At 44.8% G+C, this 53,490-nt stretch carries 67 protein-coding genes and 4 pseudogenes (1 of these 71 only partly in view); 40 read left to right on the forward strand and 31 right to left on the reverse strand.

Annotated elements, in window-relative coordinates; genetic code table 11:
* The first annotated feature begins 216 nt into the window (after positions 1–216).
* The 7 genes and pseudogenes from MiSe_RS05920 to MiSe_RS05960 all read left to right on the forward strand — a co-directional run bounded on the left by MiSe_RS05920 (position 217) and on the right by MiSe_RS05960 (position 5,145).
* Complete coding sequence (locus MiSe_RS05920; RefSeq protein ID WP_226575965.1) at positions 217–441, forward strand: RNA-dependent RNA polymerase family protein; 225 nt, start codon at positions 217–219, stop codon at positions 439–441.
* Positions 442–604: 163 nt separating this feature from the next.
* Positions 605–835 (forward strand): group II intron maturase-specific domain-containing protein, encoded by a 231-nt coding sequence (locus tag MiSe_RS52570; protein ID WP_226576204.1) that lies wholly within the window; start codon positions 605–607, stop codon positions 833–835.
* Between the two features lie 135 nt (positions 836–970).
* Positions 971–1,186: an HNH endonuclease gene (locus MiSe_RS52575; RefSeq protein ID WP_226575967.1), complete on the forward strand. Its 216-nt coding sequence runs from the start codon at positions 971–973 to the stop codon at positions 1,184–1,186.
* Between the two features lie 569 nt (positions 1,187–1,755).
* On the forward strand, positions 1,756–1,956 hold the full coding sequence (locus MiSe_RS05935) for a hypothetical protein (protein WP_226575969.1): 201 nt from the start codon (positions 1,756–1,758) through the stop codon (positions 1,954–1,956).
* Positions 1,957–2,174: 218 nt separating this feature from the next.
* Positions 2,175–4,055 (forward strand): annotated as a pseudogene (locus MiSe_RS53670) (group II intron reverse transcriptase/maturase).
* Between the two features lie 596 nt (positions 4,056–4,651).
* A complete protein-coding gene (locus tag MiSe_RS05955) occupies positions 4,652–4,921 on the forward strand; it encodes a hypothetical protein (RefSeq protein ID WP_226575974.1) in 270 nt (89 codons plus the stop codon).
* Positions 4,922–4,950: 29 nt separating this feature from the next.
* Positions 4,951–5,145 (forward strand): hypothetical protein, encoded by a 195-nt coding sequence (locus MiSe_RS05960; protein ID WP_226575980.1) that lies wholly within the window; start codon positions 4,951–4,953, stop codon positions 5,143–5,145.
* On the opposite strand, the gene MiSe_RS05965 is transcribed toward MiSe_RS05960, so the two are convergent.
* Positions 5,142–5,495: a hypothetical protein gene (locus MiSe_RS05965; protein WP_226575982.1), complete on the reverse strand. Its 354-nt coding sequence runs from the start codon at positions 5,493–5,495 to the stop codon at positions 5,142–5,144. The two genes, MiSe_RS05960 and MiSe_RS05965, sit on opposite strands and share 4 nt — an antisense overlap.
* Here MiSe_RS05965 and MiSe_RS05970 point away from each other — a divergent pair.
* On the forward strand, positions 5,494–5,640 hold the full coding sequence (locus tag MiSe_RS05970) for a hypothetical protein (protein WP_226575984.1): 147 nt from the start codon (positions 5,494–5,496) through the stop codon (positions 5,638–5,640). The two genes, MiSe_RS05965 and MiSe_RS05970, sit on opposite strands and share 2 nt — an antisense overlap.
* Before the next feature lie 81 nt (positions 5,641–5,721).
* Here the strand turns inward: MiSe_RS05970 and MiSe_RS05975 are convergent, their stop codons facing one another.
* Positions 5,722–5,991: a hypothetical protein gene (locus MiSe_RS05975; RefSeq protein WP_226575986.1), complete on the reverse strand. Its 270-nt coding sequence runs from the start codon at positions 5,989–5,991 to the stop codon at positions 5,722–5,724.
* Positions 5,992–6,152: 161 nt separating this feature from the next.
* On the opposite strand from MiSe_RS05975, the gene MiSe_RS05980 reads away from it, so the two are divergent.
* Entirely contained in the window at positions 6,153–7,067 is a 915-nt protein-coding gene (locus tag MiSe_RS05980; RefSeq protein ID WP_226575988.1) for a LysR family transcriptional regulator, read from the forward strand.
* A gap of 121 nt (positions 7,068–7,188) precedes the next feature.
* Here the strand turns inward: MiSe_RS05980 and MiSe_RS05985 are convergent, their stop codons facing one another.
* The 9 genes and pseudogenes from MiSe_RS05985 to MiSe_RS06025 all read right to left on the reverse strand — a co-directional run bounded on the left by MiSe_RS05985 (position 7,189) and on the right by MiSe_RS06025 (position 14,420).
* Entirely contained in the window at positions 7,189–7,497 is a 309-nt protein-coding gene (locus MiSe_RS05985) for a (2Fe-2S) ferredoxin domain-containing protein (RefSeq protein WP_226575990.1), read from the reverse strand.
* Positions 7,498–7,636: 139 nt separating this feature from the next.
* Positions 7,637–9,013 (reverse strand): nitrogenase molybdenum-iron protein subunit beta, encoded by a 1,377-nt coding sequence (nifK, locus tag MiSe_RS05990; RefSeq protein ID WP_226575998.1) that lies wholly within the window; start codon positions 9,011–9,013, stop codon positions 7,637–7,639.
* A 132-nt stretch (positions 9,014–9,145) separates the two neighbouring features.
* Entirely contained in the window at positions 9,146–10,546 is a 1,401-nt protein-coding gene (locus MiSe_RS05995) for a nitrogenase component I subunit alpha (RefSeq protein ID WP_226576000.1), read from the reverse strand.
* Positions 10,512–11,642: an RNA-guided endonuclease InsQ/TnpB family protein gene (locus tag MiSe_RS06000; protein ID WP_226576009.1), complete on the reverse strand. Its 1,131-nt coding sequence runs from the start codon at positions 11,640–11,642 to the stop codon at positions 10,512–10,514. The genes MiSe_RS05995 and MiSe_RS06000 overlap by 35 nt, the downstream gene beginning before the upstream one ends.
* Positions 11,643–11,765: 123 nt before the next feature.
* Positions 11,766–12,040, reverse strand: a pseudogene (locus MiSe_RS53675) (transposase); the annotation flags it as partial.
* Positions 12,041–12,317: 277 nt separating this feature from the next.
* Entirely contained in the window at positions 12,318–13,157 is an 840-nt protein-coding gene (locus tag MiSe_RS06010) for a class I SAM-dependent methyltransferase (RefSeq protein WP_226576010.1), read from the reverse strand.
* 4 nt (positions 13,158–13,161) lie between these two features.
* Entirely contained in the window at positions 13,162–13,698 is a 537-nt protein-coding gene (locus MiSe_RS06015) for a GNAT family N-acetyltransferase (protein ID WP_226576012.1), read from the reverse strand.
* Positions 13,699–13,780: 82 nt separating this feature from the next.
* Positions 13,781–14,053, reverse strand: coding sequence for a hypothetical protein (locus MiSe_RS06020; RefSeq protein ID WP_226576014.1), 273 nt, complete (start codon positions 14,051–14,053; stop codon positions 13,781–13,783).
* A 94-nt stretch (positions 14,054–14,147) separates the two neighbouring features.
* Positions 14,148–14,420, reverse strand: coding sequence for a hypothetical protein (locus tag MiSe_RS06025; protein WP_226576016.1), 273 nt, complete (start codon positions 14,418–14,420; stop codon positions 14,148–14,150).
* A gap of 7 nt (positions 14,421–14,427) precedes the next feature.
* On the opposite strand from MiSe_RS06025, the gene MiSe_RS06030 reads away from it, so the two are divergent.
* Positions 14,428–14,640 carry a helix-turn-helix domain-containing protein gene (locus MiSe_RS06030; RefSeq protein WP_226576017.1) on the forward strand — a complete coding sequence of 71 codons (213 nt, stop codon included), beginning with the start codon at positions 14,428–14,430 and terminating at the stop codon, positions 14,638–14,640.
* A gap of 197 nt (positions 14,641–14,837) precedes the next feature.
* On the opposite strand, the gene MiSe_RS06035 is transcribed toward MiSe_RS06030, so the two are convergent.
* Entirely contained in the window at positions 14,838–15,764 is a 927-nt protein-coding gene (locus MiSe_RS06035; RefSeq protein ID WP_226576018.1) for a DMT family transporter, read from the reverse strand.
* Between the two features lie 421 nt (positions 15,765–16,185).
* Between MiSe_RS06035 and MiSe_RS06040 the strand changes: the two genes are divergently transcribed.
* Complete coding sequence (locus MiSe_RS06040) at positions 16,186–16,527, forward strand: hypothetical protein (RefSeq protein WP_226576019.1); 342 nt, start codon at positions 16,186–16,188, stop codon at positions 16,525–16,527.
* An 87-nt stretch (positions 16,528–16,614) separates the two neighbouring features.
* On the opposite strand, the gene MiSe_RS06045 is transcribed toward MiSe_RS06040, so the two are convergent.
* The 4 genes from MiSe_RS06045 to MiSe_RS06060 all read right to left on the reverse strand — a co-directional run bounded on the left by MiSe_RS06045 (position 16,615) and on the right by MiSe_RS06060 (position 18,204).
* Positions 16,615–17,112: a gluconokinase gene (locus MiSe_RS06045; RefSeq protein ID WP_226576020.1), complete on the reverse strand. Its 498-nt coding sequence runs from the start codon at positions 17,110–17,112 to the stop codon at positions 16,615–16,617.
* 194 nt (positions 17,113–17,306) lie between these two features.
* Positions 17,307–17,708: a phosphomannose isomerase type II C-terminal cupin domain gene (locus MiSe_RS06050; RefSeq protein ID WP_226576021.1), complete on the reverse strand. Its 402-nt coding sequence runs from the start codon at positions 17,706–17,708 to the stop codon at positions 17,307–17,309.
* Positions 17,709–17,725: 17 nt separating this feature from the next.
* Positions 17,726–17,980, reverse strand: coding sequence for a SemiSWEET family sugar transporter (locus MiSe_RS06055; RefSeq protein ID WP_226576022.1), 255 nt, complete (start codon positions 17,978–17,980; stop codon positions 17,726–17,728).
* A 14-nt stretch (positions 17,981–17,994) separates the two neighbouring features.
* Entirely contained in the window at positions 17,995–18,204 is a 210-nt protein-coding gene (locus MiSe_RS06060) for a VOC family protein (protein ID WP_226576023.1), read from the reverse strand.
* Between the two features lie 163 nt (positions 18,205–18,367).
* Between MiSe_RS06060 and MiSe_RS06065 the strand changes: the two genes are divergently transcribed.
* From MiSe_RS06065 to MiSe_RS06085, 5 genes are all read left to right on the forward strand, one after another.
* A complete protein-coding gene (locus tag MiSe_RS06065) occupies positions 18,368–18,694 on the forward strand; it encodes a hypothetical protein (RefSeq protein WP_226576024.1) in 327 nt (108 codons plus the stop codon).
* Between the two features lie 16 nt (positions 18,695–18,710).
* Positions 18,711–20,783 (forward strand): dynamin family protein, encoded by a 2,073-nt coding sequence (locus MiSe_RS06070; protein WP_226576025.1) that lies wholly within the window; start codon positions 18,711–18,713, stop codon positions 20,781–20,783.
* A gap of 47 nt (positions 20,784–20,830) precedes the next feature.
* Positions 20,831–21,235 (forward strand): DUF3011 domain-containing protein, encoded by a 405-nt coding sequence (locus MiSe_RS06075; protein ID WP_226576026.1) that lies wholly within the window; start codon positions 20,831–20,833, stop codon positions 21,233–21,235.
* Positions 21,236–21,525: 290 nt separating this feature from the next.
* On the forward strand, positions 21,526–23,604 hold the full coding sequence (locus tag MiSe_RS06080; protein ID WP_226576027.1) for a dynamin family protein: 2,079 nt from the start codon (positions 21,526–21,528) through the stop codon (positions 23,602–23,604).
* A gap of 227 nt (positions 23,605–23,831) precedes the next feature.
* The gene (locus tag MiSe_RS06085; RefSeq protein WP_226576029.1) at positions 23,832–24,371 is read left to right on the forward strand and encodes a hypothetical protein; all 540 of its coding nucleotides are present in this window, start codon (positions 23,832–23,834) and stop codon (positions 24,369–24,371) included.
* On the opposite strand, the gene MiSe_RS50790 is transcribed toward MiSe_RS06085, so the two are convergent.
* Positions 24,357–24,491: a hypothetical protein gene (locus MiSe_RS50790; protein WP_264196369.1), complete on the reverse strand. Its 135-nt coding sequence runs from the start codon at positions 24,489–24,491 to the stop codon at positions 24,357–24,359. The genes MiSe_RS06085 and MiSe_RS50790 overlap by 15 nt on opposite strands.
* A 170-nt stretch (positions 24,492–24,661) precedes the next feature.
* On the opposite strand from MiSe_RS50790, the gene MiSe_RS51925 reads away from it, so the two are divergent.
* Genes MiSe_RS51925 through MiSe_RS51935 form a run of 3 tightly spaced genes read left to right on the forward strand, consistent with a single transcriptional unit; the run spans position 24,662 to position 25,262 of the window.
* The gene (locus tag MiSe_RS51925; RefSeq protein ID WP_307731190.1) at positions 24,662–24,802 is read left to right on the forward strand and encodes a hypothetical protein; all 141 of its coding nucleotides are present in this window, start codon (positions 24,662–24,664) and stop codon (positions 24,800–24,802) included.
* Between the two features lie 60 nt (positions 24,803–24,862).
* Positions 24,863–25,039, forward strand: a complete 177-nt coding sequence (locus MiSe_RS51930; RefSeq protein ID WP_307731191.1) for a hypothetical protein — start codon at positions 24,863–24,865, stop codon at positions 25,037–25,039.
* A complete protein-coding gene (locus MiSe_RS51935; protein WP_307731192.1) occupies positions 25,017–25,262 on the forward strand; it encodes a hypothetical protein in 246 nt (81 codons plus the stop codon). The genes MiSe_RS51930 and MiSe_RS51935 overlap by 23 nt, the downstream gene beginning before the upstream one ends.
* Before the next feature lie 28 nt (positions 25,263–25,290).
* Here the strand turns inward: MiSe_RS51935 and MiSe_RS51940 are convergent, their stop codons facing one another.
* A complete protein-coding gene (locus tag MiSe_RS51940) occupies positions 25,291–25,494 on the reverse strand; it encodes a hypothetical protein (RefSeq protein WP_307731193.1) in 204 nt (67 codons plus the stop codon).
* Here MiSe_RS51940 and MiSe_RS06095 point away from each other — a divergent pair, their 5' ends adjacent.
* The 4 genes from MiSe_RS06095 to MiSe_RS06110 all read left to right on the forward strand — a co-directional run bounded on the left by MiSe_RS06095 (position 25,495) and on the right by MiSe_RS06110 (position 29,397).
* Positions 25,495–27,174: a dynamin family protein gene (locus MiSe_RS06095; RefSeq protein ID WP_226576208.1), complete on the forward strand. Its 1,680-nt coding sequence runs from the start codon at positions 25,495–25,497 to the stop codon at positions 27,172–27,174. It abuts the gene before it with no gap.
* Positions 27,175–27,756: 582 nt separating this feature from the next.
* On the forward strand, positions 27,757–28,542 hold the full coding sequence (locus tag MiSe_RS06100) for an SIMPL domain-containing protein (protein ID WP_226576048.1): 786 nt from the start codon (positions 27,757–27,759) through the stop codon (positions 28,540–28,542).
* A 215-nt stretch (positions 28,543–28,757) separates the two neighbouring features.
* Positions 28,758–28,976 carry a hypothetical protein gene (locus MiSe_RS06105; RefSeq protein ID WP_226576050.1) on the forward strand — a complete coding sequence of 73 codons (219 nt, stop codon included), beginning with the start codon at positions 28,758–28,760 and terminating at the stop codon, positions 28,974–28,976.
* A 184-nt stretch (positions 28,977–29,160) separates the two neighbouring features.
* A complete protein-coding gene (locus tag MiSe_RS06110) occupies positions 29,161–29,397 on the forward strand; it encodes a hypothetical protein (protein WP_226576052.1) in 237 nt (78 codons plus the stop codon).
* A gap of 356 nt (positions 29,398–29,753) precedes the next feature.
* Here the strand turns inward: MiSe_RS06110 and MiSe_RS06115 are convergent, their stop codons facing one another.
* Both MiSe_RS06115 and MiSe_RS06120 read right to left on the reverse strand, forming a co-directional pair.
* Positions 29,754–29,984, reverse strand: coding sequence for a DUF2281 domain-containing protein (locus MiSe_RS06115; protein WP_444980467.1), 231 nt, complete (start codon positions 29,982–29,984; stop codon positions 29,754–29,756).
* 23 nt (positions 29,985–30,007) lie between these two features.
* Entirely contained in the window at positions 30,008–30,196 is a 189-nt protein-coding gene (locus MiSe_RS06120; protein ID WP_226576056.1) for a hypothetical protein, read from the reverse strand.
* Positions 30,197–30,298: 102 nt separating this feature from the next.
* On the opposite strand from MiSe_RS06120, the gene MiSe_RS06125 reads away from it, so the two are divergent.
* Genes MiSe_RS06125 through MiSe_RS06135 form a run of 3 tightly spaced genes read left to right on the forward strand, consistent with a single transcriptional unit; the run spans position 30,299 to position 31,582 of the window.
* Complete coding sequence (locus tag MiSe_RS06125; protein ID WP_226576058.1) at positions 30,299–30,547, forward strand: type II toxin-antitoxin system RelN family antitoxin; 249 nt, start codon at positions 30,299–30,301, stop codon at positions 30,545–30,547.
* A 55-nt stretch (positions 30,548–30,602) separates the two neighbouring features.
* Positions 30,603–31,031, forward strand: a complete 429-nt coding sequence (locus MiSe_RS06130; protein ID WP_226576060.1) for a hypothetical protein — start codon at positions 30,603–30,605, stop codon at positions 31,029–31,031.
* A gap of 26 nt (positions 31,032–31,057) precedes the next feature.
* Positions 31,058–31,582, forward strand: a complete 525-nt coding sequence (locus MiSe_RS06135; RefSeq protein ID WP_226576062.1) for a hypothetical protein — start codon at positions 31,058–31,060, stop codon at positions 31,580–31,582.
* A 48-nt stretch (positions 31,583–31,630) separates the two neighbouring features.
* Here the strand turns inward: MiSe_RS06135 and MiSe_RS06140 are convergent, their stop codons facing one another.
* Both MiSe_RS06140 and MiSe_RS06145 read right to left on the reverse strand, forming a co-directional pair.
* Positions 31,631–31,900: a type II toxin-antitoxin system RelE family toxin gene (locus MiSe_RS06140; RefSeq protein WP_226576064.1), complete on the reverse strand. Its 270-nt coding sequence runs from the start codon at positions 31,898–31,900 to the stop codon at positions 31,631–31,633.
* Positions 31,897–32,100 (reverse strand): RelB antitoxin-like protein, encoded by a 204-nt coding sequence (locus MiSe_RS06145; protein WP_226576066.1) that lies wholly within the window; start codon positions 32,098–32,100, stop codon positions 31,897–31,899. The genes MiSe_RS06140 and MiSe_RS06145 overlap by 4 nt, the downstream gene beginning before the upstream one ends.
* A 233-nt stretch (positions 32,101–32,333) precedes the next feature.
* Here MiSe_RS06145 and MiSe_RS06150 point away from each other — a divergent pair, with 233 nt between their 5' ends.
* Together MiSe_RS06150 and MiSe_RS06155 are read left to right on the forward strand one after the other, a co-directional pair.
* Positions 32,334–32,564, forward strand: a complete 231-nt coding sequence (locus MiSe_RS06150) for a hypothetical protein (protein WP_226576068.1) — start codon at positions 32,334–32,336, stop codon at positions 32,562–32,564.
* Positions 32,557–32,853: a type II toxin-antitoxin system RelE family toxin gene (locus tag MiSe_RS06155; RefSeq protein ID WP_226576069.1), complete on the forward strand. Its 297-nt coding sequence runs from the start codon at positions 32,557–32,559 to the stop codon at positions 32,851–32,853. Before MiSe_RS06150 ends, MiSe_RS06155 begins: the two co-directional genes overlap by 8 nt.
* A gap of 208 nt (positions 32,854–33,061) precedes the next feature.
* On the opposite strand, the gene MiSe_RS06160 is transcribed toward MiSe_RS06155, so the two are convergent.
* The 4 genes from MiSe_RS06160 to MiSe_RS06175 form a co-directional block, all read right to left on the reverse strand.
* Entirely contained in the window at positions 33,062–33,640 is a 579-nt protein-coding gene (locus MiSe_RS06160) for a hypothetical protein (RefSeq protein ID WP_226576071.1), read from the reverse strand.
* A 43-nt stretch (positions 33,641–33,683) separates the two neighbouring features.
* Complete coding sequence (locus MiSe_RS06165) at positions 33,684–33,950, reverse strand: hypothetical protein (RefSeq protein ID WP_226576073.1); 267 nt, start codon at positions 33,948–33,950, stop codon at positions 33,684–33,686.
* Positions 33,951–34,139: 189 nt separating this feature from the next.
* Positions 34,140–34,727, reverse strand: coding sequence for a hypothetical protein (locus tag MiSe_RS06170; protein ID WP_226576074.1), 588 nt, complete (start codon positions 34,725–34,727; stop codon positions 34,140–34,142).
* A gap of 4 nt (positions 34,728–34,731) precedes the next feature.
* Entirely contained in the window at positions 34,732–35,379 is a 648-nt protein-coding gene (locus MiSe_RS06175) for a hypothetical protein (protein ID WP_226576076.1), read from the reverse strand.
* Positions 35,380–35,596: 217 nt separating this feature from the next.
* On the opposite strand from MiSe_RS06175, the gene MiSe_RS06180 reads away from it, so the two are divergent.
* Positions 35,597–36,961, forward strand: a complete 1,365-nt coding sequence (locus tag MiSe_RS06180) for a helix-turn-helix domain-containing protein (RefSeq protein WP_226576078.1) — start codon at positions 35,597–35,599, stop codon at positions 36,959–36,961.
* 158 nt (positions 36,962–37,119) lie between these two features.
* Here the strand turns inward: MiSe_RS06180 and MiSe_RS06185 are convergent.
* The 4 genes and pseudogenes from MiSe_RS06185 to acnB form a co-directional block, all read right to left on the reverse strand.
* Positions 37,120–37,308 (reverse strand): annotated as a pseudogene (locus MiSe_RS06185) (type II toxin-antitoxin system HicB family antitoxin); the annotation flags it as partial.
* Between the two features lie 161 nt (positions 37,309–37,469).
* Positions 37,470–37,673 carry a DUF433 domain-containing protein gene (locus tag MiSe_RS06190; protein ID WP_226576082.1) on the reverse strand — a complete coding sequence of 68 codons (204 nt, stop codon included), beginning with the start codon at positions 37,671–37,673 and terminating at the stop codon, positions 37,470–37,472.
* Between the two features lie 77 nt (positions 37,674–37,750).
* Positions 37,751–38,206, reverse strand: coding sequence for a DUF29 domain-containing protein (locus MiSe_RS06195; RefSeq protein WP_226576083.1), 456 nt, complete (start codon positions 38,204–38,206; stop codon positions 37,751–37,753).
* A 355-nt stretch (positions 38,207–38,561) separates the two neighbouring features.
* Positions 38,562–41,168, reverse strand: coding sequence for a bifunctional aconitate hydratase 2/2-methylisocitrate dehydratase (acnB, locus tag MiSe_RS06200; protein ID WP_226576085.1), 2,607 nt, complete (start codon positions 41,166–41,168; stop codon positions 38,562–38,564).
* Positions 41,169–41,392: 224 nt separating this feature from the next.
* Between acnB and MiSe_RS50795 the strand changes: the two genes are divergently transcribed.
* Positions 41,393–41,518: a hypothetical protein gene (locus MiSe_RS50795; RefSeq protein WP_264196371.1), complete on the forward strand. Its 126-nt coding sequence runs from the start codon at positions 41,393–41,395 to the stop codon at positions 41,516–41,518.
* Here the strand turns inward: MiSe_RS50795 and MiSe_RS06205 are convergent.
* Positions 41,515–41,700, reverse strand: coding sequence for a hypothetical protein (locus tag MiSe_RS06205; RefSeq protein ID WP_226576086.1), 186 nt, complete (start codon positions 41,698–41,700; stop codon positions 41,515–41,517). The two genes, MiSe_RS50795 and MiSe_RS06205, sit on opposite strands and share 4 nt — an antisense overlap.
* On the opposite strand from MiSe_RS06205, the gene MiSe_RS06210 reads away from it, so the two are divergent.
* The 10 genes and pseudogenes from MiSe_RS06210 to MiSe_RS06255 form a co-directional block, all read left to right on the forward strand.
* Entirely contained in the window at positions 41,699–42,952 is a 1,254-nt protein-coding gene (locus MiSe_RS06210; RefSeq protein ID WP_226576088.1) for a GNAT family N-acetyltransferase, read from the forward strand. The two genes, MiSe_RS06205 and MiSe_RS06210, sit on opposite strands and share 2 nt — an antisense overlap.
* Before the next feature lie 174 nt (positions 42,953–43,126).
* Positions 43,127–43,618, forward strand: a complete 492-nt coding sequence (ruvX, locus tag MiSe_RS06215; RefSeq protein ID WP_226576108.1) for a Holliday junction resolvase RuvX — start codon at positions 43,127–43,129, stop codon at positions 43,616–43,618.
* A gap of 9 nt (positions 43,619–43,627) precedes the next feature.
* Positions 43,628–44,215, forward strand: coding sequence for a DUF3727 domain-containing protein (locus MiSe_RS06220; RefSeq protein ID WP_226576110.1), 588 nt, complete (start codon positions 43,628–43,630; stop codon positions 44,213–44,215).
* 508 nt (positions 44,216–44,723) lie between these two features.
* Positions 44,724–44,966, forward strand: a complete 243-nt coding sequence (locus MiSe_RS06225; RefSeq protein WP_226576112.1) for an RRXRR domain-containing protein — start codon at positions 44,724–44,726, stop codon at positions 44,964–44,966.
* 633 nt (positions 44,967–45,599) lie between these two features.
* The gene (gene ltrA, locus MiSe_RS06230) at positions 45,600–47,342 is read left to right on the forward strand and encodes a group II intron reverse transcriptase/maturase (RefSeq protein ID WP_226576114.1); all 1,743 of its coding nucleotides are present in this window, start codon (positions 45,600–45,602) and stop codon (positions 47,340–47,342) included.
* A 64-nt stretch (positions 47,343–47,406) separates the two neighbouring features.
* Positions 47,407–48,343 (forward strand): annotated as a pseudogene (locus MiSe_RS06235) (RRXRR domain-containing protein); the annotation flags it as partial.
* Positions 48,344–48,427: 84 nt separating this feature from the next.
* Positions 48,428–49,522 (forward strand): endolytic transglycosylase MltG, encoded by a 1,095-nt coding sequence (mltG, locus tag MiSe_RS06240; RefSeq protein WP_226576117.1) that lies wholly within the window; start codon positions 48,428–48,430, stop codon positions 49,520–49,522.
* 134 nt (positions 49,523–49,656) lie between these two features.
* Positions 49,657–50,205, forward strand: a complete 549-nt coding sequence (locus MiSe_RS06245) for a YqeG family HAD IIIA-type phosphatase (RefSeq protein WP_226576119.1) — start codon at positions 49,657–49,659, stop codon at positions 50,203–50,205.
* Positions 50,206–50,595: 390 nt separating this feature from the next.
* Complete coding sequence (gene proB / locus MiSe_RS06250; RefSeq protein ID WP_226576133.1) at positions 50,596–51,711, forward strand: glutamate 5-kinase; 1,116 nt, start codon at positions 50,596–50,598, stop codon at positions 51,709–51,711.
* An 859-nt stretch (positions 51,712–52,570) separates the two neighbouring features.
* A protein-coding gene (locus MiSe_RS06255; RefSeq protein ID WP_226576135.1) for a glycosyltransferase family 2 protein crosses the window boundary here: on the forward strand, positions 52,571–53,490 show its 5' portion. Its footprint extends 97 nt past the window's final position; 920 of the gene's 1,017 nt are visible here — the first part of the coding sequence; its start codon is at positions 52,571–52,573; its stop codon lies beyond the right edge, outside the window.

The raw sequence follows: 53,490 nt of genomic DNA on the forward strand, positions 1-53,490 counted from the left end.
TCTGTGCTACTGCCAGTTGTTTTTCTTTGTGTAATCTTTCGGCTTGACCTATTAACTCGATCCGGCTCGTAATTTAGTCCCACTAACCGTTGGGTTTCTGATGGTTGCTTTTCTATGTATTCTCTCATTTGACTCATTTTTGGCAAGGTAAAACTCTATTTTACCCCACGCGATCCCTGGATAGTTTGTTTGTTGGAGAAGTCTGATCTACATGGAATGCAAGAACTAATCAAAGGTTTATCTGAAACATTCGCTCTGACTCGTTCTTGTGGAAGGTATCAACTGCCCAAACGAGATAAAAGAGATGCAATATCAGTAATCAGCTCGGCCGATGATTTCGTAATTCTCCACGAAAGCCTAGAAGCAATTCAAAGATGTCAGTCAAGAATTTCAGAATGGTTAATTGGCATAAGTTTAGAGTTAAAGCTCTGTCTAACTTGAATTTCGCCGACTTTTGAAAAGTCTGAAGGAAAAATTGGGTTGGAATTTTTAGGATTCCACATGCGGCAGTATAAAACAGGTTTATACCGTGCCAGGAATTCTCAGAAAGAACCACTAGGTTTTTGCCCCCTCATTATGCCCAGCCAGGAAAAACGCCAAATACATCAAAAGCCGCCTTATAGACAACCATAAACATTCCCAATCCGAATTGATTCTTGAACTGAATCCAATTCTCAAAGGATGCGCCAACTATTACTCAACAGTAACTTGTGTAAAAGTCTTTGGAAAAATGGCATCCCTAGTTGAGCAAAAAATCAGCTCCTGGGCAGAGCAAGGCTGTCATAAAACTAGCAAAGAAAGCTCTAATAAATCCAGGCAATTTGTCGGTGTATAAAAATGGAGAGGCCCAAAAAACGGGGTGCAACTTACAAAGCATAAAGAATATGTCAAAGTGCAAGGCAGTAGAAGCCCATATGACGGGGATTGGGTCTAGGGTAGAATGGGAAATCACCCAGAAGTTTCAAAGAAAATGACAACATTACTAAAGAGACAGAAGGGAAGATGTAACCATTGTGGGCGGCTTTTTAGATATGAAGAATTGATGGAAATAGACCAGAGCAATCCCAAATCAAAAGGAGGAAAAAACAACTATGGTAATCTTCAAGCGCTTCATAGACACTGCCACGAGCAAAAAACTGCCACTGACGGCAGTAACGGTACTCATGACATAGAGCCAAGTCATTGAGGAACCGGATGAGGTGAAAATCTGAGGTTTGGTTCTGAATGGTCGGGTAGGGGTGATTCCCTCCGATATGGCAAGCTAAAAATATCCGAGATAGAGCATGGGAAATGGTACGTGCGGACTGGGCGAAACCTGTGGATAAAACCACTAAACGCCCGAAAAACCATCAGGAGAAATCACCACGCCTTTGTGGCAAGAGTGGTGATCCTGGGAACCCTAGCAATAGGGAGTGGGATTCGTTTATTCGACACCTTCACAGGGGGATGACTAGCTTTTGTTGGGTAACCCACTCCGGGTTGAGTTCGCACTTTAATCCCCAACAAATGACAACTTACTATCGATGTAGGTGCGAAAATCTAGCCTCGCCACAAGCCAAGACAGCTAGAGGGACAACGGGAAAGATTGAGGCTGACACCGAGATGATAACCTATGGCACAATACACCAAGCCCTACTGCCAAGATGCATGGTTAAAAGCACACAGCTTACCAATAGTAAAACTTTGGTAACCCTGACGCCAAGACTGATGATCAAAGCGTGTAAGCAAGGGGTGAATGGTAATTGCTGAAAGCGTATGCTGCTAGCAGGAATCTCATGGGTAGAACCAGCAAAGTGTCGTCTGAACCATCGTCACGCCAGACTTGGGGCAATCAGCAAAGCGGGAGTAATCCCATACCCCCAAGGTGGGAAATATCCGACAGAGGTAGAGTCGATCGGGTTTTCCTTACCAGGATGGTGCATTACTGGCGAACCTCGGTGGAAAGGCACACCCTAAAAGATGCAATTATGGATAGTAGGAACGAAACAACCCCTGATGTTCTCCTGAAGTTAACAGGTAGGTAATCAAGCCATAAGTCATGAGGGAGAAGGATGGTGCAAAAAGCTTTCGCCCAAGCGCAAATCAACAGCTAATGCCTGAAAAGCGATGGTGTAACTATCGGGATCAGCTGACTTGTGCCCCAGTGTGGGAAATAGCTAAAGGTAACAGTAGCAATGCAAAAGCCTAATTTGGATTCAGAACAACTCAATACCGAGGGATGGAAGAGTATCAATTGGCGCCTAGCTGAAAGATATGTATTCAAGTTGCAAAAACGCATTTATGCTGCTTCCCGCCGTGGTGATGTCAAGCGATGCCGCCAGCTCCAGAAGACCTGGATGAGGTCTTGGTATAACAGATAACTATCTGTCAGAAGGGTAACACAAGAAAACCAGGGTAAAAAGACGGCAGGAGTGGATGGCAAAAAAGCGCTATCCTCAGAAGCACGTATGAAACTGGTAAGGGAACTAAGACTCACTGGTAAATCCAAACCCACCCTACGGGTATGGATACCAAAGCCAGGTAGGGACGAGAAACGCCCATGAGGAATACCCACCATACAGGAGCGGGCATGACAAGCGTTAGTAAAATCTGCCCTAGAACCAGAATGGGAGGCAATCAAAGCGCCCAGCAGTTATGGTTTTAGACCAGGAAGGTGATGCCACGATGCCATGAAACAGATGAAAAATGCCATACAGAGCAAGGCAAAATTCTTGCTAGATGCCGATATAGCCAAGTGTTTTGATTGTATAGACCACTTCGCCCTACTCGAGAAACTCAACATGAGAGGAAAAGTCCGGCAACAAATAAAAGCTTGGCTAAAATCTGGGGTCATAGACCACGGGGCATTCACTGCTACATTCGAGGGTAAGCCGCAAGCTGGGGTGATTTCCCCACTACTAGCGAACATAGCCCTCCACGGTTGGGAGAACACACTAAAACAGTATGCCTCAACACTCAAACTTCGCCATCCTGATCGAGGAGTAATGAGTACAAGGGATAAAAAATACTCGCTTACATTTATCAGGTATGCTGATGACTTTGTAGTACTCGATGAAGATAAAGCCGTTGTCCAAGGATGCCGGGAAATTATCTCGGAGTGGTTGAAAGGCATTGGTTTGCAGTTGAAACCGGAGAAAACCAGGCTAACTCATAGGTTCAGGAATGAATTAAGTGAGGATGGTTTTGCCGGATTTGACTTTCTAGGTCATCATATCCAGCAATACCCAGCAGGGAAGTACCGAAGTAGTAAAAGCACTACACAGGAAATAATAGGATTCAACACACTCATCACCCCTAGCAAGAAGGCGAGTAAGGTGCATCAAGAGGAGGTCGGAAGAATCATCAGAAAACACAGGTCTTCGCCTCAATCGGCACTCATAAGAGACCTTAACCCTGTGATAAGGGGATGGACTTCTTACTATTCAAACTCCGATATTAAAACCGTCCCAGAGACATCAAGACAAGACCAACTCACATAGCTGAAACTTCGGAGATGGGCATTCCGTCGCTGTGGAAGTTCAAAGTATAGCCATGAAAAATATTGGACTTGCGTGGGTAATGATAACTGGGTATTTGCAACCAGGGAGGGAAAGGCGAACCCCCTGAGGTTACTAAAACATAGTGACTTCACTTGCAGTAGTAAAGACTATGTGAAAGTCGAAGGCGATAAAAGCCCATAGGATGGCAACCTAGTTTACTCGTGTGTAAGACTCCGAAGACACCCCCAAATGCCTAATCGTAAGGCATCTCTTTTACAGAAGCAGAAGGGGAAATGTCCCTGGTGCGGTCAAAACTTTTGCGATTGGGATGTGATCGAGGAAGACCATATCACCCCTCTAGCCCTTGGCGGTAGGGATGAATACAAAAACCTTCAACTGTTACATCGACGCCATGAGGAAAAGACCTACTTAGACCTAATAGCAATTAGTCAGAAAAACCATTCCAAATCCTTTGAGAGGTTATCTCAATTCTGGGACAAATACGAATGGGAATGGGTTGATGATATTGCTAGTTTTATAAGTCTAAAAGTCTGGAAGTCTGAAAGTGACAAATAGATACCACATTGAGTAGCCTTGTGCGGTGAAAGTCGCTGGCACGGTGAAAGATGGGAGGGGTGGAGCAGTAATGCTCCCAAAGACCCTAACTATTAGGATCTTCAGATCTTAAGAATCCCCGCAGCTTCAGGCGCGGGGAGTGTCAAATCTCAGCACGCCGCTTGACGGCGGCGCCCAAGCGCCTACTACTAACGGCTTGACGGCGGCGCTCAAGCGCCTACTACTAACGGCTTGACGGCGGCGCTCAAGCGCCTACTACTAACGATGGCGGGATCGCCCTCAAATTGTTAATTTTTGTAAAAATAGCCGAATTTGCTGGCAAACTGTCAATTAGAATACAGAATGCCAAGTGAATCTTTAGATAAGTCCCGGCGGAATCGGCATTTCTACTTAAATTAGTTCTGCCTTCCACGGGTAGCAGGCCACGGAATTGCAAGCAATTAAGTAGCGCTCAAAGGCGTTATCACCTTCCGCTTTGTTGCGAAAGGCGAGGTTTTTGTTGGGAGTAGGTTGCAACCTGCCTCCAGCTAGCGTCGCGCATGACCAAAAACTCACAAATTTACCAGACCAATCGACTACCTGATGAGGAGATAAAAATGTCAAAGATTGTGAATAAATTACTGCATCAAGTTACCCAGGCTCGCAAGCTGGGACAGCAGATTCTAGAAATCAGCGGTTTTAACTCTGAAGGAATCATTTATACCTTTGCAACTGCTGACGTTTTAGTCATCAATTGTAAGGATTATGAAACGCTTTGGAGCTTTGAGGAAGGACAGGTTAAATTGCAGCAAACCATTACACTGTTAAAATCTTCTATCCATACTATCTTGATTGAAAAATCTGGAAATCCCCTTTATTCTTGGTAAGAATTCTGCCTTACTTTAAAATAGGGACTTTGCGAAAAAATGAGATAGTTCAAGGACGCGGGGACGCGGAGATGGGGGGACGCGGAGATGGGGGGACGCGGGGACGCGGGGACAAGGAGAAGGGTTGCGTGCGCTCTGCATCTCCCATTCTTTCGTTCTCCCCGTCTCCCCTTCTCCGCGTCTCCCCGTCTCCCCGTCTCCACGTTTCCTTGGTCAGTTTTTAGTGAGTGTCAAAGAATATCAGTTGCATTTCAACCGCATTCAGGTAATCTTCATCTTGTAAAGCGCTGGCTGGAAGTCGGTTATCTTTGATGGCGCTTTGAACGAGATCGCGAGCGTTAATTCTCCCTGTATGGTAAGCAGCAAGGAAAGCACCGTAACTGGGAATTCCCTGTTCGCGGAAGTAGCCTTGATAAGCGAGTCCGACGAGATAAAAAGGCTCTAGTAATCTGATAGAAGCAGAGGTTCTGCCCATCATATTAGAGTTGACAGCCATTGGCTCAGCTTTGACGGTAGGTGCAGTAGCAGCAGAGAGTAGCAGAACGGATAAGCTAGCAAGAATAAGACGTTTCATGATGCAATCTCCTGGATGGGAAAAAGTTAGACTATTGCTTTGGCTAATTACTAGCATGGTTGACCATGATGAATTGGTGCTGATTGGTAGCTTAAATTTAGCTGAGAAGTTGATTAAAAGACTGAGTTTACCCTTGGGGTGGTAATTGCTAATTGCTAATTGCTAATTGCTGATGGGAATATTTTCCAGAGCCATTAACCATTAGCCATTAGCCATTAGCTATTTATTAGTGGTAGTAACTCTCTTCAATCCAGTGGCGCATCTCTGTTTCCGAAGCGACACAAATAGAGCGACCTGTCTCCGGATCGTAGGCGTGCCACTCTGTGTTACCACTGCGATTGCTTTCTGACCAAACTTGCAGTTCGCTCTTACTAACGATCGCTGTCAAAAATTTTTGCCATATTGTTGAAAACATTTTTGAGTCTTGGTGTTGTGTATCTTGAGTAATTGTCGAGTCTGCTTTGTCTTTGATTGATAAATTGGCAACCGATCTCATAAATATCCCCGCTCTTGCTTTTCTCTGAAATTTAATGTAACTTCAACTTAAACGAACAACCATACACAACTTGCATAGGTTATATGAATAAAATTGATAGATAGGCAGTAAAATCATTGGACTGCTTGAAGCATAATTTGTACACTGCTGGCATCCCCCAAATGAATGATATTAATAAAAGCAGAATCAAGCTTTCTCAAATTCGTGCTTTAGTTGCGATCGCAGACTGGGGTAACTTTAGCGAAGCTGGGTCGCAGTTGGAGATATCCCAGTCGGCGGTGAGTCACGCGATCGCAACTCTAGAAGCAGAATTAGGCGTAGTCTTACTGTCTCGCGGACGCCACGGCGCACATCTAACCCCCGTTGGGGAACGCATCGCCGCACATGCTCGCCAAGTGCTACAGCTTTTAGACGCAATGCACAAAGAAGCCAACTTAGCAAAAGGTTTGCAAGGCGGACAGGTGCGAATTGCCTGTTTTCGCAGCGTGGCGACTCATATTTTGCCTACCGTCATAGCCCGATTTCGCCAAAATTACCCCAACATTACAATCAATATTAGCGAAGATGAGACTATTTCCAGTATTGAACAGTGTTTGCGCGAAGGGTATGCCGATATTGGCTTTACCTATTTACCCACCAGCGATGAATTTGAAGCTTGGGAAATTCTGCGGGATGATTACATTCTTTTGCTACCACCCACGACTCAGTTACAAACTCCCCAAATTAGTTGGAAAGATCTATCAAACTATCCCTTAATTATAAGTTCCTTAAATCCTTGCAATACCTGGGCTAGAAAATGTTTACCGCTGTCAGAATATCCCCTCAATATTGCTTATGAAATTAAAGAAGATTCAACGATTGTTAGTATGGTGCAACAAGGTTTAGGGGCGGGTATTCTTCCTCGCCTCGCCGCCGAACCGATTCCGCCTGGGGTGAAATTGTGCAATTTGCCAGTTCCTCTTACAAGGGTGATTGGAGTTGCGATTTTAGCCGATGCGCTTCATCCTCCGGCGGTTTATGCGTTTCTAGATGCGGTGAGAAATACGGGTCGATTTGCGGTGAAAGCGGCAGTTTGAGCGAAAAAATGCGATCGCCTGGTTAATTTCGGGCGATCGCTTTCCCAATTATCTCAGTAGGGGCACGGCCTGATCAACGTTCTGGTCTGCTACCAAGATACCTTTATCGCCGTGCCCCTACTCAATTAACAAACAGGTAATCAAGAGCGGGTTTACCTTCTTCTAACGCATCAAGTATGGTATCAATTGCATCTTCATCTACTTCGCCGTACCAGTAATTATCCGGATATACCATCATCACTGGGCCTTTTTCGCAAAGTTTCAAACAACCAGTTGGAGAAACGAGAACATCATCTAAACCGCGATCGCTTAATTCAGTTTCGAGATATTGAATCAATGAGGTAGAATTTTTGCGGCGGCACGCACCCTTTGCTTCACCCGTGAATCTAAAGCTAGAACAGACAAAAATGTGGTGTTTCGGTTTCTTCATAACTTCCTCCTTTTGCTAATTGCTAATTGCTAATTGCTAATTGGTCATTGGTCGTTTATTTCTGGGATACATTACCAATCCAACATCCACGCATCGAAAATAACCCATTAGCCATTAGCCATTAGCCATTAGCCATTACCTATCTGACCAATTCAAACGTTTCCTCAGAAGCATCGCGGTCTAACCGTTCGAGAATGGTGTTCAAAATGTTACACAACAAGTAGATACCGCCTTGATAGCCAACTGTTGGGAAATAGCTGTGACCGATGCGATCTAGAATCGGGAAACCAAAGCGAACAATTGGAATATCTTCAGCGCGAGCAATATACTTGCCATATTCGTTCCCAATCAGCAGGTCTACTGGTTCGTTCTTAATCAATTGATGCAGGTAGAACAGGTCAGTATCAGCTTTTACAACTGCATTCGGTACGGTATCTTTGAGGATTTCTTTGACTCGTTCCTCGAAGCGTTTGCCAGCGGGGCTACCTGTGATGACGTACACTGGATGCATTCCGCAACTGACGAGAAATTCTGTTAACGCAACCACTTGATCCGGATCGCCGTACACTGCTACGCGCTTGCGATAGGTGTATTGCAACATATCGGTCATAATGTCTACCAGGCGTCCTCGTTCGTCTTCGAGTTCTTCTTTTGGAGTTGCACCCGTGAGTTCGATGATATTTTGCACAAAGCGATCGGTTGCTGCTAAACCGATGGGGAGTTCGAGTAAGCGATAGGGAACTCCGCATTTCTCTTGGAGAGCGATCGCAGCTTGTTCGCTAGCAAACGTGCCTAATGCGATCGTTGCTTGACTATCTCCAGTACTGCGTAATTGCTCGATGGTAGTTCCACCTTTGGGATACATCTGATACCTACCAGTTTGCGGCGTATCTACCACATCAGAAGTATCCGGGAACACCACAAAATTCACGCCCATTTGTTTCAGCAATTGTTTCACTTGTCGCGTATCCGACGGTTCTACATAACCGGGAATCACGTTAATTTGCTGAAGCGAATTCTCTGTCTTAGTCGAGAGATATTTCACCATCCCAGTAGTCATGTTAGACCATCCCGTAATGTGGGAACCGACGTAACTGGGAGTATTGCAGTGAATCACTAATTTGCCTTCCGGCACGACTCCTTCTTCATACGCTTGGGAGATGTAAGTAGGAATATCATCCCCAATTGTTTCTGACAAACAAGTCGTACTAATTGCCACAATATCCGGGTCGTAAGTAGTAAAAATTGTTTGCAAAGATTGCACAATATTTGTACCACCTCCGAATACCGCCGCGCCTTCAGTAAAAGAACTGGTAGAGGCAATGATTGGTTCGCGATAATGGCGAGTTAAGTGGGAACGGTGGAAAGAACAGCAACCTTGAGAACCGTGGGAGTGAGGCAAACAATTGTGAATCCCTAAAGCTGCGTACATTGCGCCAATTGGCTGACAAGTTTTAGCAGGGTTAATCCGGAGAGCTTCGCGTTCAAAGATTTCTTTAGGTGTGGCGTCTAACATGATCTTGATTCCTCATTTTTCTTAAGACTGTAGCGAATGGGAACTAGGCATGGGGCATGGGGCATAGGGCATGGAGCATTGTTTAATTCTTCTTTCTCCCCTGCTCCTCTGCTCCCCTGCTCCTCTGCTGTTTTATTTCTTCCAAGGAGGCGCAATCTGCTTCCAAGCTGGGGTGTTGATCCGCATATCGATATCTTTGGCAAAGTTGACTGCACCTCGGTAACCAGCAAATGGCCCGCCGTAGTCGTAATTGTGCAGTTGTTTGCAAGGAACGCCCCATTTTTCGACAATGTATTTGTCCTTGATTCCAGAACCGATGATGTCTGGTTTGAAGCGATCGATCAAAACTTCCAGTTCGTGGTGCGACACATCATCAATTACCAAAGTTCCTTCGCCCATTTCTGGAATCATGCCGTCATATTTGCCGATTAACCCTTGTTCCCGCATCCATTCCAGGACTTCTTGGGGTTTGGGAGGATTGTATTTTTCTTCGTCGCGTTCGACGTGCAATTCTTCAATGTTGCGCGAGTCCGCATCTATCTTCAAAGTGGGGAGAACTTGCCGACCTTCGTAATCATCCCGGTGGGCAAACTCATAGCCAGCGGCGATAGTTTTAATGCCCAAATCGGCGAACACATCTTGATAGTGGTGATCGCGAGAACCACCCACGAATAGAATTGCAGTTTTTCCGGTTAAACGCTCTCGAATCGGCGCAATTTGTGCCTCCGCCTCTGCCACTTCTTCTTCGATAACCGCTTCGATTCTAGCTGTCAATTCTGGGTCATCAAAGTATTGGGCAATTTTGCGTAAGGACTTAGTAAATGCTTGTACCCCAATAAAGTTAACCTTCATCCAAGGTACGCCAAACTTCGTTTCCATCATTTGTGCCATGTAATTGATGGAACGGTGGCACATTACTAAGTTTAATTTCGCTTCGTGGGCTTTGGTAGCTGCATCGTAAGTGCCGTCGCCGCTGAATGACGCCAGAACTTTAATGCCGCACTTATTCAAAACCCGTTCAATTTCCCAAGCATCGCCGCCGATGTTGTATTCGCCCATCATGTTGACGGTGAAGCCTGCTTTTTCTTCTTCTTTCGCTTCGCCTTCGCCAACCCAATGTTTGAAGAATCCGTTATTAGCAATGTGGTGTCCGGCAGATTGGGAAACGCCTTTATAACCTTCGCAGTTAAATGCAACTACTGAGATTCCCAATTCTTCCGTCATTTCTTTGGCAACGGCTTGGATATCATCCCCAATTAATCCCACCGGACAAGTTGCACAGATGGTAATCGCATTAGGTTTGAAAATTTGATAGCCTTCTAACACTGCTTGACGCAATTTCTTCACGCCACCAAACACGATGTCCGAGTCTTGCATGTCGGTGGTGACGCAATAACTCAAAAAATTCTTGCCATCTTCGCGAGTTTTATATTGATTGCGCCGCGTCATCCAAGTGTATTGACATACTCCCCGTCCTGAAGGAGCGGGGATTCTAAGCTCAAACGGCAATTGCAAGCACAGCTTGTCTAACATCGCCTAACTTAACGGTTGATGCCCCAACCGCACAAATATTCTTAGCTGCATTTTCATCGCGTCCATTGATGGACTGGCACGATGGACACCGCCACTCTCTTACCGACAAATCTAGCGTTTCTAAGACGTGCCCACAGTGCGAACAAGTCTTGCTAGAGGGATACCACCGAGCGATGAAGACAACCTGCTTGCCCTTCTTCTTGGCAACCCATTGGAGGATTTGCAGAAACTCTCCAAACGCCAAATCAGAAATTTTACGACCCCATAAACGCTGCATTCCTTTGAGATTCAATGTCTCAAAACACAGTACGTCAAATCTATCTGTCAGATCGTGAGCCAACTTCCAGAACCAATCAGATCGACGGCTTGAAACATCTTCATACTTACGGACAAGGTTCAACCTAGCGCGTTCACGATTAGCCGAACCTTTCACCTTTTTAGAGTGCTGCTGACTGGCTTTACGGATGGCGTTGAGCGATTGCTTCAAGAATTGGGGAGACTCAATCAGTGAACCATCGGAGCAAGTGAGGAATGTTTTCAAACCAAAATCAAATCCCGCGATTCTACCCGTCGTGAATTGGATTTCTGGCTCCAAAACGCTGTCTACGACCACAACCATGAACAATTCACCCAATGGGGTGCGTTTAATCGTCAAAGTCTTGACCGTCCCCTCAATCTCTCTAGAGTTCCAATATTGATAGACTCGACTCCCAATCTTAATCCGGTTGCCACCTAAAAACTTGTAGCCCGCTTGCTTCAGAGTGAAGGATTTGTACTTGCGAACTTTCTTAAAGTTTGGTGGTCTAACTCCTTTTTTGTGATGCTTTAAGAAGAAAAACAACTGGTAAGATTTTTCAATGCGTTGACAGATATCCTGTACAGCCTGAGAACCAACCTGCTGCCAAAACGGGTTACGCTTCCGCAACTTGGCAAGATGAGCCTGAAGTTTGGCACAGTTCAAGTGCTTGCCCCACATCCGGTAGTACCGTTTGTGAAGTGCAATGCAGTGGTTATAGATAACTCCAGCAGCATTGATTGACCGCTTGAGATATCTATTCCGCTTGTGTTGATAGAGCTTAAACTTCAGTGTTTTCATGTTATTATGATAGCATATTGACAGCATTTAGGAAATCATGAAAACAATAAGCTTGCGATGTTCAGATGAAGAATATGCACTACTCTCCAAGTATTGCGCCAAAAAAAAACGGGTCTCCCGTACTTATTGTGCTAAATTGTGAGTAAAATGCCATAAAAGTAAAGCCCGGATATCAAAATTATGAAAATTCTTCCAAAGCCACAAGGTTTTAACAATTTTAATTTGTTATTAATGCCTTCCACTATCCCATTGGTTATTTTCCTTTCAAAGTAACCTACTACCTCCGGGAACCAACGCTTAATCGTTGAGACACTATTTCGGTAATATGGTTCAGCTTTTTTTTACCAATCAATTAATTTTAATGTTCCTTCTCCCAAACTTTTACTTTCCTCAAACAAGAGACGCTATTGCCAGGTTGCGATAATGTTGCGCTTGTTCGCTATCTTTGAATTAGTCAAGTGCTTGAGTTTACTAAATCAGAGGTTAATCATAATTTGAATGCTCTTAAACTATTTTGAAGTTTTTGAGCTTTGTAACAATTGTACATAGGGGCAATATATCTGTAGAGTGATGGTGTATGCGATCGCGCAATTCCTCTCTCCCTTCCAAACCCTAATTAAACGAACCGCAAAAGACGCAGAGGACGCAGAGAGAAAAAGAAGAAGAGAGAGGTTGTTAAGAGGGGTTTTTGCGACCGAGGGTAAAATAGATGGTGATATCGTTCCAAATGCCTTGTTCGGTTACTAATGTTTCTAGTTCGGCATCAAATTCTGCTTTTGCTTGTTCTAGTTGCGCGGGTGAGAGTTGGGACAGGGGATTGGTTAATAGTCCAGGTGTGGGGCTATTGGGGTTTGCTATCCACATCTGTTTTGCTTGTTCTAGACTGATATAGTTGCCATATTGTTCGGTTTTGACTTCAATCTGTTCGTAGCCTGCTTGTTGCAGTAAGTTATGGCATTTTTCTGCTGTGCCTGTGATGTCGTTATATATCAATGAAACACCATATTTTTTGAGAACCTGTTTCTGGATAACGCCGCCAATAAACGCGGTGTCTGCAAATCCATGAAAGCCAATTATTCCGCCTGGTTTGAGAAATTGATGCCAAATTCGTAATGTGGCGGGAATGTCCATTAGCCATATTAGTGCAGAGGAACATAATATGCGATCGCAACTATTTTCTGGCAGTTCCAAGGCTTCGGCATCGGCTAGCATTATCTCAATATTGTTCAATTTTAATGCTTCTATTTTGCGCTGTAGTTGTTCTAGCATTCCCTTCGAAATATCTACAGCGATGACTCGTCCTTCATCACCTACTATTTGGGCGGCTTCTATTGCAACCATTCCCGTGCCGGTGGCAATGTCTAGCACTTGATGTCCGCGACCAATCTGTGCGTATTCAACGAGTCGATGGGCTATTTGCTGATGCCACTCGCTTTGATCGTAGGTGTCGCTTCTGCGGCTGTATAAATCGGCTATTTGTTTTTTATATTCTTCTAGTTTAAGTTGATTACTCATGATTTTAAACCTCATTAAAATACTCAGGATATCTCACGATTCCACTGATACCTGTTAATGCATCTGGTTTTAGTTCTAATACCATAAATGCTGAGTCGGGGACTGTAAATGGTGCTTGGATGCCGAATTGACTTGCTTTTTGAAATCCGAAGCGTGGATAGTAGTGGGGATGACCAACAAGGATGATAATGTTATGGTCTAATTCGCGGCACTTTGTTATACCTGCTTGTACGAGTTGCGCGCCGATGCTTTGACGCTGATGGGTGGGTGTGACGCAAAGGGGGGCGAGTGCGATCGCTTCCACATTCCCCTTTTGTGTTTCAATTGCAACAAGGCTGAATAAAATATGACCCAGCACCTTCCCATCTTCTTTCGCAACTAAGGAAAGTTCGGGGATAAAATTAGGCGAATTGCGGATAATTTCTACTAATGCAGCTTCGTTTGGGCGACCAAATGCTGCGGTAACTACCTCGCGAATGGCTGCAATATCTTCGGCGGTTTCACTGAGGATTGATATCATACTCGCTCCCGATTGTGGCATTTTGCGATCGCTTTCTGCGAAGCTGTAGGGGCACGGCAGAATGAAATAGTCTGCACAAGTCGTGCCCCTACAAATCTAAAAATTAACGTCCCGATTTCCGGAGCGCTAATTTAATCGGTCGTCGTTTGCGGTAACGGGTAAGAATGGTTACCACTTTACCAGGTTTTTTCGTTGGTTGCGGCGGACTCCATTCATCAACTTGGGCAAAATCTTTTGCAAACAAGGTATGAATTGTTTCCTCCACTCCCTCGGGAGAACTGATAATCAATACCTGCACGGTTTCCCGATCGTCTTCTCCTGCGTCAGTATTGGGACGTGCAGATCCAGTCGAGTCTTGCAAAAACTCTTGAGCCATGATATTTTCTCCTGGTTTTTCTGTTTTTTTCGGAAAAACCAAAAATCTAGCCACCCCGCAAGCAGCTCAAAGCAGGGTGGCTAGCGAGAAAATGTTACAATTCTGCATTAGCCTCCCGGACTGGGGAAACAGTTTGGGGGGTCAAGCTATCCATTGCTGCGTCAACAGCTTTGGGTAGCGATACTAGGTTTTTGGGCGAACTAGGTTGCCGTCTGTTTAGGGAAAACAACCTTAAAAAAAGAGCATAGCGCCATTGGTTCCATTCGTCAAGAGGTTCGGTGGAGAGCGATCGCCTATTTTTCTCATCAATAAGGGCGTTACGAACAACACCCGATATGTTATTTTTACGAATACTCGTATGTGTCAAGGTTGAAATGGGACTAATTAGGCTGCGAGTTCGAGAATTTGCTCAAGAAAGGGGTTGGACTCTCAAAGAAGTTTCTAATAAAACAGGTATTCCTTACACAACAATTGCCACTTATGCTAAATCTCAAGGTATGGCAACTGTTGACTACACGGCTATACATAAAATAGCTCTCGCCTTCAATATTTCGATTGAAGATTTAGTTGAAATTGTGGAATATTAAACGGTTGCTTAAACAATACCTTCACCTATTTTATGCAACGCCTACACCCTAAAGGGTGTGGCTATACAAACAAAGCCTGCCAGAGCAGGCTTCAATCTTTGCAGGCTGCGTAGGCAGCCTTTGAATGCAATAGCGATACCCTTTGAGGGTGTCGCATTTTGGCGAAGGTATTATTAAAGCAACCGGGTTTATATCGCTCAAACTTTAAACAATAACCATACCCCAGCCAAAGCGACTAACACTCCCAAAAATGCTCTTAAACTGACTTTTTCGCCCATCCAAATTGCCAAAGGGAGAACAAATAAAGGGCTAGTCGCGCCCAAGGTTTGAGCAATTCCTGCGGCAGTAAATTTGAGTGAAATCTGCTGAAGAAAGATTCCCAAGTACGTACTGAAAAATGAAGTGATGGCGATAATACCTAATAACTTGGGCGATTCCCCCCAGCCTGCCTTGTCAAGGGGGGTGAATGTAGGGGATAAATTATTAGTTTCTCCTCGGCTTTTTACTAATAGCCACAGCAGCAATACCAACACGCCAGCACTCAGCCGCAAAAGCGTACTCCACATGGGGGTAATATTAGATTGAGTCAGAGCAGCGCGAGATAAAATAGCACCTGTTGCATCTGCCAATGTCGCTACAATTGCCCAGCCAATTCCTTGCAGGAAGTGGTTAGTTGTATCTGTTGTAGCCGAAACTCGTTCGCTAATCACCCATGCGATTCCCAGTAGGGTTAATAAAATACCGCACCAGTCTGTTGGCGTTAATGTTTCTTGTAAGAAAATTAGCGCCAGCAATGCTACTAAGGGAGAAGTCAAGGTTTTTAATAATAGCGTCCGTCGCGCTCCTAATAAATTGATGGCCCAAAAAAAAGCCGTGTCGCCGATGCCTATTCCAAATATACCGCTCGTGAGGAGGAAACTAATCGCTACCCAATTTAACTCTGGTAACCACTCACCCTGGATGGCGAGGGTGACGATGAGGAATGCGATCGCTACCACCCCTTTGAGCAAGTTTAACTCCAACGGCGGTATCTTCTGCCCCAGGTGCGAATATACCGTTGAAGCCGCCGCCCATAAAAACGCGGCTAAAAGTGCCGCCAGTTCGCCTTTGTATAGTTCTAACATCTGTCATCAGTAATATTGCCGCGTCAGGATAACTCGCCCTGGGACAGTTATAGCGGATTGCAGCCGTTGATGGTACACCTTCGTTTGTCAAGCGCGCAGCATTAATGCTGCCGCTACACTTGCCTTGCGCCAAAAGGCTTTACCTCACTCGCTTGCAATCCGCTGTAATTTGTAAATTTAGTTACTATACCATCTTCTAGAAGTTAGTATTAATATTAGTAATTATGCAACTAATACAGCCGAACCGGACTATTTGTCCGGAGTTTTACATTGGCACTAAAAGACGGTGAGTGCTAAAACTAACCCGATTTTAATTTAGCACTAAAACCGCCAGAGTGCTAATTTAAAACCCCAATCTAGTTTAGCACTAAAACGCAAAGAGTGCTAAGCCTTGCCAGCAAAATGATTTTAGGAGTTGAGTATGAGCTACACTTTTGATATCTTGGGCGTTTCTCCGATTCTGTACTTTTTTAACCAGCAGCAAGATCGGAAACAAAAACAACCGACGGGGGTCGAATACGTGGCTAGTTATAAATGTAGCCTCGATGCTTTAATTCAATCGGTGGAAAATATTTCGCCTAATCCGAGTTGGGATATAGATAAAGTTGTAGATACCGTGATTAAATTTTGGATGCACAATTCGGAAAGTATTGAATATTGGAAAGCTCGGCTGAAAGATGCCGGACGGGAAAATCTATTAGTTGGGAGAGTGGCTGACGTCAATTCATTACGGACTGAATTGGAATTGCTTTTTGATGGGTAATTGCTAATGGTTAATTGCTAATTGCTAATTGCTAATTGCGGAATTACGCTGGTGAACCAAAAAGTTTGTCCGATTAGCCATTAGCCATTAGCCATTAGCAATTAGCAGCCGATAGATTTGCTGAACGATCGCATCCATCGGTTGGGAAATATCCACACAAATTGCGTCTTCTGGTTCTTCCAGGGTGTCGAATTGGCTTTGCAATAAATTTTGGCTCATATAGTGATTTTGGCGCTGTTTGAGCCGTTGTTGGATGAGTTGGAAACTGCCTTTGAGGTAGACTAGGCGGATGCGGGAGCGATCGCAATTGTGCAACATAATCTCGCGATAGCTTGATTTTAGGGCAGAACAGGCCAGTACTGCATTGCGATCTTGTTGTAATAAGCTGGCGATCGCTTCTTGCAATGTTAATAACCAAGGCATCCGATCCGCATCGGTGAGGGGAATACCTTGGCGCATCTTTTCAATATTAGCTGATGGATGGAACGAGTCCGCATCGTAAAATTCCCAATTTAATTCTGATGCCAGCATCTTGCCAATGGTAGATTTTCCCGACCCAGAAACACCCATAACGATAACAATCATATCGATGCTTAATTAATGCTGACAATCTTTGAATAATAACGTAAGTTGCTAGTTACATTTTTTGGGTTTGCTAATGGCTAATGGCTAATAGCTAATGGTAAATCTGGAAAATATTCCCACGAGCAATTAGCAATTAGCGATTAGCAATTTTCCCAAGGGATTAGCTTATAACTAGCAACTTGGGTTAACTAATTTTAATTTTCCGGAGCTTCACCGAAGCGAATGATATCATCTTCTCCCAGATATTCGCCATTTTGGACTTCAATCATCACGAGGGGAATCACTCCTGGATTTTCCACCCGGTGCGGGGTACACATGGGCACATAGGTGGATTGTTTTTGCATAATGACAGTTTCTTTACCATCGCAAATCACTTTAGCAGTACCGGAAACAACGATCCAGTGTTCGCTGCGGTGATAGTGCATTTGGGTACTCATGTGTTTACCCGGATTAATTTCAATCCGATTAATGCGGTAGCGTTCAGATTCTTCTAAAACTGTAACGGTACCCCAAGGTCGTATCCGCGTCTTTGCAGCTTCCGGAGGTAAGGAAAGGGTAGAAACTTTATCGTTTTCGTTATGTATGTTGTCAGTCATGATTTGTCTCCTCTAATTTATCGATACTTGAATTTGATCAGGATAATCAACGAGTTCAACACCAACGTCACGAAGTTAGGAAGAATAATCGGCAATTCATTTTTACCGATGCCATAAACTAACCACAGAAATATACCCAGACTAAAAGTAATCAGCATTCCAAATGAGAAATCTTTGGCGGATTTAGATTGCCAAGTTTTAATCACCTGGGGCAAAAAAGAGAGAGTCGTTAACGTTCCGGCGATTAATCCCAAAATAGTCAGGAAATCCATGGTTATTTCTATTATTACGGCTGGTGGCAAACTGGTTCAAGGTGATAACCCTCTCGAGCGAGTACTAACGCCGCGCGTTTAGTGTCTAAGTTTACAGCCATACAGCGCATAAAACCCAGTTCGGGCAAGACGCTGTCGTGAAACGCCAGAGTGGGGGCAAAATCGGACAAGCTGATGGAAACATAGTCGAGCATCTCGCTGTAGTGAGTGGGTGTTTTCTTCATTGTTGTATGCATTTGCTGTCGCTGCCAAGTACTGGCGCTACAAAATTTCGCCGTTTAAAAATTTTCCTCTCCCTCTCCCTGACTAAGAACTGTGTTTTGCACTAGCCATTGCCAATGGGCTGAAGTTAAATTAGTAACGCATATGATGACAGGGTAAATCAAGATGAATTCGCCAAATGACAAAGAACGCGAACTGCGGCGACGCCAAAGAGAGCTTGAGGAACGAGAACGGGCAATTCGACTGCGGGAATTAGAGGCCGAAATCAATCAGATCGAGCCACCCGTGTATCAAACTACTCATCATACTCCCCAAAAACCACGTAAATTGACCATGAAAAAACTAGCGAATATCGGCAAATTTTTTGCCTTGGTCGTTGTGACTGTTATCAGCCTCAAAATAGCCTCATGGCTGACGGGAGTCATAATTGTGGCTGGAATTGCTGGCTTGGGTTACGTATTTTTCTTTAAGTCAGAAAACCGCAAATCTTAAATAGGATATAACCGCCATGAGTTCTACATTTACCGCTGGAAGTTTGCTGGGAGACTTGGACAAAGTTGCCAAAGTCCGCCGGGAAATTGTTGGTTATCTTGACCGCATGACAGATACTTTAAAACAAGGGGAATCCGAGGGTAAATTTTCTTCTGGAGGGTTGGGGTTTGAGCGAAATATAGAAGATTTAACCTTAGCCAGTCAAAACTTACGCCAGGGTGTATTTCGCCTGTTAGTTTTGGGAGATATGAAACGGGGCAAAAGTACCTTGCTCAATGCTTTATTAGGCGAGAATTTATTGCCCAGCGACGTGAATCCTTGCACCGCAGTGCTAACGGTTTTACGCTACGGTTCTCAAAAGAAAGTAACCGTTTACTTTAAAGATGGTAAAAGTCCGCACCGGATGGATTTTAAAACCTTCAAGCAGGAATATACCATCGACCCAGAGGAGGCAAAAAGACTAGAAGAACAGAAAAAGATTGCCTTCCCCGATGTTGAGTATGCAGTTGTAGAGTATCCTTTACCGCTGCTGGAAAAGGGAATTGAAATTGTAGACAGTCCGGGACTAAACGATACGGAAGCGCGCAACGAACTTTCGCTGAACTACATCAATAATTGCCATGCAATTTTGTTTGTGTTGAGAGCTGACCAGCCTTGTACGTTAGCCGAACGCCGCTATTTAGAAAATTACATCAAAGGGCGATCGCTAACGGTTTTCTTTTTAATTAATGCTTGGGATGAAGTTCGGAAATCGGTCATAGATCCCGATGATGCAGAAGAATTAGAACAGGCAGAATCCAAACTGCGTCAAGTTTTTGAGAGCAATTTAGCGGAATATTGTCAAGTTGATGGTCACGATATTTACGAGGAACGTGTGTTTGAATTATCCTCGATTAATGCGTTGCGGCGGCGGTTGAAAAATCCAGAGGATACCTTAGAAAAAACGGGTTTTCCAGCGTTTACAGAGGCTCTGAGTACATTTTTAACCCAAGAACGCGCGATCGCAGAACTCAGACAAGCCAGAATCCTCGCCCGTCAAACTTGCGATCGCGTCCGCGAAGCAGTTGACCGACGCATACCATTATTGGAGCAAGATGTCAATGAATTGAAGCGAAGAATTGATTCAGTTGAGCCGGAATTCAATAAACTGACGCAAATTCGCGACCAATTCAAGGCAGAAATTTTTGCCGTGCGGGATAGCAAGGCGCGAGCGATCGCCGACTCTTTCCGCAACTATATTTTAAACTTAGGCAACACCTTTGAAACCGATTTCTTGCGCTATCAACCCGATATCGGATTTCTGGAATTCTTGAGTGCGGGAAGGCGAGAAGAATTCAACGCCGCCTTTGGGCAAGCATTCCAACAGTATCTAAACGATAAGATTTCTGCTTGGGAACTCACCGCCACCGGAGAAATGCGAGAAGCTTTCTCAGAACTTACTAGAAAAGCGGCTAACTTTGGTGCAGCTTACAATCAAGTAGCCGGGGCGATTAATGAAAAGCTAATCGGGCAAAAGATCTACAGCACCAATCTCGAATCTGAAGACAATTCTCCATCTTGGGCAAGTTGGGCAATGGGGTTTATTTCCCTAGCTTCAGCCAACCCGGCAGGTTTATTGCTAGCCAGTGTAGGTTTTGACTGGAAAAATATCCTAGTCAACTGGATTGCCGTGATTGGAATTTGGAGCTTTTTATCAATTTTTTCCGTTTCGTTGATTACAGGGCCATTAGGCTTTGTTCTACTTGGTTTGGGAGTTGGTGCATTGCAAGTGGAGCAAGCCAGAAAAGAAGTAGTTAAAGCCACCAAAAAAGAGTTTGTAAAACACTTGCCTCAATTGGCGCAAGAACAATGGCAACCCATTCATCAAGGAGTTAAAGATTGTTTTGATAGTTACGAACGGGAAGTCAGCAAGCGGATTGATGACGATATTAATTCTCGCAAAGCTGAACTAGATAACCTGCTCAAACAGAAAGAATCTCGCGAAATTAATCGGGAAACTGAAGTCAAGCGGCTGAAGAATTTGGAAGCAGATGTGTCATCTCAATGCCGGAATGTTGAGTCTGTATACGAGCAACTGTTGGCAGTTTGAGCGTGAAATTTGATGTCAAAATCGCCAATAGTAAGGAGTGAAATAGGATGGCGAATTTGTGGCGGAAAATCGCTCTTACTGGAGTGACTGCGACGGTGGCGATCGCATTCAATATTATCGGTGCAAAACCTGCATCAGCCCAAACCTCTGTCAGATGCGAAAGCATTGATTATGAATATAACGAATGCCCCCTCGATACCCGAGGTGGCGTCACCTTGGAAGTAGATGTTCATTCTCGCGAATATTGCAGGTTAAATCGAAACTGGGGTACCGGGCGAGGTTTTGTTTGGGTTGATAACGGTTGTCGTGCCACATTCAGGTCAGTTCGTCGTTGGGAGTATGATAACGACGATGACTACTACCGCGATCGCGATCGGCGAAACTACAGGCGATATCGAAGACATCCCCAACCACGACGTTATCGCCGTCGTTCACCAGTTCGTTGCTACTAGCAATATCTTCCGCCTCGTTTACCCTCCAGAGGCAGAGCCTCTGCTCACTAGCTCCCAGGCTGGAGCCTGGGAGCCAGCATCTAGAGGCTCTGCCTCGTTTACCCTCCAGAGGCAGAGCCTCTGCTCACTAGCTCCCAGGCTGGAGCCTGGGAGCCAGCATCTAGAGGCTCTGCCTCGTTTACCCCCAGAGGCAGAGCCTCTGCTCACTAGCTCCCAGGCTGGAGCCTGGGAGCCAGAATCTAGAGGCTCTGCCTCGTTGATCGCCAAAAATTAACCAAATTCCACCCAACATGACATACAAAGTAGAAACGGAAAACTTCTTCAAGGACTTAGATAAAGTTGCCAAAGCACGCTATCAAGTTGCTGGCAGTTTGGGCAAAATTGCCACCACACTAAAAACCGCAGAATCCGCCGGAGAATCTGCATCTGGTAGCTTGGGTTTAGAAAGAGACATCGAAGACATCAACCTCGCCAGCGATAAATTAGGTAAAGGCGTATTTCGCCTCCTAGTTTTAGGAGATATGAAGCGCGGAAAAAGCACATTCCTCAACGCCTTAATCGGGGAAAATCTATTACCCAGCGATGTCAATCCTTGCACGGCAATTTTAACCGTTTTACGCTACGGAAAAGACAAGAAAGTAACGGTATATTTTACCGACGGCAAACGACCGGAAACAATTGATTTCAAAGACTTTAAGCAACGCTATACCATCGACCCTGGGGAGGCCAAAAGGCTAGAACAAGAGAAGAAACAAGCCTTCCCCGATGTGAGCCACGCCATCGTCGAATATCCATTACCGCTGTTAGAAAAAGGCGTGGAAATTGTTGATAGTCCAGGTTTAAACGATACAGAAGCACGCAACGAACTTTCGTTAGGATATATCAATAATTGTCACGCGATTCTGTTTGTTCTCAGAGCATCTCAACCTTGCACTTTGGGAGAACGTCGCTACCTGGAAAATTACATCAAAGGTCGGGGTTTGAGCGTTTTCTTTTTAATCAATGCTTGGGATCAGGTGAAAGAAGCCTTGATCGATCCGGATGATGAGGAAGAATTGCAAGCAGCAGAAACAAAATTGCGGAAGGTTTTTAAAGCTAACCTAACTGAATATTGCCACGTGGATGGGTACGATATTTACGACGAACGGGTGTTTGAAATTTCTGCGATTAAAGCCTTGCGGAAGCGGATTAAAAACCCGATGGTTTCTTTGGAGGGAACTGGATTTCCGGAGTTTATGGGGGCATTGAATACATTTTTAACCAAAGAACGCGCGATCGCCGAACTCAGACAAGCTAGAACCCTCGCCCGCCAAACCCAAAACCACGTCCGCGAAGCCGTCGAACGACGTATACCATTATTGGATCAAGATGTCAATGGATTGAAGCAAAGAATTAGTTCGGTTGAGCCTGAATTCAACAAACTCACAGACATTCGCAATCAATTCCAGCAAGAAATTAGAAACCTAAACAACAATAAGGCGAAAGCGATCGCCGATTCTTTCCGTTCCTACGTATTAAACTTAGGCAACACCTTTGAAACCGATTTCTTACGCTATCAACCCGAACTGAGATTTTTAGATTTCTTGAGTCAATCCCGCCGCAAAGACTTTGAAGAAGGACTCAAAAAAGCCTTCGAGCAATATATCAGCGATAAACTCGCCGCTTGGAGTTTAACCGCCGAACAAGAAATGAATGCCGCTTTCTCCCAACTCACCAAAAGTGCGGCAAATTATGGCGCTTCCTACACCAAAGTCACCGACATCATCACTGAAAAATTAACCGGAAAAAAAGTACAACCAATCATCGGTACATCTACTGAAGATAACTCGCCAGCTTGGGCAAAATGGGCGATGGGATTGTTTTCTTTAGCACGAGGAAACCTGGCAGGTGTAGCGATGGCGGGAGCGGGTTTCGATTGGAAAAATATCTTGTTGAACTTAATTACAGTATTCAGCATCAGCGCCATTATTGCTTCGTTTACCGGGATTGTTTTAGGCCCCCTTTACCTGGCATTATTAGGAATGGGCGTAGGAGTTTTGCAAGCCGACGGAGCCAGGAAAGAATTAGTCAAAGCCGCGAAAAAAGAGCTAGTGAAATATCTGCCGCAAGTCGCGAACGAACAAGGACAAATGATTCACGACGCCATTAAAGAGTGTTTCGATACTTACGAAAAAGAAGTATCAGAACGCATCGATGATGATATTAAGTCTCGCAAGGCGGAGTTAGATAACTTGCTCAAGCAAAAGGAGACTTATGAAGTGAATCGGGAGACAGAATTAAAGCGGTTGAAAAGTTTGGAAAATGAGGTAACTTCGGAGGTGAGGAATGTAGAATCGGTGTATCAGGATTTGTTGGAATCGGTGATGTGAATGTTAGTTCAATTAAACCGAGTCGGCGATACAGCCCGCCCGGAAATAAATTTCCGTTGCTCATAGCTTAAGTCCATTAAAATGGACTGAAATCTTAATAACAAAAATCCGTCGGTTTTAACCGACTTAAGCTATTAGCCAGGGATTTTAATCCCTGGCGGGCTGGCAAAATAGCGGACTAGCGAACGATCGCTGCGAGCGCATACCTAACAAAAGAGAGCTAAATTATGAACAACTGGCCTAATTGGATTCCGAAACCCAATGCGTGGATGAGTGCAATTCTCCTGATTTTACTCGTAAGGGGATTGGCAGTTATCCTCAGAATAATTCTGCAACTAGGTCACTCTATGACTTGGCTTCCACCTAAGTTGCAAATCTTGTTGTATTACGGCGCTTTACTGTCGCCAATTTTAGCGATCGCAGTCGTCCATCATTGGCTGCACGTGTTTTTAGATCAATCGTTTCCCAACACGCGATCGCCCGAAATCACCCCCTCTAACAGCATCTTTCCCGGTTTGATGAGTTGGTGGGAAGGATTTTATGGTTGGATGGCGATCGCACTCGCTTTTCTCGTCAGCAGCATGATTTCAATCATCTTTTGGCCATCGCCTAATTTGCTATACGGAACGCTTGCTTGGTGGGATGAATTGAAAGATTTATTCACCCTTGATACGCTCTATCGACTCATTACTGCCGCCTATCTTTACCAGTTGGAACATATAGTTCGGCAGCATTTAATGTCGGTTGGTGCTTCAACTCGATCTTAGGGATTTAGAAACCCGGTTTCTTAAAGAAACCGGGTTTCTGTGCGAACGAGCGATCGCTTTTTTCCTGATTTTACAGCGGTTTTCAATTGGGTGCAATACAACATTGTAGGGACACGGCATCCGAAAAACTTTGAGTTGGTGACAAAACTTACTTTAGCCTTAGTCCCTACCCCCGTTTGATTCGAATGAAAATGGCTATAACTGTATTTCAGCAAGTTGCAAACCGTTATAAGCCCCCGGATTTATCTGTAAAATCAATCTAAAATCTAAAATCTAAAATCTAAAATCGGATGATTGAACCACCCGCCGAATACGATACGACTTGGAAAGAAGCACTCGGAAAATATTTTGAACCCTTTTTAGAATTAGTTTTTCCTCAAGTTCACGACTTAGTAGACTGGACTAAACCGCCCCAATCTCTCGATAAATAACTGCAACAAATTTTACAATAATCAGAATCTGGACTGCGGATAGCGGATAAATTATTCCAAGTGTGGCAGCGCAATAACCAACCCGCTTGGATCTTAATTCACGTAGAAGTGCAAAGCCAAGATCAGTCAGAATTTGCCCAAGGAATGTACATTTATAATTACCGGGCATTTGACCTTTATCTGCGCCCAGTAATTAGCTTAGGCGTATTGGGAGATGAACGCGCATTTTGGCTATAGTAGAGATGAGGTAATAAACCTGTTCCGGTTTATTGACCGGATGATGGCTTTACCAATTGAATTAGAACGGGAATTAAAAGCAGAAGTAAGACGTTACCAGGAGGAAAGACAAATGCCATTTATGAGTCAAATGGAATTAATGGCAAAAGCAGAAGGAAGGGAAGAGGGAGCATTGCAAATTGCTCGTGAGTCGGGGCTTGCAGTTTTACAATTCCGATTTTAAAATGTACCGCAGGAGTTAGTTGAAGTCATCAATAATATTGCGGATATTCCAAGATTGAAACAGCTTCTGCTTCAGGCGATCGCAATCCCCACCCTCGCCGAATTTCAGCAGTTATTGCAAACAGCTTCAGATGCAAGCAACACAGGAGAAACAAACACCGCAACTGATTCAAATTGATGACTTGCGTTCGCTTCGCGATCGCATTTCTTTTGAACAATATAGGAACACTCATATGAAACAACCAGAAACTTACAACAACCTCGCCAACAATCTCAGATCCGCATTAGGTATCCTAGAACTCGATAAAACCTCCCAGCTTTATCGAGATGCGACCTTAATCTGCAACTATCTGGAAAATCCCAATTTCCGCATCGCTGTTTTTGGCCCCTTTAATTACGGCAAATCCACCCTACTCAATGCCATGCTAGGACAGCGTACCCTCCCCATTGATTTAATTCCCACCACTGGTGCTGCTATTCGCGTCAAATACGGGGAAGAATTACAAACTCGCATTACTTTAAAAGATGGCAGAGAAATTCGCGAACAAGGGACGGATATTCTCAAACAATTTGCCATCCTCGACGACAACAGGCGAATGCGAGAAGATGTCGCAGAAGTTGAAGTTTTCTGCCATCATCCCTTCCTGCAAACCGGGGTAGAATTTCTCGACTTACCCGGAACAAACGATCGCGAGGAACAAGATAACCTAGTCCGCGACCAATTATTGAGTGCAGATTTGGTAATTCAACTCCTAGATGCCCGCAAATTAATGACATTAGGCGAACGGGAAAATTTACGCGATTGGTTGCTCGATCGAGGGATTAAAACTGTTGTTTTTGTCGTCAATTTCCTCAATTTAATGGAACCCGACGAACAGAAACAAATCTACAGTCGCTTGCGGTTTGTTGCCGAAAGTTTTCGCTCCGATTTACCCGATAATTTTAGTAACCTTTACCGCGTCGATGCCTTACCCGCTTTGAGAGCGAGGCTCAAAGGAGATGCGTCAGCAATTCAGACAACCGGACTCTCGGCATTTGAATCCGCACTGCAAAGTATTGCGGCAATTCAAAAAGAGAAAAGCGGCGGTTATAGGGTGGGGCGTGTGGATGCGATCGCTACCAACCTAACCCAATCTCTCCAAGCCAAAATTCAAACCATTTCCACCGAATTAGAAGCCGCCCAAACTAAACATAATACCAAAATACAAATTCAACAAAAAGCCGAAAAACTGATAAAACAAGGCTTTGAAACTAGCCTAACCGAATTGCGGAATTGGCTCTCATTGTCAACCTTATTAAACCGCTATCAATCAGAAGCCGCCGCAGCTTTAGGGCAAAATCAATTTAAAACCTGGTCAACCGAATTTTTCCAACCGGCTTTGGTAAAGCATCAACAAGAAATTGTCAAGTGGGTGCAGCAAGCTTGTGAATTTTTCAATCAAGAATCTCCGGGAGATTTAATTATCTCATTACCGACTTCCCCAGAAATATCGCTGCCATCGCCACCAACAAATAAACCCAAAATTGCAGAAGATTTGAACGATGCACCCGTGGCGGTTGCAGCGGGTTTGGGTTGGGTTTTAGGTGGCCCCGTGGGTGCTGCCGTTGTAGGAGGTGCAGCCTATCTTTTAAATCGGAATGTCAAACAAGATAAGCCAAACAACTCAGTTGCTTATCAAAATCAAGCAGCACAAATTTGTGCCGATGCGGCTCAAGATTATCTGACTCGCTTTAGTAATGAAGCGCTGACAACGCTTATTCAATATGAAGAAACAGCCCAAAAAGTAATTAATTTTCAGATTCCTGCCGAGCCAATAGAAATTACTAACAAGCGCTATCAGCAGAATTTATTGCACAATTGCTTGGAAAACTTGCAGAGGGAATTAGAGGCGGTGAAGCGAAGTTTGGCTTAAGCGATTCTCGATACTAGAATCCCGGTTTCTTTAAGAAACCGGGATTCTGTCGTTGAGCGAGCGCAAAAGTAGGGGCACGGCATTTCAAGACCCTCCCCGTGAGTTTAATGTTGTTGACGCCGTGCCCCTACACAACATTTCCATACCCTCCCCGTCAGTTTAATGTTGTTGACGCCGTGCCCCTACACAACATTTCATATCCTGTCCGCTTGAATACCCATAGTTAGGACTGACGCGGTGACAAGGGAGAGCGGAGAGTTTTAATTAAGGGTGATTTGACGGACATCATATTAATACCCTGCTTGTGAGTTTAATGTTGTTGACGCCCTGCCCCTACTCTCGGTTGAAAATTGCTGTAAAGACGCAACCATTACCAGCAAAACGAGGTTTTCCGAAAAAACCTTCCAATTTGTTGTAGCAGATACTTATCTACAACAAGTAGGGACACGGCTTCAGTAATTTTTGTTTTCAACGCAAAGATATTGCCATATTCCCTACTCAATAAATTTATGTCGCAGTCATGACAACAATGGTGCCAGTTTCTGCCAAACTACGACCTAGTGCTTAAAGGAGATTTCATCTATGAGAAGAATAGCTGCATTCCGCCTGGTTTCAGCTGCAATCGCGATCGCTCTGTTGATAGGAGAAACCAAGAACAGCAACGCCCAAAACCTTTCTCCTACGCCCGGTACGCCGCAGATGATAACTAACCAACGGGCGATTACAGTAGTGGGTCAAGGTTTGGGTGTTGCACCCGCAGATACAGCAAAGATTGAGTTTCGCTTGGGGAATCGCGCACCCACCGATCAACCAACCCAGGCAACTGTAGCATCTGCCGATGGTAATCTGGCTCTACCAGTGGAAGTAGCCCTCAAGCCTGTGGTTGATGCTTTAGTTGCGATTAAAGTCCCCCTTCGTAACATCCAACTGCAAAGCAGTTCTTTGGACAATCCCAAGCTGGTGGTGCAGGTGAACAAACCAACGCGCGATCGCGTCCAAGAAGTGGTAAAAGTTGTAACGAAGGCACTCTCTAGCGATAACAACTTGTTTATCCAAGGGATTGGTGCCGAGTATGGGGTAAAAAACTGCGTGCCATTAGAACGCACTGCACGCCGCGCCGCACTGCGGGATGCGCTGACACAAGCTCAAATTATTGCCTTCGACCTCGGTGTCAAAGTTGGCGACATCCTATTCGTGACGGTATATCCCAGCTTCGGTTCTCCCGCTTCCTCATCTTGCGGTTCTAAAGTTGGAGTTCCAGTCTCTTCCATATTCTCAGTCAGTGAAAGTATGCCTCCCTATGACCCCTCTGCTAACCCAGAGGTCAAGTTGAGGATGCAAGTTAGTATCACCTACGGGATCGAATAAATTGGCAAAACAGCTTGTGCGGCAGCCTCATACTATCTGCTGCCAACTGTTGACTATGATCTAAATCACTAATTTTGGGTGATACCGTCACATCTTTACAAACTCTTTAATCACAAAATTAGCTATAGGATTCTCACATTTAAATAAAGTCTGCGATCGCTTGTTGGTTGCCAGAAAAGCTTCATATTACAAGCATCGAGTTCATTTGATTAGCCATGCAAGTTGAAGTGTCCCTCCTACCCTTTGGAATCGCCGAACTATTTGCCGAAGTTAACAAATCTGGCAAAATTACACTCGCCGATCGATATGGATTAATGGCTGCCCTCTTAGAGGATACCCTCACCGAAGAAGACAAAGGCGCCATCGACCGAATACTTTACTCTGTCCGCAAGGGAAGGTTGAAAGTTGTCAACGAACTTTCTGCCATGCCGTAAATTTTGAGCCTATATGTGCATTAGATAGACAAAAAACAGAAACTTGTCCCTATAAGGGCTGCTCCTCATACATATTTAACTTTAATAGCCTATGCCTCCTCCAGAGAGTTGGAATTGCGCCTCGCGCTTGACCAACTCTCTCTCTTTCTTAAATTAGATGTGTTCTTGACAATTGACAATTGCTGTGATAGCACGCTTTAATTTGGGTGGAAAGGGCATTAATACCTCACTGCCAAGCGACTTGTTAACGCCCTTTCCGTTACTCGATACGGATCAGAACATTATGCCACAAAACACCGCTAAAATGGCTTATCGAGAACGACTGAATCGTTGGGCGTTCGCGAAGCGTGCCGTAGGCATTCGCAACGGTTCTCGCCGACGGGCAAAGGACGATTGTCTGTCGATACCGCAGTCAGTCTGATGCAGAGGGTCACTTGCAGCGCCTGCGTCAGCTTAAACCCCACGACAGCTTTATAGTAGTCTTTGACCCTCACCCCCAACATACCGAACCAGTAACCGCTTCTCCCGAAATCAAGGAAGAAGCGGTTATTTGATTTAAAGAGCGATCGCACAGACCAACCCCTCCCCCGCAAGAGGAGGGGCGTCTTTTGAGCAACCCGGTTTTTCTAAAAAACCGGGTTTCTTGAATCCGGGAAATTGATGGTCATAAATTAGTTAGCGTTAAAACTTAGCGCTAAGTCTTGACAATTGAAAAGTGGCGCGATCATAGCTTCAATATTTATAGAAAAGGCGTTAGGCCATCCCCACCAAGAGACGTTACCACTGGATCTCTCCCCGCGCCAAACGTTCTTCATAATCTTCTAAATTGCTCAAATAATCAGAAAAATCTGATTCTGTCATTTCCAGTGACTCCGCGAACTGCGTCCATAATGCAGTGCGATCGCTATTATGTTTCATCAGTAGGAATTCGATAAAATCGCTCACTTCCTGAACAAGAGATTCCGGCAGTTGGCGAAGCTTGGCTATAGCTCGATCGTGTACGGTCATCGATTGTACCTCTGTTCCTGAATCTAGGATATCTGAAGTGGAAAGATCGAGCGATCGCGATCGCACCGCTTGACCTCTCCCCCAACACCCGCCGTCGGGAGAGGAACTGGGGGTGTGGGGAATACTCGCGCATCCAAGTATCGCTCCAGAAAATTATCTTCTGACTTTGGTAAACCAGTGCAGGTGCGAAGTGTTACACTTGCACCTGCCAAGTAGTCTCTCTAACTTACAGCCAAAGTCATCGCAGATTATAATAGTAAAGATATATGCTTACGGCACTAAGCGATGTTCTCAACGTTTCAGGAGATCCAGTAATGCAAGCCTTTGAAGTGATGGGAACAATTGATGAAAAAGGTCAATTAATTTTAGATAGTAATCTGAATATTCCTACACCTAGTCGGGTAAAAGTGATTGTTTTACTAACTAACGAGTCTGATTCTGAATTTGATCCTGATGATACCCCTGTTGAAGAAATTAAAGCGAGTTTAAGACAAGCTTTACAACAAGTAAAAACCGGAGAAACGCGGCCTATTTCAGAATTCTGGGATAGAATAGATGTCTGATAAGAAAAGGATATGTTATGATTGCGTTATCATTTAGACGAAATAGGAGAATTTATTGGCATCGGATGAGTTAGAAACTATCGAGATTGTTGAAACGGATATTATTGATTCAACGGTTGAGGTAGGAAGTGGTTGTATTTGGCAAGGAAGCGGTAAAGAGCCTCAATGGGATAATCCAAAATCAACTAAGGCTTACGATCATATTATCCGTCATCATGGTTCTAAGCTCAAACTTAGTAATTTACAGGGAAGAGCAACGAGCAAGAATCAGGATCAAGGACAATGGTTAAATGAGCAAGATTGGGTAATAGCCGAAAAGTTAATTCCGAAGTATTATGGGCAGTATATCATCAAGTTTAATCGCCCGATAGGTAGAGTTTATCATCCTGATGGCAGGATTACTGAAAATGTTTATTATGTTCAAATAGGGAGAAATGCTGACGGAACAATTAAATATGCCTATCCGGTTGTTAAACCTAAATAAAATAATTAAAAACGAGGTAAGATAGAATGAACATAACAAGTAATTTTAATTGGAAAATCGCCGAACGCAATTTAGAAAATTATGCGTTACCTCCTGACGATCCTCTAGGGGAATTATCTGCTTTTGAATTAGGGTTACGGCGTTTTTGTTATGAGTGCGATCGCCAAGTAATTGTCGAAATTGGCGATCTCCAGTTTACTGTGTTTTTTGACCCGGATATTTGTATGTTATTAGAAGATCGGTTTCCTCAACAAATTGGGGAATTAGGACAGGGTAAAAGTATCCGGATTGATTTTGCCGAAAGTTATCAGATTACCGTAATTTTAACGCCTAGAGGTGAGCGGATTGATTGTCAATTAAGGAAGTTTGGTTATGAGCATAGTCAGCAGGATTATGATTTAGATAAAGAGCAAGTTTTAGGAGAGTTAAGAAAGTTTTTGGTTGAGGTGATGCAATTGGCGGTTGATAATGGTTATGTGACTTTAGAGGATAAGGAAAGGTTTATTGCTCCAGCTTTTCCTGAGAAGGTAAAATCGGCAATAGTGGCGTGATTAAGAATGCGATCGCACTCTCTCAAGACAGGATATCAAAAAAATAGCTCAAGGAAAATAGCGATAAAATTCCTTTCGGTGTATTACCCTGTAAAACGTAACTGTTTCGCCATCAAATACAACACCGATGCGATAGTCGCCTAATCTAATTCGATAAGCATTTTCATATCCCTTTAGCTTTTTCAAGTTGGCGATATCTTCAAATTTAGTTAAGTTGGGTATCTCTTCAAAAACCAGTGCTTGAATAGGTTCAAACACAGGCGTACTTTTAAGCGCCTTGAGGTCTTTAATAAAACTAGGTAGATACTGTGTATTCACTCTTTTTCAAGTTCTGCTAGCGCTTCATCTAAATTAAGGGGGGTTTCATCTTTTACTTCCATCATCGCAAGCACGAGTCCTTCATCCTCTATAGCTTCTAGGAGGCGCTGATAATCACTAAAATTGATAACGACTTTTTGGATAGTACCCTTAGTGTCAGTTATCAGTTCTTTAACAAATGGATAATCTTCAGCTTTCATTTGAGTTTTGGGCGTGATAGTCATATTATTAATGTAGCGCGATCGCACTCTCCAAACCGACAGGATATCAAAAAAGCGATATGCCAAGGGCTAGCTACGCGAACGCACGTCTTGACCTCTGCCCCAACCCCCCGCCGGGAAGTGCTACACTTGCACGTGCCAGATTATAATGGTAAAGAGATATGCTTACGGCACTATAAGCGATCGCTCCAAGAATCGCACTAAAATTGCCCATGAATACTAACGAGATGCGCCTTAAAGTTAAGGAATATGTAGATCGATTGTCCCCCGAACGATTGCGTGTTGCTGCTGATTTTTTAGCTTATTTGGCAGAGCGCGAGAGTAACGAAGCAACTCAGGAATTGTTAGAAATTCCCGGTTTTGTTGAAGCTTTCGAGAGGGGAAAACAGGATGTTGCTGCTGGAAGGGTAACTAATTGGCGAAAAGTACGAGACGATGTATAGAGTTGAGTTATCGTCTGAAGCAGAGCAGTTTTATGCAGCAGCAAACCGTGCATTAGCCAAAAAGCTTGCCAGATGCTTTGAGCGACTCGAAGAAGATCCCCGCAATCACCCTAATATTAAACCTCTCAAAGGCAATTTTGCTGGTTATTACCGCTATCGTGTGGGTGATTATCGTGTGGTTTACTACATTGAAGAAAATGTTGACACCGATATAGATGCTGATAACGATCAAGAGCAAGGTCGGGTTATTGCAATCACGATTGCTCACCGACGCGAAGTATACGAATAAATGCGAGTGCGATCGCACTCTCTAACTCGGCAGGATATCAAAAAAAGCGATCGCTCCCACAGAATCGCACCTCATCCAACCTCTACCAAAAAGCCCTATCCTCAACCATAGTCTGTAGGGTGCGTCAGATAGTCCAGTTAATTATCTCATCGATAACTTTTTTGCTCTGACGCACCTTACCAGATCAGCTGCTGACTAAGCGATCGCACTATTGAATAGGCACTACAAGCTTATAAGATACTTTACTACTTCTAGTACCATCAGTTATTGTTCCGAATACTGTGCCTTTAACAAATTCCCCTTTCTGGGTAGGATTAGCGTCTAATTTGATAGTTAAATCTGTACCATCTGTGTTTGCTTTATACTCCTTGACTCCTTCTTTACTCCCAAGCAATAAGCTTCCCTCACCTTGAAATCCTTTTCCAAGTTTAATCACCCCTTTTTTATATTCAGAAAATGGTACTTGACTAAGTACAATATTTACCAGTCCATTTTCTGATGAAGCTTGTATAAATAGAAAAGGTGAACTTGCTGAAGAACCAAGACCCAATATCTGAACCTCCCCCTGATTTAACGTTGTATTCGTAGAAATATCTTGAGATTGATTTCCAATTATTTCTACAGTCCAGTTCGCCACTCCTATTAATATATAAAAACCCAGCAAAACCGGAATCAGACTGATAATAACAGCAACCCAATTGCCAGATAAAATATTTATCTGGATGTGTCTAATATAGTCACGTCCGACTTTGATAATGTCTCTACCTGCTTGCTCATTTTGACTCATAAATTAACTGATATAGTGTTGTGAGAGTCTGCCGATCAAGCCTTCATGGATTTTTCTTTGGTGATGAAGTAGGATTTAATTGCTGCTGCTGGGTTTGAAATTTAATTTCTATTCCGTTTTGACCCTGCCTAATCCCAACACCTAGCGCCCAAGCCAATGCTCCGAGTGCCACAATACCAACAAGAACAAATAACATCACATTGTTCGACAGTACACTAACGCTTGTGTTCCGATTTGTATCTCTTCCTGAGTTGGAGATATCTCGTCCAGCCCATTGTTTAGGGCTGTCATCAGGTGGGGTTTTACTCATAATATATCCTCCTAAAATCTATCTGTAACTACTTTTGGACAACTAATGTTTTGAAGAACCTAAAAAACTTCGTTTAGCTTGTTTTCACTCGATCGAGCAATTCAGCTTAAGCGACAATTTTTTACTTACGATTATTTCGGACATTGATTGGCACTCTTTGAAGTGAAAATGGAAAAATAAACAATTTATTTAGACATCCCGTATAGTTTTTCCTTTCTGTTTTGACAAGTCTTTTAATTTATCTCTAGTAACTTCGATTATTTCCTGAATAGCTTCCCGAATTGCATAACGATCTTTATCCAAACCTGCATCAATAAGATCGTTCCATCGCTGTCTGAGAACATCACGAAGTAGATTAGAATATGGTGAACCAGGACTATGATTTTTTTTGTGAAATTCATCAGGCAGAAGCATTAAGTTTTCATCACCATCTTTCTTAAAAACACCATATCTTGTTCCTGCTATTGTTAGCTCGCATTGATCGCAAAGATGGTCTGGAATAATATGGTGATTGCTATAACCTCCTCCTGCTGATGGATATTTTTTCTTTTGAAGTTGTTGTATCGCTTCAGAAGATTCCTTATCTGGTGCGAGGAAAGCAAGATCCCAAATAGAGTTCATCTGCTCTTTATATACAATCTTTCCCATAAGAGGATCTTTGATAATAAATTCTCCTGTTGACCCATCATACATCACCAGATAATCACCAGGTTTGATGTTGTATCTGTTACAAACTGGTGCTGGAATATAAAATCTATTCCACTGTCCGATACCCATTAGATCACCTCAACTCAAAACCGAGTAGCTTTAGAATCAGCATAAATAGAATTTCCATTTCATCATCATTGAGTGCATTACTCAATTGAGAACGTAGCGCTGAACGATCTAGCGCCTTTAGTTTTTTAATAACTTTCTTTTCTTCGGGCTTGATTTTATTACTATTTTCAATCTCTTTAAGCTGTTTATCAAACTCTTTTAGTAACTCTTCGCCCTTCATATTCTTAAGTTCCTGACGAAACTTTTGAGGGTCTATTTTAGAATATTTAGGTTGACGAACAATTCTCGGAGGTTGTGGTAGGCTAATTCCTACAATTGCTAGAAGAAAACCGACTAACGCAAAAGCTAAAAAGAAACCTATCACTAAATAACTTAAAATTGGAAATAACAACCAGTACCAACCCGGATACTCGGAACTACGTCCCTGAAGAGAATCTAGTCCTAGACCGAACAAACCAAACAAACAAACGACTATGGGCATTGCTATTATTGTCCCAACGTCTATCGGGCCACCTAAAATTAAAGCTATGATAGTTCCAATTAATGTTAAAATTCCCCCTAAGCTAATCCAACTGTAAAAGACTCTTGCTCGAAAGCTGAAAGTTTCAGTCATTGGGCCTGGAGTCACAAAACTGATTATTTTATCAATCATAAAAATTATGTTGTCTTTAAATTGACTGGTGAGAATGAGATACTTTCACTTTTTCTTCTACGAGTTTAAATCGCCTTTTCTGAACGCTGCCACTTGAAAATACTTGATTTTCTTGCGTCTTTTGCAAAAAAATATTAAGAAAAGCCCTTGAAAACCCTCGATAATCTTGCCTGAGACTAAGCTATAATGGCTAAAAATATTACTAAATCTAGCTTTTATGACTGTAACAGAAGTTTTACAATTGGTGGATCAGCTAGTCTTCACGCAAACAGGAAAACACCTCAATAACTTACAAAAGAATGTGATTAAAGGAATTTGGCAAGATAAAACTTACGGTGAAATCGCAAAAGAGTTTGGCTATGATAGTGAAAATCATATCGGCAATGTTAGTCGTGAATTATATAAAATTTTGTCCGAACAGTTAGGAGAAGATGTTAATAAGTCTAATTTTTCATGGACAATAGAAAGGTTAGCTAATTATTGTAATCAATCTTCTAACCTGTTACAGCAACTTTTATTGATTAATAGTCCAATTAATCTCTGTTCTAATAATCCTAAACATGATTCTAAAAATACTGAATCAGATTATTCCAAAAAATATTATCACGATTTAACTATAGCTCCTAAAATTACTCATTTTTGCGATCGCACTCTCGATCTGCAAACCCTATCCCACTGGTTAACCACTCAAAACCCCCGTCTAATCTCAGTTTTAGGACTTAGTGGAATTGGTAAAACCACCCTAGTTAAACAGTTCGTTGACCTAAATCTACAACAATTTGATGTAGTCATCTGGAAAAGTATCAAACTATCCCAGTCTTTAGATAGCATTATTACTGAAATTTTCGCACTTATTAATCCCGAACCTATTCAAATTGACAATAAATTAACTCAATTTTTCAATCTCTTACGCCAGCAAAGATGTTTGATTATCCTTGATGATGTGCAAGAACTATTTACCAGTGGACAATTCGCAGGACAGTACAAAACTGAATATAAAGACTACAAAACCTTTTTCACCATGATGACAGAAATCGAACATCAAAGTACTTTAATCTTAATCGGTCAGGAACAATGTCAAGAAATGCTCTGCTTAGATGAAGAATTATATCCTGTTAAGTGCTTGGAATTAGAAGGCTTATACAATACCGAAATCCTGAAAAACATGGGATTAAAAGATGAGGAAAGCTGGTTAACACTGCTTAATCTATATGAAGGCAATCCTGTTTATTTAAAATCTATTGCTAATTTAATTAGAAACATTTTTATGGGTAAAGTATCTGAGTTTTTAAGTGAAGGTAGCTTACTTTTGACAGAAGATATTAAATATAATTTCAATGAATTATTCGACCGATTGTCACCGAGCGAACAACAGATTGTTTTAGAATTGAGTAAATATAATAAAGCCGTGTCCAGAGAAGATTTAAGACAAGCTTTATCCTTGTCCTCAATAGACTTGATAAATGGGTTACAATCTTTGCGTAAACGCTATTTAATCAAATCAATAGAAGGCGAGAAAATTTCGTTTAATTTATCTCCTGTTTTTCGAGAGTATGTCAGAACTTGCTGCCAAGATTTATAGCAGATTGCAAGCGAGTGAGGGAAAGCCTTAAGGCTTCGTTTGTGTAGCGGCAGCATTAATGCTGCCGCTACACAAACGCGCGCTGTACCTCATACGGCTGCAATCCGCTATATAGTTGTTTAGCCTTTGTCCTCAACTGTTAAAAATTCATGCAGTTATTTGAGCGAAATAGAAGCATTATAAATACCAGTTTCACTTTCATAAACTTCTTGAAAAGAATCAATTGCATCTTTCAGCTTGCTAATAGAATCTTCTTGGGTATTTCCTTGTCCTACCAATCCATTTTCCAGACACAAGGCTACCCAATAGCCCGCACTTTGTCTGAGTACCACTGTGTAAAAATCCATTGGTCTTAACCTGCTGATGTTTTATACCAAATCCGGGTTAACGACCTCCCTTATTCTTATAGACCGCGCAGGCGGTCTTTGTTTGTGTAGCCGCGACTTTAGTCGTTAGGCATAAAGGGGGTAATGAAAGCGGATGCGAGTATTATAAATCGTAGTGAGGATTATAGTTCTAGATAGGAGGATGCAAAAATCAGAGCTTGCCGAATGTCTTCATCTTCTAATTCTGGGAACTCTTGGCGTAGTTCTTCTCGATTGGGATAAGTTGCAAGTAATTCGATTACCCGACGAACGGTAAGACGAAGGTTACGAATGCAGGGTTGTCCGTTCATGCGATTGGGATTACTGGTAATGCGGTCTAGTTTCATGAGATTAACCCTAGCTGTTTACAAAATTTGTCATCGGAAAAAGCGTGTTCCCAGTTTTTGGCTGCTTTGATCCGAGTTTAGTCATCCAACAAACTTGCTTTCAAAGTCTCTTCTAAAGTAAAAGGTGACTCTTTCGGGAAAAAGGTTAATTTAATTTTTGTTTCATCCGAAGCTTTCATCCGAGCTTTTTGATAACAATCATCAAATATTTCCAAAATTAGAGGTTGTAAACTGGGACTATCTTCGAGTAATCCTTCAATACATATCCGCTGTTCGCTGATAGTGCTACGCCAACTTTCGCTCCGCTTTTCCGGCTGATATTGCCATTTTAGTAAGTGCATTAAAAGCACGATAAAACGACTTTTTAATTCTCGTTTTTCACTTCTGCCCATACTTTCAATTTCTTCAATTAAATTTGGAATGTCTATCTCATTAAATTTACCTTCTTTTAACTGTTCAGCAGTGGTTTGTATCCACAAATAAAAGTCTCGTTCGTAGAGACTATTTGGGTTGGCGATCGCTGCTTGGCTCATACCTAATCTCCTTTTATCGATCTGTTGATTAAGGTGGGCAAAGCCCACCCCATTTTATCTATTTCTTTAAACTATGGCAAACTCTGTGAGAATTTTCTCAATCAGTGACCGATAATGGCTTAATTTATCCATTTTGTGATGACCTCCTTATCTGTATTCACAAAAGCCCGCGCAGGCGGGCTTTGTTTGTGTAGCCCCAGGTTTTAACCCTAATATTTTCCAGCAGTCCACTTAAGTGGACTTTCGCTATTAGCCCTGCACTTGAGTGCAGGGCGGGTTTTAAACGTAGCAGATGTGGGTAACGAGAAGGGGTTTTAACCTGGGGGCTATGCGCGCATCTAGGAACGAGATACTATTACCTCGCCGCCGCAGGCATACCCAAAATATCCTCAATCTTAGGCATATCTTCCAGCGCAATTACGCGCCCTTCATCCTCAAATCCAGCAATTTGATCGAAGTTCAAATACCGATACAAATCGCCTGCAAAAGGATTAATTTTCTTCGCCGCAATGTCGAGATATTCCTGTACAGTAGGAATCCGACCAAGCAGCGCGCAAACTGCTGCTAATTCCGCCGAACCAAGATACACTCGCGCATCTTTCCCCATGCGATTGTTGAAGTTGCGGGTAGAAGTTGAAAACACGGTTGTTCCGTCGTTGACGCGCGCTTGGTTGCCCATACATAGACTGCAACCGGGCATTTCTGTCCGCGCACCTGCTGCGCCAAAAATGCCGTAATATCCTTCTTCTTTTAGTTGATGTTCGTCCATGCGAGTTGGCGGACAAATCCACAACCTTGTTTTCACTGCGCCTTCGCTTTCTAATACTTTCGCAGTGGCGCGATAGTGACCGATATTGGTCATGCAAGAACCGACGAAGACTTCATCAACTTTGTCCCCGGCAACTTCGGACAATAATTTAACATTATCCGGGTCGTTGGGAGCGGCGACAATTGGTTCTTTGATTTCGTTCAGATCGATTTCGATAATTTCGGCGTATTCGGCATCTGCGTCGGCTTCCATTAATACTGGATTTGCTAACCATTCTTCCATTTTGGCGACGCGGCGCATGATGGTGCGGGCGTCTTGATATCCCCGCGCGACCATGTTTTTCAACAAGGCGACGTTGGAACGAATATATTCGGAAACGGTTTCGATGCTGAGTTTAATTGTGCATCCGGCACAAGAGCGTTCCGCCGTCGCGTCAGTGAGTTCAAAAGCTTGCTCAACTTTCAAATCGGGCAATCCTTCGATTTCCATGATGCGCCCGGAGAAGATATTTTTCTTGTTCTTCTTCTCGACGGTGAGCAATCCTTTTTGAATCGCGACGTAAGGAATTGCATTCACAATATCCCGCAGGGTGACACCGGGTTGCAATTCGCCTTTGAATCGGACTAAAACCGATTCGGGCATATCTAATGGCATGACGCCCAAAGCAGCAGCAAATGCCACCAAACCCGAACCTGCGGGGAAGGAAATTCCTAATGGGAAACGAGTGTGGGAATCGCCGCCCGTTCCTACTGTATCTGGCATTAACATCCGGTTTAACCAAGAGTGGATAATGCCATCTCCTGGACGCAAAGCAACGCCGCCCCGTTGAGCCATAAAATCGGGCAATTCGTGGTGGGTTTTGATATCGACAGGTTTGGGATAAGCTGCGGTATGGCAGAAACTTTGCATCACCAAATCTGCACTGAAACCCAAACAAGCGAGTTCTTTTAATTCATCTCTGGTCATTGGTCCAGTGGTATCTTGAGAACCAACCGTCGTCATTAATGGTTCGCAAGATGTACCGGGACGAACCCCAGGCATTCCGCAAGCTTTCCCCACCATTTTTTGTGCGAGGGTGTAACCTTTGCCTGTATCTTCGGGTTGTTTAGGACGGGCGAAAACCGGAGATGGTTCTAATCCTAATGCGGCACGGGTTTTATCGGTTAAAGTACGTCCAATTAGTAACGGAATGCGTCCACCTGCGCGTACTTCGTCGAGAATGGTATCGGGTTTGAGCGTAAAAGTGGAAATCACTTCTCCTGCTTCGTTGGTAATTTCCCCTTGATAAGGATGGATGGTAATTACCATTCCCGTTTCTAGGTTCGTGACATCGCACTCGATGGGTAAAGCGCCGGAGTCTTCAGCGGTGTTGAAGAAGATGGGAGCGATCGCACTCCCCAATATATACCCTCCCGCGCGCTTGTTCGGCACGTGAGGAATATCTTGCCCGATGTGCCACAGCACCGAGTTGATCGCCGACTTCCGCGACGAACCCGTCCCGACAACATCGCCGACATAAGCAACGGGATGCCCTTTCTGCTTTAATTGAGCAATAACTTCCAACCCCCCAGGCATCCGAGATTCCAACATCGCCAAAGCGTGCAAGGGAATATCCGGGCGCGTGGTAGCATGAGGCGCGGGTGATAAATCATCGGTATTCGTTTCGCCGGGAACTTTAAACACTGTCACGGTAATCTCGTCTTCCAGTTGAGGACGCCCGATAAACCAAGCCGCATTTACCCAAGCATCAATTACCTGTTTGGCATAAGGATTGACATCCGACAACGCCAGGACATCGTGGAAGGCGTCGAATACGAGCAATGTCTTACTTAAGGCAGTTGCTGCCCCTGCTGCTAATAAAGTATCGCGAGACTTGAGCAGTTCGATCAGCGATTGAACGTTGTAGCCTCCCAACATTGTCCCCAAAAGATAGACAGCCGCTTGGGGTACGATCAGGGGACAAGTAATCTCGCCCTTAGCAACTGCGGTTAAAAACCCAGCTTTGATGTAAGCAGCTTCATCCACTCCGGGGGGGACGCGGTTCGTTAGCAAATCCAGCAGCATTTCTTCTTCCCCTGGAGGCGGATTTTTCAGCAATTCGCAGAGTTCGGAAGTTTGCTGGGCATTTAAAGGTAAGGGAGGGATTCCTTGTGCCGCCCTTTGGGCAACGTGTTGACGATAGGATTCGAGCATTTTCGTGTTCTCTCAGGCTAAGAGCGGAAAAATTTTATCGGTGTAGTTTAGCGCCGGATTTTTATTGTACGGCGACGAACCTTCCCGCTGGAGTTCTGTAGGTACTCTTTTAGCTTTTATAGCGGTTTGCTTTGGCTTTGAAATACACTTATAGCCATTTTCAGTTGAATCAACGGGGGGTAGGGAACATCAGTAAGTTTTGTCGCCAGTTCAAGGTTTTTCAGATGCCGTGCCCCTACAATTATCAGGAGTTACCCAGGACGAAGCCAGAAACCCGGTTTCTTCGTATATCTATAGTTGACCAAACCACGATTTTTCGTAGAAACCAGGAATACAAGCATCAGTCCTAGTTAGCATTTTGCCAGCCGAAAAGTATAAACGGCACAAAAAAGTTGCAGTCGGTGGGAATATCTGAAAAGCAGCTAAGATAAAGGCAACAACCCAAGCTACTGGGCTTCGCTCTAGATGCTAACAACAGCAACAGCGCCGTACTGCTAGCACAAACTCGGAACTCGCCGCCTACCTTAATCATGACTCCCACTTCCCCCCAGGATACCAACGCCCTCATCCGTCCCCTACAATACCGGGATCTGGAAGCGATCGAAAATATGGTGGTGCAATCGTCTTTAGCAGAACACCACAGCTGTTGTGCCGATACCAAGCAGCAATTAGAACGGGTGCGTCGCTGGTACTGGGTACTCAAATTGTTGAGTTGGTTTCCTAACCCATTCCGGTACAAGTTCTGCGCCTATGTCGTCTCTAAAGCTCAAAACATTTTAGCCACGATTCAAGTATCGCCGTTTAATCGCACGCGCAGCACCTGGCGGGTAGATAGAGTCGTGGTTGACCCCCAAGTATCCAGTATAGAAGTAGGCTCGCAACTATTGCGCTATTGCTTCGAGACAATATTAGAGGCGCGGACTTGGTTGCTAGAAGTCAGTATCCACGATAAAACATTGCTGGCGGTGTATCGGCGCAATGGTTTTCAGCCTTTGGCACACATGACCTATTGGGCGATCGCTCCATCGATGCTAGCAGAGTTGCAAGAGCGAGAACCCGATTTACCCAACCTGCTACCAGTCAGCAACGCCGATGCCCAACTACTCTATCAATTAGATACCGCATCGATGCCCCCCTTGGTGCGCCAAGTATTCGACCGCCACAACACTGACTTTAAAACCGGCTTTGTTGCCGCTTTAATTGAAGGCATCCAACAGTGGCTTTCTCAAACCGAAGTCGTCAGCGGCTACGTGTTTGAATCCCAGCGCAAAGCAGCCATCGGCTATTTTCAGATGCACCTGTCCCGCAACGGCAGCAAACCCCACGTCGCCGAATTAACCGTACACCCAGCCTACACCTGGCTGTATCCAGAATTACTCGCCCAAATGGCGCGCATTACCCAAGATTTTCCTACCCAATCGTTGCTGTTAACTTCTGCGGATTATCAACCAGAACGAGAAGAATATTTGCGACAACTTGGCGCAGAAGAAGTAGAACACACCCTGCTAATGTCCCGTTCAGTTTGGCACAAGCTGCGGGAGTCGAAGTCGGTATCTTTGGATATGCCTTTGTCGGAAGTTTTCCAAGGATTACAACCCGCCCAAAAACCAGTCCTCGGACGCATGTCCTGGCTGAAGTCCCGCACCTTGCGCTGGCGGGGAGTACCTAGAAAAGATTTAGTTCCAGCACCCTCCACTCAAGAGGCGGAGTCGGGGTCACAATCTTTATCAGGCTTGGCCTTCAGGATAACCCGTCGCGGTTCCAGGAGTGCTGACCAAGGGTAATGGTAATGGCGTTCCCAGGCAGAGCCGTGGTCACGAGGGTAAATGGCTAATGGGTAATTGTACTGACAGCAAAAGCCTGTAAATCCAATTAGCAATTAGCAATTAGCAATTAGCAATTACCCATTACCCATTACCCCTCCCCGCCATCGCATCCTTGACGCAGATAGCATAAATATGGAAGAAAGTCAACCCTCTGTTACCCAAACAACCCCAATTCGTCAAACCAAGACGATATCGGCATTGGGGTTAGATGTGGGGAAAAAGCGAATTGGGGTAGCGGGATGCGATCGCACCGGGTTAATCGCGGCGGGACTAACCACGATCGAGCGTAAATCGTTTTTAGAAGATATAGCGCAACTCAAGCGCCTGGTAGATGAGCGACAAGTAGAAGTTTTAGTCGTTGGGTTACCCTACTCGATGAACGGAACCATAGGCTTTCAAGCCAAATCTGTGCAGAAATTCGCCAAAAGAGTCGGAGAAGCGCTAAACTTGCCGGTCGAGTACGTTGACGAGCGCCTGACTTCCCATCAAGCAGAGGAAATGCTTTTAGCCGAAAAGCGATCGCCATCCCGAAATAAAGGTTTAGTTGATCGCAAGGCAGCAGCTATAATTCTGCAACAATGGTTGGACGAGCGACGACCGCGCTCACAACAATCCGATTTCTAGGATTTCAACATGTCTACAGCGAAAGAAAATGGGTACTCTCAGGACGAAACCGTTATCCTCAAAGATGAAACGGGACGCGAACTAACCTGTTACGTCGAGGAAACCGTTCCAGCAGAAGGCAAAGAGTACGTTTTATTGCGTCCAGTCGATGATACGGTGGAGATTTTTTCCTGGCAGGCAGATCAAGAGGAAGAAGCATTTTTGGTGGAAGAGGAGGAAGTACTGGATGAAATTTTTCCCATTGCTCAAGCCGTGCTGGCAGAGCAAGATTTGACCCTCAAACGCAGCGCTTTCGCCTTGACGTTAGCCGGGGACGTGCCGCCGCCAACCGAAGAAGACATTCTCACCCTAGAAATTGACGACGAAGCAGCCCTAGCCCCCCTAGAGCCAGAGCAGTTGCAGTTCCTCGCCAATTTTTACCACGAAGACCACGAATACGAAGTGTTTAGACGCCTTGACCCCCTACTTTTGTTTGCCCGTCGCAACAACGCCGGAGAACTTGAGTTACTTTCCCCAGAAGAATTTCAAAGGGTGCAACCGATACTGGAAGAAAAGCTGGCGCAGCTAGAAGACGAGATGTACGACGAAGAAGAATGAAATTGATAGTTTGCGGTAGATAGATTGCACAAAAGCGCCTGCTTTGGGGAGAGCAGGTGGAAAATCTCCCCAAAAACCAACAAACTGAGCCTAGTATTCCGCCACAGCAGTTTTGACAAATAGGGTGAAATAGCACGCACCTTGTGCGGTAAGAGAACCGATCAAAATTAGTTTGGTGGATTACTAGAGGGCAGGAGTTGAGCGCGCAAGCACGATCAGCCAAAACCAAAGCTGGAAAAACGCTGGCTGCACGACGTTAAACCAAAAATGGAGACGAAGTTCAACGACTCCACCCCATAGGCGGGTGGGGATTGACCGAACCAATTCGGACAAGGTAAGCGTTGAATAGCCCGCCCTTGACTTGATTTGGTACAGACTTCCGAATGCTTCCCTAGTTCGGATTTCCTCTAAGGCCGCTCGGGGTAGGGCGTTGGGTAGAGCCAAGACATCAAAATCTGCGTTGGGCAAAGGGACTTAAACAATTTGGGTTATACCAATTATGTGAATTATGCGAATTCCAGTTCTAGACGCAAATCATCAGCCGTTAATGCCTACGACGCCTGCACGGGTGCGGAAGTGGATTGAATGTGGCAAGGCAATCAAGCGCTGGTCAGATTGCGGACAGTTCTACGTGCAACTCACCGTAGAGCCATCGGGACGCAATACTCAGCAGATTGTTGTCGGAATTGACCCGGGCAAAAAGTATTCACTGCGATTCGTTTCCACTCAAATGGATAGCCTAGCGGCTTGAAGTGTACGCGGAGCAAGGTTACTAGCCCCCAGTATGGGTTAGAAACAACAGAACCTTGACAACTTAACAGCCTTGTAGGTGAGAACCTTACCAAGCTATACAGCAAAGACAGTAAGGGAGTGAAAACACTCATAATATCAAGTCCTACCGCTAAGGTGCATAGCTGAAAGCGCTACCCCTATCTTCAGAACTAGCAACTCTGAGGGTAAAGCGGGGTAGTTAAGTGGAGGTAACTCAGGAGTCTGACTGGGAATCCCTTCTAGCAAGAAATCTATGAGTAGCACAAGCAAAGGTACGTTTGAATCGTCGTCAGCTTGAACCTGTGAAAACAGACTGATACACTGGGAATCCCCAAAAGGGGTAAGGATAGGGAGTTGGCAACTTGAATATTGACCAATAAGCACTTCTCATAAACCCGGCGAACAGTACCGCTCTAAGGATTCAAAACAAAGGCTGTTAGGAACGGATTAACCCCCGCACACCTCTTGAGAGGGTCGATACTCAAGTAGGTAGCTAGCCGCATGGTAGGCAGGGGTGGGATTGAGACAGAAGCTAATGCCTTGCTGTAATGGCAAGGATACGCTGACAGTCTCACGGAGATTTGGAAGATAGAGGTGTAAGTAGTGAGTGTATATGCCTAAAACAGAGCAACAAGCAACTGTGGGATGGGAACAAAGCGACTGGCGCAAGCTAGAGCGGGTAGTTTTCAAGCTCCAAAAGCGCATCTATCAAGCCTCTCAACGTGGAGACATTAAGGCAGTCCGCAAGCTTCAGAAAACGTTGATCAAGTCCTGGTCGGCTAGAATGCTTGCCGTCCACAGGGTGACTCAGGAGAACAGGGGCAAGAAAACCGCTGGCGTAGACGGGGTGAAAAGATTAACCTCTAAGCAACGTATGGCACTTGTTGACCGACTGAGAAACATAAACGACCGAAAAGCAAAACCAGTAAGAAGGGTTTGGATTGACAAACCTGGAAGAACTGAAAAACGCCCACTAGGTATCCCAACAATGGACGATAGGGCAGCCCAAGCCCTGGTTAAAGCAGCACTAGAGCCAGAATGGGAAGCTAAGTTTGAGCCAAACAGCTACGGCTTCCGACCGGGGCGCTCATGTCATGATGCGATTGAAGCCATATTTCAGGCAATCAACCAGAAACCCAAATATGTTCTGGATGCAGATATTGCTAAATGCTTCGACCGAATCAACCACGAGACACTGCTCAACAAACTAAATACATTCCCCACCATGCGACGCTTAATCAAGTCCTGGTTGAAAGCGGGAGTGGTGGACTGGAGTACCTATGCCAATAGGCAAAAAGGCTACAGTCCGACATCTGAGGGTACGCCACAGGGCGCGGTGATTTCCCCGTTACTAGCAAACATCGCCCTCCACGGTTTGGAAAACCGCCTAAAGCAATTTGCGGGAACACTGCCGGGTAGAGATGGCTTTGGCAAACGCGACTTAATGAAGCAATTGTCAGTCATCAGATATGCAGATGATTTTGTCATCCTACACCCGGATAAAGACGTAGTCCAAAGATGTCAGCAGATAACAGCCGATTGGTTAAAATACATGGGCTTGGAATTAAAACCTGAAAAGACAAGACTTTCCCACACGCTGAACACGACCGAAGAAGGTAATGTGGGGTTCAACTTCTTGGGCTTCACCATTAGGCAGTTTGAAGTAGGAAGACACGCCTCTAAACAGGGATTTAAGACCATCATCACCCCATCCAAAGAAGCGGTAAAGTCACACACCCAGAAAATAGGAACCATCATACAACAGCACAAAACAGCGCCTAAAAAAGCGCTAATTGCTAGACTCAACCCGATTATTAGGGGATGGAGCAACTATCAAAGGGGACAATGCAGTAAGGAAACCTACCAACACTGTGACAACATCACTTACTTGCAACTTAGAGGATGGGCAGTAAGCCGTCACAAGGGTAAACAAAGAGGAACCAAGGTCGGCAAAGAATGGAGACGCAGAGGAACTAGAAACTGGGTCTTCGCCACCAAAGACGGAAAGTTTTCTCTCATCAATCATTCAGACACAAAGGTTGTCCGCCACACCAAGGTAGAAGGCGTTAAGAGTCCCTATGACGGCGATTGGGTATATTGGAGCGCACGAAAGGGAGATTTCCCCGGAGTTAAGAAACAGGTAGCACAACTGGTTAAAGAACAAGGTGGAAAATGCTATCACTGCGGACATTACTTTAGCCCGGTAAGCCTCGCAGAAATACATCACAAGGACGGAAACCATAAAAACAACAAGCGAGGAAATCTAGCTCTAGTACATGGTCACTGCCACGACCTAATCCACGCCAACTGGGAACTAAGCGCTATTGAGGATTGGATTGATGAACATCCTTTCTAGTCCCCTAACCCTGAAGATGGGAATTGAGGTACACATGACAAGTGCCGAATCTTTGAGGAGCCGTGTGAAGAGAAATTTTCAAGCACGGTTTTGTAGGAGAGTTCGGGGAAGTGATTCCCCGTTCGACTCCAGCGGAATTGGCGGGAAGTTCACGCTATATACGGCACATCTGATTCTGCCGTTCCCAGCGGTACGAGATCGGATGGATGCACGGCGGTTAATGCGACTCTTAAGACGAGGACGCAGAATCAACCGCAAGATGGCATTCTCAAAACGCGCCCATCGTCAGAAGCGATTGGCGAATCGTCGTCAAGGCAAACTTGCACCGTCGAACAGTGCCAATCGTCAGCTAGAACTCAGAATCGTGTCTTTTCTCTGCCAGCTGTACCCAGTGGCAGAAATCAGGTATGAGTATGTTCGGGCAGATGTGGACTTAACCAGTGGGCGCAGAGCGGCGAAATCAGGAAAAGGCTTCTCTGGGGTGATGGTGGGTCAAGTTTGGATGCCCAAACAGTTGGGACAAATTGCGTCCACGATTAAAATCGAAGACCATCAGACTGCCTCAACTCGCAAGCATCTCGGACTGGTCAACAACAAAGCAGACAAGTCACTGGCGCAGTTCAACACTCACGCAGTAGATGGTGTAAGTATTGCCGCCTCTCACTTTGTTCAGTATCGGCAAGATCGCAAACAGGGTGAAGACGGTGCGAACTGGTTCGCCTCGGTTTCGATTACACCTGCATTGTTTTTTGTGATTCGCCGTCCTCCCTACAGTCGTCGTCAACTGCATTTGATGGTTCCGGCGAAAGGTGGCAATCGGCGCAAATATGGCCGTCATGGATTGCGTAAAGGTGATTTGGTCGATTCCCCCAAAGGAATTGGCTACGCAGCGTGGCGATACCGAAAAACAAATATCTGTCAGCGATGCCAACTGGAAGCGGTTGGGGCAGATTGCGGCATCGAAGGTGTCGTTAATTCGCAGAAGTATTGGGTTGGTTGTTTGGGTGGCACCCTTGCCACACTCAACAACCGCTGATATCACTCCCCACCGCTACCGGCGGATGGGGTATCTCGGAGATAAAGAGATGAAAGCTGTCAGGGGCTCCTCAAAATGGTTGTTTTACCTGGTGCTGCTCCCAGCAGTACTGGGATTGTGTGCTTGGCAGGGCTGGGCTTGGTGGAGTTGGGCTAGTGCGCCGCCTGTTACATCCTCAACGCCATCCGAGCGAGCGGAAAACACAGTGCAAATCAGAATTCCCCAAGGCACGACGGCGCAGCAAATCGGGCGCGATCTCAAAGCAGCCGGGTTGATTCGCTCCACTGTAGCATGGAATCTTTGGGGGCGTTGGTTAAGGCTGCAAAACAAGGGGTCTTTTCAGGCAGGAACATACGAACTCTCACCCTTGACTTCGCTCTCAGAAATTGCAGCTAAACTTGGCAGCGGCGGCGTCGTGCAACAAAGCTTTACGATTCCCGAAGGCTGGTCGCTGCGGCAAATGGCAGCTTACTTTGAATCCCAAGGCTTTTTTGCCGCCTCTGAATTTCTCGCCGCTGCCAAACAAATTCCCCGCGATCAATTTCCCTGGTTACCCGCAGGGTTACCCCACTTGGAAGGCTTTTTATACCCGGATACCTACCAACTGGCATCGGGTGCGATCGCTCCAGAAACCGTCATCAAACTGATGCTGAAACGATTTGAAGAAGTAGCGCTGCCAATTTACGACCGCGCTAGAGTGAACAAACAAACCTCTTACAATCTCTTGCAATGGGTAACGCTGGCTTCAGTTGTAGAAAAAGAGGCAGTAGTTCCCACCGAACGCCGTAAGATTGCGGGTGTTTTTGTCAAACGATTGCAGCGAGGAATGAGACTCGAATCTGACCCCACGGTTGAATACGGATTGAACATCAGACAGACAGCGGATCAACCCCTGACGTTCAAGCAAGTCAGAACCCCTTCTCCTTATAACACCTATCTCAATCCAGGTCTGCCCCCCACCCCCATTGCCAGTCCGGGAGTTCCCAGCTTAGAAGCCACCCTCAATCCCGAAAACACCGAGGAAATCTTCTTTGTAGCCCGCTACGACGGCACCCATGTCTTCAGTCGCACCCTCGCCGAACACGAAGCAGCGGTGAGGAAGATCCGGCAACAACGGGAAGCGCGACGCAAGGCGGCTCCTTAGTCCAATTAATACCGAGTCAGCTAATAGCCAATGGTTAATTGTCAGAAGAAGAACTTTACAATTAACCATTAGCAATTAGCCATTAGCAATTAACCATTAGCAATTAGCCATTAGCAATTAGCCATTAGCAATTTATGTCTTGGGGCGCCCTATTACAGCCTGATTTAATTCTAGAGGGGTCAGTAGTAAATCTGACACCGGAGATGTTGCAAAAATATCAGATCAAGGGTCTGGTATTGGATGTGGATGACACCCTAGTACCGCTCAAGGTCGCCCAGGCATCGCAGGAGTTGCACCAATGGGTCGAGGAAATCCGACAGGTGGCGCAGATGTGGCTGGTGAGCAATAACCTGAGCGAGGCGCGCATCGGTAGCATTGCTCGCGCTTTAAACTTACCCTACCTGCACGGGGCTAGCAAGCCGTCACGGCGCAAGTTAAGACAGGCAGTCAAAGCGATGAACCTGCCGGTGGAACAGGTGGGAATGGTGGGCGATCGCTTGTTTACCGACGTGCTGGCTGGTAATCGCCTCGGCATGTTTACCATTTTGGTAGAACCCATCGTCCCTCCCGCCCAAGCCATCGATTCGTTTGGGGTGCGTGCGCTGGAAGTCTGGGTGTCGCAAGTCTTGGGCGCTACCCTACCCCCACGGCAACAAAAATTTACTAACCATCGTAAATCCTGATAATCGTAAACATAAAAAAATTATTATGATTTTTCAGGCTCTGGGATTCTAGATCCTGAAAAATCGGGTCAGCCAAGATAAAGACCGTGAACTACCCCAACCTATAGACCGACGGGGCTTTCCAATTCAACGGGAAATGCCGCTATAACCATGTAGTTTTATTGGTCTTACATTCCCTCCAAGGGCAGGAGTTTTAGTTCCTAAGACCCAAACTTATCGCCGTGACATATACCTATTAGCTTGGTTTTCGCTTATGGCATTGATGTACAAACATTTCTCAATTATAGCACATTCAATGGCGACATTAGGGCATCTTGTTATGGGTAATCGGTAATTGGCTTTGACCCACGACCCAATCTAAAATCTAAAATCTGAAATCTAAAATTGCTTATGTCTCAAACGCTTATTGTCAAAATTGGCACATCTAGTCTGACGCAGCCGGAAACAGGCCGTCTCGCCCTTTCTACCATCGCTACTTTAGTTGAAACCCTGACAAATTTGCGTCACCAGGGTCACCGAGTCGTGTTAGTATCATCGGGAGCGGTGGGGGTGGGGTGCGATCGCTTGGGCATCACCGAACGACCCCGCAGCGTCACCCTCAAGCAAGCTGTAGCGGCGGTGGGACAGGGACGCTTGATGCGCGTGTACGACGATTTGTTTAGCCACCTGCAACAACCGATTGCCCAAGTACTGCTGACGCGGGGCGACTTAGTACAGCGCAGCCGCTATGTCAATGCCTACAACACGTTTCAAGAACTACTGCGCCTGGGCGTTATCCCGATTGTGAACGAAAACGACACCGTAGCCGTCGAGGAATTAAAATTTGGCGATAACGATACCCTCTCTGCCCTAGTCGCCAGCTTAATCGAAGCCGACTGGCTATTTTTACTCACAGATGTGGATCGCCTTTACTCAGCCGATCCCCGCAGCAATCCCGATGCTCAACCGATTGCTTTAGTTAACCGCATCGAGCAATTAGAAGAATTACAGGTACAAACCGGAGCTGCCGGTTCCCAATGGGGAACCGGCGGCATGGTGACCAAAATTTCGGCAGCTCGAATTGCCACCGTTGCGGGTGTGCGAACAGTTATCACCGAAGGCAGATCGCCCCATAACATCCAAAAAATCTTGCAGGGAGAACAGATCGGCACCCACTTCGCGCCCCAAACAGTGCCAACGAATGCCCGCAAACGCTGGATCGCTCACGGGTTAATCCCCGCAGGCAAGCTTTACTTGGACGCGGGAGCAGTCAAAGCCGTTACCTCTGCGGGGAAATCCCTTTTAGCTGCTGGAATTACGTCTATAGAGGGAGACTTTCAGGCATCCGATGCCGTTACTCTATACGATACAGAAGGTCGCGCCATCGCTAGAGGAATTGCGAACTACAGCAGCACCGAGCTGGAGCGGATTCGAGGGCATCAATCTGCAGAAATTCCTGCCATATTGGGCTATGCAGGCGCAGCAACGGTAGTTCATCGCGATAACCTCGTTCTGCTCAACAGTTAAACCAAGCTGATTCAGCTGTGACTACGATCCTCTTTACTGTACTGTTTAATCCAACAGCGTTCTAAAAGATCTACCTTGTGGCGATGCCAATAGCGACGAGGATTCAATATAGTTGTGGAACAAAATAGGGGCTGGTTGAGGAACTGCCAGACAGGAAAGCGAATCGTACTGTGTTTTATAGTCATAAACTGAATATTGTTGAGTGCGGTGGCTCCAAAATTAGCACCGTATCATCTGGATTGACATTGTACGGCCTGTTGGTATAACTTTGCCAAAAACTACCAATGGTTGTCTTGGTGAAGATTGCGGGATTTTATGATAGATTTTTTACTTGGTTTAGTGTAGTTTCCCGGTAGCGCGAACCAATGGGTTTGTGCTAAGTAGTATCGCAGCGCACAAAACTTGGCAGCTTGTAGTATCATACCGTCTCGAGAGTCGCTAGTGAGTAAATAGACGGAGGAAGAGTCCCCCTTGTACCTTTTATTACCAAAACATCAGGTAAAATTTTCCTTTGAACCCCTGACTCGCCGTGGAAGTGGGAAAGTTTTGCCATAATACAGGGTGGGTGCGATGGCGTACCCGTTGGTGGAAATGGGGATTTTTTGCCACAAATCTCCGGGTTAGATCGTAACTCCCCATCTGGCAAATCCGTAGAATTTACAAAAATATACTTTACAGGAACTTTAAAAACAGTATAAAATAGATCTGGATTTTAAAGATTATATAAAAATATGGGATTGTACGTAGAAGCTATAACCAAGATTGATAAGATTTAAGCTACAACTTTGCTATCAAATACGCTGGCATAACAGTTAAAGATACATCAAGGCATTTACCTCATGTCAAGAAGGATAAACACATGATAACAAACGATAAGCCTCGTGTCAGCATCGGACTGCCAATATATAATGCGGAAAAGTTTCTCAGACAAGCAATGGATGCGCTTTTAGGTCAAACATTCGCGGATTTTGAGCTAATTATTTCCGACAACGGCTCCACAGATGGAACGGAAGCGATTTGTCGGGAATATGCGAGCAAGGATAGCAGGATTAAATATTACAAAAACGAAACAAACTTAGGAGCGGCTAAAAATTTCAACCGCGTTTTTGAACTGTCGCGGGGAGAATACTTCAAATGGGCTTCCCACGATGATATATGCGAGCCTGAATACCTAGAGCGTTGCGTAGAAGTACTAGATCGCAATCAGGCGGTGGTTTTATGCTATCCCCAGGCAAACACAATTGACGAACAAGGAAATTGGCAAAAGATTTATACCCAGAATCTCAAGATATTGGCAGAAAAACCCCACGAACGTTTCTATCAATTACTGGAAACTTTTGGCTGGTATCACGGGACTCAACTTTACGGGCTAAACCGTGCTAGCGTGCTGAAGAAAACGATGCTATTGGGGAATTATCCCCATGCAGACCGGGTTTTATTGTCAGAATTGGCAATTCTAGGTCAGTTTGACGAAGTGCCGGAATTTCTATTCAACCGAAGAGTGCATCCAAAAGTGGCACAAATCGAGAACCCGACTTACAAAGCTTTAGCAGTTTGGTTCGACCCCAAAAATAAAGGAAAAATTATGCTGCCTCGCTGGCGGCGGTATTGGGAGTTCTGCCATGCGGTACAGCGGCACGAATTGAGCGCAGATGAGAAAATTCGCTGCTATATGGCGATTGTGGGGCGGTTGTTCCTCTCGCCGGGATTGACCAGAAGGTTGACAGGCATGTTGCAAGATGGGTTGCAAGCTGCGGTACGGTTGGTGTTAAAACAGAT

This window comes from Microseira wollei NIES-4236, assembly GCF_020521235.1.
GTDB classification, from domain to species: Bacteria; Cyanobacteriota; Cyanobacteriia; order Cyanobacteriales; family Aerosakkonemataceae; genus Microseira; species Microseira wollei.

What these genes read in the sequence shown, in the direction of transcription:
- MiSe_RS06040 (WP_226576019.1), top strand. Translation starts at nt 16,186, where the DNA reads ATGAGCTACACTTTTGATATCTTGGGCGTTTCTCCGATTCTGTACTTT.
- proB (WP_226576133.1), top strand. Translation starts at nt 50,596, where the DNA reads ATGTCTCAAACGCTTATTGTCAAAATTGGCACATCTAGTCTGACGCAG.
- MiSe_RS06055 (WP_226576022.1), bottom strand. Translation starts at nt 17,980, where the DNA reads ATGGATTTCCTGACTATTTTGGGATTAATCGCCGGAACGTTAACGACT.
- MiSe_RS06225 (WP_226576112.1), top strand. Translation starts at nt 44,724, where the DNA reads ATGCGAATTCCAGTTCTAGACGCAAATCATCAGCCGTTAATGCCTACG.
- MiSe_RS06170 (WP_226576074.1), bottom strand. Translation starts at nt 34,727, where the DNA reads ATGGGTATCGGACAGTGGAATAGATTTTATATTCCAGCACCAGTTTGT.
- MiSe_RS06075 (WP_226576026.1), top strand. Translation starts at nt 20,831, where the DNA reads ATGGCGAATTTGTGGCGGAAAATCGCTCTTACTGGAGTGACTGCGACG.
- MiSe_RS05935 (WP_226575969.1), top strand. Translation starts at nt 1,756, where the DNA reads ATGCTGCTAGCAGGAATCTCATGGGTAGAACCAGCAAAGTGTCGTCTG.
- MiSe_RS06180 (WP_226576078.1), top strand. Translation starts at nt 35,597, where the DNA reads ATGACTGTAACAGAAGTTTTACAATTGGTGGATCAGCTAGTCTTCACG.
- MiSe_RS06150 (WP_226576068.1), top strand. Translation starts at nt 32,334, where the DNA reads ATGAATACTAACGAGATGCGCCTTAAAGTTAAGGAATATGTAGATCGA.
- MiSe_RS51925 (WP_307731190.1), top strand. Translation starts at nt 24,662, where the DNA reads ATGATTGAACCACCCGCCGAATACGATACGACTTGGAAAGAAGCACTC.
- MiSe_RS06080 (WP_226576027.1), top strand. Translation starts at nt 21,526, where the DNA reads ATGACATACAAAGTAGAAACGGAAAACTTCTTCAAGGACTTAGATAAA.
- MiSe_RS51940 (WP_307731193.1), bottom strand. Translation starts at nt 25,494, where the DNA reads ATGAGTGTTCCTATATTGTTCAAAAGAAATGCGATCGCGAAGCGAACG.
- acnB (WP_226576085.1), bottom strand. Translation starts at nt 41,168, where the DNA reads ATGCTCGAATCCTATCGTCAACACGTTGCCCAAAGGGCGGCACAAGGA.
- MiSe_RS51935 (WP_307731192.1), top strand. Translation starts at nt 25,017, where the DNA reads ATGAACGCGCATTTTGGCTATAGTAGAGATGAGGTAATAAACCTGTTC.
- MiSe_RS05955 (WP_226575974.1), top strand. Translation starts at nt 4,652, where the DNA reads ATGTCAAAGATTGTGAATAAATTACTGCATCAAGTTACCCAGGCTCGC.
- MiSe_RS06015 (WP_226576012.1), bottom strand. Translation starts at nt 13,698, where the DNA reads ATGCCACAATCGGGAGCGAGTATGATATCAATCCTCAGTGAAACCGCC.
- MiSe_RS06010 (WP_226576010.1), bottom strand. Translation starts at nt 13,157, where the DNA reads ATGAGTAATCAACTTAAACTAGAAGAATATAAAAAACAAATAGCCGAT.
- MiSe_RS06045 (WP_226576020.1), bottom strand. Translation starts at nt 17,112, where the DNA reads ATGATTGTTATCGTTATGGGTGTTTCTGGGTCGGGAAAATCTACCATT.
- MiSe_RS06125 (WP_226576058.1), top strand. Translation starts at nt 30,299, where the DNA reads ATGCAAGCCTTTGAAGTGATGGGAACAATTGATGAAAAAGGTCAATTA.
- ltrA (WP_226576114.1), top strand. Translation starts at nt 45,600, where the DNA reads ATGCCTAAAACAGAGCAACAAGCAACTGTGGGATGGGAACAAAGCGAC.
- MiSe_RS05965 (WP_226575982.1), bottom strand. Translation starts at nt 5,495, where the DNA reads ATGAAACGTCTTATTCTTGCTAGCTTATCCGTTCTGCTACTCTCTGCT.
- MiSe_RS06175 (WP_226576076.1), bottom strand. Translation starts at nt 35,379, where the DNA reads ATGATTGATAAAATAATCAGTTTTGTGACTCCAGGCCCAATGACTGAA.
- MiSe_RS05975 (WP_226575986.1), bottom strand. Translation starts at nt 5,991, where the DNA reads ATGAGATCGGTTGCCAATTTATCAATCAAAGACAAAGCAGACTCGACA.
- MiSe_RS06085 (WP_226576029.1), top strand. Translation starts at nt 23,832, where the DNA reads ATGAACAACTGGCCTAATTGGATTCCGAAACCCAATGCGTGGATGAGT.
- MiSe_RS06000 (WP_226576009.1), bottom strand. Translation starts at nt 11,642, where the DNA reads ATGAAAACACTGAAGTTTAAGCTCTATCAACACAAGCGGAATAGATAT.
- MiSe_RS50795 (WP_264196371.1), top strand. Translation starts at nt 41,393, where the DNA reads ATGCCGTGCCCCTACAATTATCAGGAGTTACCCAGGACGAAGCCAGAA.
- MiSe_RS05920 (WP_226575965.1), top strand. Translation starts at nt 217, where the DNA reads ATGCAAGAACTAATCAAAGGTTTATCTGAAACATTCGCTCTGACTCGT.
- MiSe_RS06160 (WP_226576071.1), bottom strand. Translation starts at nt 33,640, where the DNA reads ATGAGTCAAAATGAGCAAGCAGGTAGAGACATTATCAAAGTCGGACGT.
- MiSe_RS05980 (WP_226575988.1), top strand. Translation starts at nt 6,153, where the DNA reads ATGAATGATATTAATAAAAGCAGAATCAAGCTTTCTCAAATTCGTGCT.
- MiSe_RS06245 (WP_226576119.1), top strand. Translation starts at nt 49,657, where the DNA reads ATGTCTTGGGGCGCCCTATTACAGCCTGATTTAATTCTAGAGGGGTCA.
- MiSe_RS06050 (WP_226576021.1), bottom strand. Translation starts at nt 17,708, where the DNA reads ATGACTGACAACATACATAACGAAAACGATAAAGTTTCTACCCTTTCC.
- MiSe_RS06220 (WP_226576110.1), top strand. Translation starts at nt 43,628, where the DNA reads ATGTCTACAGCGAAAGAAAATGGGTACTCTCAGGACGAAACCGTTATC.
- MiSe_RS06035 (WP_226576018.1), bottom strand. Translation starts at nt 15,764, where the DNA reads ATGTTAGAACTATACAAAGGCGAACTGGCGGCACTTTTAGCCGCGTTT.
- MiSe_RS06135 (WP_226576062.1), top strand. Translation starts at nt 31,058, where the DNA reads ATGAACATAACAAGTAATTTTAATTGGAAAATCGCCGAACGCAATTTA.
- MiSe_RS06165 (WP_226576073.1), bottom strand. Translation starts at nt 33,950, where the DNA reads ATGAGTAAAACCCCACCTGATGACAGCCCTAAACAATGGGCTGGACGA.
- MiSe_RS06105 (WP_226576050.1), top strand. Translation starts at nt 28,758, where the DNA reads ATGCAAGTTGAAGTGTCCCTCCTACCCTTTGGAATCGCCGAACTATTT.
- MiSe_RS06030 (WP_226576017.1), top strand. Translation starts at nt 14,428, where the DNA reads ATGGGACTAATTAGGCTGCGAGTTCGAGAATTTGCTCAAGAAAGGGGT.
- MiSe_RS06115 (WP_444980467.1), bottom strand. Translation starts at nt 29,984, where the DNA reads ATGACCGTACACGATCGAGCTATAGCCAAGCTTCGCCAACTGCCGGAA.
- MiSe_RS06060 (WP_226576023.1), bottom strand. Translation starts at nt 18,204, where the DNA reads ATGAAGAAAACACCCACTCACTACAGCGAGATGCTCGACTATGTTTCC.
- nifK (WP_226575998.1), bottom strand. Translation starts at nt 9,013, where the DNA reads ATGTTAGACGCCACACCTAAAGAAATCTTTGAACGCGAAGCTCTCCGG.
- MiSe_RS50790 (WP_264196369.1), bottom strand. Translation starts at nt 24,491, where the DNA reads ATGCCGTGTCCCTACAATGTTGTATTGCACCCAATTGAAAACCGCTGT.
- MiSe_RS06070 (WP_226576025.1), top strand. Translation starts at nt 18,711, where the DNA reads ATGAGTTCTACATTTACCGCTGGAAGTTTGCTGGGAGACTTGGACAAA.
- MiSe_RS06205 (WP_226576086.1), bottom strand. Translation starts at nt 41,700, where the DNA reads ATGATTAAGGTAGGCGGCGAGTTCCGAGTTTGTGCTAGCAGTACGGCG.
- MiSe_RS05970 (WP_226575984.1), top strand. Translation starts at nt 5,494, where the DNA reads ATGATGCAATCTCCTGGATGGGAAAAAGTTAGACTATTGCTTTGGCTA.
- MiSe_RS06195 (WP_226576083.1), bottom strand. Translation starts at nt 38,206, where the DNA reads ATGAGCCAAGCAGCGATCGCCAACCCAAATAGTCTCTACGAACGAGAC.
- mltG (WP_226576117.1), top strand. Translation starts at nt 48,428, where the DNA reads ATGAAAGCTGTCAGGGGCTCCTCAAAATGGTTGTTTTACCTGGTGCTG.
- MiSe_RS06210 (WP_226576088.1), top strand. Translation starts at nt 41,699, where the DNA reads ATGACTCCCACTTCCCCCCAGGATACCAACGCCCTCATCCGTCCCCTA.
- MiSe_RS05985 (WP_226575990.1), bottom strand. Translation starts at nt 7,497, where the DNA reads ATGAAGAAACCGAAACACCACATTTTTGTCTGTTCTAGCTTTAGATTC.
- MiSe_RS52575 (WP_226575967.1), top strand. Translation starts at nt 971, where the DNA reads ATGACAACATTACTAAAGAGACAGAAGGGAAGATGTAACCATTGTGGG.
- ruvX (WP_226576108.1), top strand. Translation starts at nt 43,127, where the DNA reads ATGGAAGAAAGTCAACCCTCTGTTACCCAAACAACCCCAATTCGTCAA.
- MiSe_RS06100 (WP_226576048.1), top strand. Translation starts at nt 27,757, where the DNA reads ATGAGAAGAATAGCTGCATTCCGCCTGGTTTCAGCTGCAATCGCGATC.
- MiSe_RS06155 (WP_226576069.1), top strand. Translation starts at nt 32,557, where the DNA reads ATGTATAGAGTTGAGTTATCGTCTGAAGCAGAGCAGTTTTATGCAGCA.
- MiSe_RS06145 (WP_226576066.1), bottom strand. Translation starts at nt 32,100, where the DNA reads ATGAAAGCTGAAGATTATCCATTTGTTAAAGAACTGATAACTGACACT.
- MiSe_RS06020 (WP_226576014.1), bottom strand. Translation starts at nt 14,053, where the DNA reads ATGGCTCAAGAGTTTTTGCAAGACTCGACTGGATCTGCACGTCCCAAT.
- MiSe_RS06095 (WP_226576208.1), top strand. Translation starts at nt 25,495, where the DNA reads ATGAAACAACCAGAAACTTACAACAACCTCGCCAACAATCTCAGATCC.
- MiSe_RS06065 (WP_226576024.1), top strand. Translation starts at nt 18,368, where the DNA reads ATGAATTCGCCAAATGACAAAGAACGCGAACTGCGGCGACGCCAAAGA.
- MiSe_RS06190 (WP_226576082.1), bottom strand. Translation starts at nt 37,673, where the DNA reads ATGAAACTAGACCGCATTACCAGTAATCCCAATCGCATGAACGGACAA.
- MiSe_RS05995 (WP_226576000.1), bottom strand. Translation starts at nt 10,546, where the DNA reads ATGTTAGACAAGCTGTGCTTGCAATTGCCGTTTGAGCTTAGAATCCCC.